62 protein-coding genes, 2 tRNA genes and 1 pseudogene (2 of these 65 cut by a window edge) are annotated in these 54,904 nt (G+C 55.8%); 26 read left to right on the plus strand and 39 right to left on the minus strand.

Annotated elements, in window-relative coordinates:
* The 5 genes in view from GC165_09060 to GC165_09080 are tightly spaced (at most 27 nt apart) and all read right to left on the minus strand, a layout consistent with a single transcriptional unit that may run on beyond the window.
* Positions 1 to 837: the 5' portion of a glycosyltransferase gene (locus GC165_09060; GenBank protein ID MBI1333016.1), read on the minus strand. The gene continues 351 nt to the left of window position 1, outside the view; only the first 837 of its 1,188 coding nucleotides appear in the window; its start codon is at positions 835 to 837; its stop codon lies off the left edge, out of view.
* Between the two features lie 27 nt (positions 838 to 864).
* Positions 865 to 1,392 carry a helix-turn-helix domain-containing protein gene (locus tag GC165_09065; GenBank protein MBI1333017.1) on the minus strand — a complete coding sequence of 176 codons (528 nt, stop codon included), beginning with the start codon at positions 1,390 to 1,392 and terminating at the stop codon, positions 865 to 867.
* Positions 1,393 to 1,407: 15 nt separating this feature from the next.
* Positions 1,408 to 2,439 (minus strand): tRNA preQ1(34) S-adenosylmethionine ribosyltransferase-isomerase QueA, encoded by a 1,032-nt coding sequence (gene queA, locus GC165_09070; protein ID MBI1333018.1) that lies wholly within the window; start codon positions 2,437 to 2,439, stop codon positions 1,408 to 1,410.
* On the minus strand, positions 2,427 to 3,194 hold the full coding sequence (locus tag GC165_09075) for an HAD-IA family hydrolase (GenBank protein ID MBI1333019.1): 768 nt from the start codon (positions 3,192 to 3,194) through the stop codon (positions 2,427 to 2,429). The genes queA and GC165_09075 overlap by 13 nt, the downstream gene beginning before the upstream one ends.
* On the minus strand, positions 3,128 to 3,352 hold the full coding sequence (locus GC165_09080) for a DUF2905 family protein (protein ID MBI1333020.1): 225 nt from the start codon (positions 3,350 to 3,352) through the stop codon (positions 3,128 to 3,130). Before GC165_09080 ends, GC165_09075 begins: the two co-directional genes overlap by 67 nt.
* Before the next feature lie 98 nt (positions 3,353 to 3,450).
* On the opposite strand from GC165_09080, the gene GC165_09085 reads away from it, so the two are divergent.
* From GC165_09085 to GC165_09095, 3 genes are all read left to right on the plus strand, one after another.
* Positions 3,451 to 4,152, plus strand: a complete 702-nt coding sequence (locus tag GC165_09085) for a hypothetical protein (GenBank protein ID MBI1333021.1) — start codon at positions 3,451 to 3,453, stop codon at positions 4,150 to 4,152.
* Between the two features lie 65 nt (positions 4,153 to 4,217).
* On the plus strand, positions 4,218 to 4,901 hold the full coding sequence (locus GC165_09090) for a hypothetical protein (GenBank protein ID MBI1333022.1): 684 nt from the start codon (positions 4,218 to 4,220) through the stop codon (positions 4,899 to 4,901).
* A 40-nt stretch (positions 4,902 to 4,941) separates the two neighbouring features.
* Entirely contained in the window at positions 4,942 to 5,634 is a 693-nt protein-coding gene (locus tag GC165_09095; protein ID MBI1333023.1) for a hypothetical protein, read from the plus strand.
* Between the two features lie 226 nt (positions 5,635 to 5,860).
* Here the strand turns inward: GC165_09095 and GC165_09100 are convergent, their stop codons facing one another.
* Positions 5,861 to 6,445 (minus strand): thymidine kinase, encoded by a 585-nt coding sequence (locus GC165_09100; GenBank protein MBI1333024.1) that lies wholly within the window; start codon positions 6,443 to 6,445, stop codon positions 5,861 to 5,863.
* Positions 6,438 to 6,806: a hypothetical protein gene (locus tag GC165_09105; protein ID MBI1333025.1), complete on the minus strand. Its 369-nt coding sequence runs from the start codon at positions 6,804 to 6,806 to the stop codon at positions 6,438 to 6,440. The genes GC165_09100 and GC165_09105 overlap by 8 nt, the downstream gene beginning before the upstream one ends.
* Positions 6,807 to 7,020: 214 nt before the next feature.
* Here GC165_09105 and GC165_09110 point away from each other — a divergent pair, with 214 nt between their 5' ends.
* Together GC165_09110 and GC165_09115 are read left to right on the plus strand one after the other, a co-directional pair.
* Entirely contained in the window at positions 7,021 to 7,605 is a 585-nt protein-coding gene (locus tag GC165_09110; protein ID MBI1333026.1) for a hypothetical protein, read from the plus strand.
* 80 nt (positions 7,606 to 7,685) lie between these two features.
* On the plus strand, positions 7,686 to 8,816 hold the full coding sequence (locus tag GC165_09115; GenBank protein ID MBI1333027.1) for a hypothetical protein: 1,131 nt from the start codon (positions 7,686 to 7,688) through the stop codon (positions 8,814 to 8,816).
* A gap of 1 nt (position 8,817) precedes the next feature.
* Here the strand turns inward: GC165_09115 and GC165_09120 are convergent, their stop codons facing one another.
* Positions 8,818 to 9,858: a hypothetical protein gene (locus GC165_09120; protein MBI1333028.1), complete on the minus strand. Its 1,041-nt coding sequence runs from the start codon at positions 9,856 to 9,858 to the stop codon at positions 8,818 to 8,820.
* Between the two features lie 20 nt (positions 9,859 to 9,878).
* Positions 9,879 to 11,048 (minus strand): hypothetical protein, encoded by a 1,170-nt coding sequence (locus GC165_09125; GenBank protein MBI1333029.1) that lies wholly within the window; start codon positions 11,046 to 11,048, stop codon positions 9,879 to 9,881.
* 122 nt (positions 11,049 to 11,170) lie between these two features.
* Here GC165_09125 and GC165_09130 point away from each other — a divergent pair, with 122 nt between their 5' ends.
* Positions 11,171 to 11,824, plus strand: a complete 654-nt coding sequence (locus tag GC165_09130) for a hypothetical protein (protein ID MBI1333030.1) — start codon at positions 11,171 to 11,173, stop codon at positions 11,822 to 11,824.
* A 279-nt stretch (positions 11,825 to 12,103) separates the two neighbouring features.
* Here the strand turns inward: GC165_09130 and GC165_09135 are convergent.
* Positions 12,104 to 12,190, minus strand: a pseudogene (locus GC165_09135) (ribosome silencing factor).
* A gap of 403 nt (positions 12,191 to 12,593) precedes the next feature.
* Between GC165_09135 and GC165_09140 the strand changes: the two are divergent.
* Both GC165_09140 and GC165_09145 read left to right on the plus strand, forming a co-directional pair.
* Entirely contained in the window at positions 12,594 to 13,307 is a 714-nt protein-coding gene (locus GC165_09140; protein ID MBI1333031.1) for a hypothetical protein, read from the plus strand.
* Entirely contained in the window at positions 13,304 to 14,029 is a 726-nt protein-coding gene (locus GC165_09145) for a DUF554 family protein (GenBank protein MBI1333032.1), read from the plus strand. The genes GC165_09140 and GC165_09145 overlap by 4 nt, the downstream gene beginning before the upstream one ends.
* Here the strand turns inward: GC165_09145 and lspA are convergent.
* The 3 genes from lspA to GC165_09160 are packed head-to-tail and all read right to left on the minus strand — an operon-like array spanning position 13,875 to position 17,583.
* Entirely contained in the window at positions 13,875 to 14,486 is a 612-nt protein-coding gene (gene lspA, locus GC165_09150) for a signal peptidase II (protein MBI1333033.1), read from the minus strand. The two genes, GC165_09145 and lspA, sit on opposite strands and share 155 nt — an antisense overlap.
* A complete protein-coding gene (gene ileS / locus GC165_09155) occupies positions 14,483 to 17,263 on the minus strand; it encodes an isoleucine--tRNA ligase (protein MBI1333034.1) in 2,781 nt (926 codons plus the stop codon). The genes lspA and ileS overlap by 4 nt, the downstream gene beginning before the upstream one ends.
* A 35-nt stretch (positions 17,264 to 17,298) precedes the next feature.
* Positions 17,299 to 17,583: a zinc ribbon domain-containing protein gene (locus tag GC165_09160; protein MBI1333035.1), complete on the minus strand. Its 285-nt coding sequence runs from the start codon at positions 17,581 to 17,583 to the stop codon at positions 17,299 to 17,301.
* Between the two features lie 41 nt (positions 17,584 to 17,624).
* On the opposite strand from GC165_09160, the gene GC165_09165 reads away from it, so the two are divergent.
* The 8 genes from GC165_09165 (at position 17,625) to GC165_09200 (ending at position 24,579) form a co-directional block, all read left to right on the plus strand.
* Complete coding sequence (locus GC165_09165; protein MBI1333036.1) at positions 17,625 to 18,404, plus strand: hypothetical protein; 780 nt, start codon at positions 17,625 to 17,627, stop codon at positions 18,402 to 18,404.
* A 194-nt stretch (positions 18,405 to 18,598) separates the two neighbouring features.
* On the plus strand, positions 18,599 to 19,675 hold the full coding sequence (locus GC165_09170) for a gfo/Idh/MocA family oxidoreductase (GenBank protein ID MBI1333037.1): 1,077 nt from the start codon (positions 18,599 to 18,601) through the stop codon (positions 19,673 to 19,675).
* A gap of 14 nt (positions 19,676 to 19,689) precedes the next feature.
* Positions 19,690 to 20,055, plus strand: a complete 366-nt coding sequence (locus GC165_09175; protein ID MBI1333038.1) for a hypothetical protein — start codon at positions 19,690 to 19,692, stop codon at positions 20,053 to 20,055.
* A 19-nt stretch (positions 20,056 to 20,074) separates the two neighbouring features.
* Positions 20,075 to 21,079 carry a hypothetical protein gene (locus tag GC165_09180; GenBank protein ID MBI1333039.1) on the plus strand — a complete coding sequence of 335 codons (1,005 nt, stop codon included), beginning with the start codon at positions 20,075 to 20,077 and terminating at the stop codon, positions 21,077 to 21,079.
* 268 nt (positions 21,080 to 21,347) lie between these two features.
* Positions 21,348 to 21,893 (plus strand): hypothetical protein, encoded by a 546-nt coding sequence (locus GC165_09185; GenBank protein MBI1333040.1) that lies wholly within the window; start codon positions 21,348 to 21,350, stop codon positions 21,891 to 21,893.
* Between the two features lie 26 nt (positions 21,894 to 21,919).
* Positions 21,920 to 22,765: a carboxylating nicotinate-nucleotide diphosphorylase gene (gene nadC / locus GC165_09190; protein ID MBI1333041.1), complete on the plus strand. Its 846-nt coding sequence runs from the start codon at positions 21,920 to 21,922 to the stop codon at positions 22,763 to 22,765.
* Entirely contained in the window at positions 22,762 to 23,442 is a 681-nt protein-coding gene (locus GC165_09195) for a biotin--[acetyl-CoA-carboxylase] ligase (protein ID MBI1333042.1), read from the plus strand. The genes nadC and GC165_09195 overlap by 4 nt, the downstream gene beginning before the upstream one ends.
* Positions 23,443 to 23,676: 234 nt before the next feature.
* Positions 23,677 to 24,579, plus strand: a complete 903-nt coding sequence (locus GC165_09200; GenBank protein ID MBI1333043.1) for a hypothetical protein — start codon at positions 23,677 to 23,679, stop codon at positions 24,577 to 24,579.
* An 83-nt stretch (positions 24,580 to 24,662) separates the two neighbouring features.
* Here GC165_09200 and GC165_09205 read toward each other — a convergent pair.
* Positions 24,663 to 24,737 (minus strand) — tRNA-Gly (locus GC165_09205).
* An 87-nt stretch (positions 24,738 to 24,824) separates the two neighbouring features.
* On the opposite strand from GC165_09205, the gene GC165_09210 reads away from it, so the two are divergent.
* The gene (locus GC165_09210; protein ID MBI1333044.1) at positions 24,825 to 25,571 is read left to right on the plus strand and encodes a hypothetical protein; all 747 of its coding nucleotides are present in this window, start codon (positions 24,825 to 24,827) and stop codon (positions 25,569 to 25,571) included.
* Here GC165_09210 and GC165_09215 read toward each other — a convergent pair.
* The 4 genes from GC165_09215 to GC165_09230 all read right to left on the minus strand — a co-directional run bounded on the left by GC165_09215 (position 25,557) and on the right by GC165_09230 (position 29,805).
* Positions 25,557 to 26,060: a redoxin domain-containing protein gene (locus GC165_09215; GenBank protein ID MBI1333045.1), complete on the minus strand. Its 504-nt coding sequence runs from the start codon at positions 26,058 to 26,060 to the stop codon at positions 25,557 to 25,559. The two genes, GC165_09210 and GC165_09215, sit on opposite strands and share 15 nt — an antisense overlap.
* Before the next feature lie 9 nt (positions 26,061 to 26,069).
* Positions 26,070 to 27,071 (minus strand): sigma-70 family RNA polymerase sigma factor, encoded by a 1,002-nt coding sequence (locus GC165_09220; protein MBI1333046.1) that lies wholly within the window; start codon positions 27,069 to 27,071, stop codon positions 26,070 to 26,072.
* A gap of 120 nt (positions 27,072 to 27,191) precedes the next feature.
* A complete protein-coding gene (locus GC165_09225) occupies positions 27,192 to 28,979 on the minus strand; it encodes a DNA primase (GenBank protein MBI1333047.1) in 1,788 nt (595 codons plus the stop codon).
* On the minus strand, positions 28,948 to 29,805 hold the full coding sequence (locus GC165_09230; GenBank protein ID MBI1333048.1) for a hypothetical protein: 858 nt from the start codon (positions 29,803 to 29,805) through the stop codon (positions 28,948 to 28,950). The genes GC165_09225 and GC165_09230 overlap by 32 nt, the downstream gene beginning before the upstream one ends.
* A 199-nt stretch (positions 29,806 to 30,004) precedes the next feature.
* Here GC165_09230 and trxA point away from each other — a divergent pair, with 199 nt between their 5' ends.
* From trxA to GC165_09245, 3 genes are all read left to right on the plus strand, one after another.
* A complete protein-coding gene (gene trxA, locus GC165_09235; protein MBI1333049.1) occupies positions 30,005 to 30,331 on the plus strand; it encodes a thioredoxin in 327 nt (108 codons plus the stop codon).
* 67 nt (positions 30,332 to 30,398) lie between these two features.
* The gene (gene murJ / locus GC165_09240) at positions 30,399 to 32,078 is read left to right on the plus strand and encodes a murein biosynthesis integral membrane protein MurJ (protein ID MBI1333050.1); all 1,680 of its coding nucleotides are present in this window, start codon (positions 30,399 to 30,401) and stop codon (positions 32,076 to 32,078) included.
* 10 nt (positions 32,079 to 32,088) lie between these two features.
* Positions 32,089 to 32,862: a methyltransferase domain-containing protein gene (locus GC165_09245; GenBank protein ID MBI1333051.1), complete on the plus strand. Its 774-nt coding sequence runs from the start codon at positions 32,089 to 32,091 to the stop codon at positions 32,860 to 32,862.
* Positions 32,863 to 32,892: 30 nt separating this feature from the next.
* Here GC165_09245 and GC165_09250 read toward each other — a convergent pair whose 3' ends face one another.
* Entirely contained in the window at positions 32,893 to 33,444 is a 552-nt protein-coding gene (locus GC165_09250; GenBank protein MBI1333052.1) for a sigma-70 family RNA polymerase sigma factor, read from the minus strand.
* Between the two features lie 167 nt (positions 33,445 to 33,611).
* Here GC165_09250 and GC165_09255 point away from each other — a divergent pair, with 167 nt between their 5' ends.
* The 3 genes from GC165_09255 (at position 33,612) to GC165_09265 (ending at position 36,914) form a co-directional block, all read left to right on the plus strand.
* Positions 33,612 to 33,803 carry a hypothetical protein gene (locus tag GC165_09255; protein MBI1333053.1) on the plus strand — a complete coding sequence of 64 codons (192 nt, stop codon included), beginning with the start codon at positions 33,612 to 33,614 and terminating at the stop codon, positions 33,801 to 33,803.
* A 311-nt stretch (positions 33,804 to 34,114) separates the two neighbouring features.
* Positions 34,115 to 34,810, plus strand: coding sequence for a response regulator (locus GC165_09260; GenBank protein MBI1333054.1), 696 nt, complete (start codon positions 34,115 to 34,117; stop codon positions 34,808 to 34,810).
* Between the two features lie 190 nt (positions 34,811 to 35,000).
* On the plus strand, positions 35,001 to 36,914 hold the full coding sequence (locus GC165_09265) for a response regulator (protein MBI1333055.1): 1,914 nt from the start codon (positions 35,001 to 35,003) through the stop codon (positions 36,912 to 36,914).
* Positions 36,915 to 37,224: 310 nt separating this feature from the next.
* Here the strand turns inward: GC165_09265 and GC165_09270 are convergent.
* The 7 genes from GC165_09270 to GC165_09300 form a co-directional block, all read right to left on the minus strand.
* Positions 37,225 to 37,299, minus strand: a tRNA-Thr gene (locus GC165_09270).
* A 23-nt stretch (positions 37,300 to 37,322) separates the two neighbouring features.
* Entirely contained in the window at positions 37,323 to 37,739 is a 417-nt protein-coding gene (locus GC165_09275; protein ID MBI1333056.1) for a hypothetical protein, read from the minus strand.
* A gap of 31 nt (positions 37,740 to 37,770) precedes the next feature.
* A complete protein-coding gene (locus tag GC165_09280; protein ID MBI1333057.1) occupies positions 37,771 to 38,589 on the minus strand; it encodes a pantoate--beta-alanine ligase in 819 nt (272 codons plus the stop codon).
* Positions 38,586 to 39,371: a 3-methyl-2-oxobutanoate hydroxymethyltransferase gene (gene panB / locus GC165_09285; GenBank protein MBI1333058.1), complete on the minus strand. Its 786-nt coding sequence runs from the start codon at positions 39,369 to 39,371 to the stop codon at positions 38,586 to 38,588. The genes GC165_09280 and panB overlap by 4 nt, the downstream gene beginning before the upstream one ends.
* A 23-nt stretch (positions 39,372 to 39,394) precedes the next feature.
* A complete protein-coding gene (rocD, locus tag GC165_09290; protein ID MBI1333059.1) occupies positions 39,395 to 40,669 on the minus strand; it encodes an ornithine--oxo-acid transaminase in 1,275 nt (424 codons plus the stop codon).
* A 19-nt stretch (positions 40,670 to 40,688) separates the two neighbouring features.
* Positions 40,689 to 41,147, minus strand: a complete 459-nt coding sequence (locus GC165_09295) for a redoxin domain-containing protein (GenBank protein MBI1333060.1) — start codon at positions 41,145 to 41,147, stop codon at positions 40,689 to 40,691.
* Between the two features lie 6 nt (positions 41,148 to 41,153).
* On the minus strand, positions 41,154 to 41,693 hold the full coding sequence (locus tag GC165_09300) for a CBS domain-containing protein (GenBank protein ID MBI1333061.1): 540 nt from the start codon (positions 41,691 to 41,693) through the stop codon (positions 41,154 to 41,156).
* Between GC165_09300 and GC165_09305 the strand changes: the two genes are divergently transcribed.
* Positions 41,467 to 42,327, plus strand: a complete 861-nt coding sequence (locus tag GC165_09305; protein ID MBI1333062.1) for an S-methyl-5'-thioadenosine phosphorylase — start codon at positions 41,467 to 41,469, stop codon at positions 42,325 to 42,327. The two genes, GC165_09300 and GC165_09305, sit on opposite strands and share 227 nt — an antisense overlap.
* The gene (locus GC165_09310) at positions 42,324 to 43,142 is read left to right on the plus strand and encodes a hypothetical protein (protein MBI1333063.1); all 819 of its coding nucleotides are present in this window, start codon (positions 42,324 to 42,326) and stop codon (positions 43,140 to 43,142) included. The genes GC165_09305 and GC165_09310 overlap by 4 nt, the downstream gene beginning before the upstream one ends.
* Here the strand turns inward: GC165_09310 and GC165_09315 are convergent.
* From GC165_09315 to GC165_09330, 4 genes are all read right to left on the minus strand, one after another.
* Positions 43,139 to 43,513 (minus strand): hypothetical protein, encoded by a 375-nt coding sequence (locus tag GC165_09315; GenBank protein ID MBI1333064.1) that lies wholly within the window; start codon positions 43,511 to 43,513, stop codon positions 43,139 to 43,141. The genes GC165_09310 and GC165_09315 overlap by 4 nt on opposite strands.
* Positions 43,514 to 43,558: 45 nt before the next feature.
* On the minus strand, positions 43,559 to 43,993 hold the full coding sequence (locus tag GC165_09320) for a MarR family transcriptional regulator (GenBank protein MBI1333065.1): 435 nt from the start codon (positions 43,991 to 43,993) through the stop codon (positions 43,559 to 43,561).
* A complete protein-coding gene (locus GC165_09325) occupies positions 43,993 to 44,616 on the minus strand; it encodes a redoxin family protein (protein ID MBI1333066.1) in 624 nt (207 codons plus the stop codon). The genes GC165_09320 and GC165_09325 overlap by 1 nt, the downstream gene beginning before the upstream one ends.
* 82 nt (positions 44,617 to 44,698) lie before the next feature.
* Positions 44,699 to 45,055: a four helix bundle protein gene (locus tag GC165_09330; GenBank protein ID MBI1333067.1), complete on the minus strand. Its 357-nt coding sequence runs from the start codon at positions 45,053 to 45,055 to the stop codon at positions 44,699 to 44,701.
* A 100-nt stretch (positions 45,056 to 45,155) separates the two neighbouring features.
* On the opposite strand from GC165_09330, the gene GC165_09335 reads away from it, so the two are divergent.
* The gene (locus GC165_09335; GenBank protein ID MBI1333068.1) at positions 45,156 to 46,943 is read left to right on the plus strand and encodes a threonine--tRNA ligase; all 1,788 of its coding nucleotides are present in this window, start codon (positions 45,156 to 45,158) and stop codon (positions 46,941 to 46,943) included.
* A gap of 72 nt (positions 46,944 to 47,015) precedes the next feature.
* Here GC165_09335 and GC165_09340 read toward each other — a convergent pair whose 3' ends face one another.
* From GC165_09340 to GC165_09380, 9 genes are all read right to left on the minus strand, one after another.
* Positions 47,016 to 47,216 carry a hypothetical protein gene (locus GC165_09340; GenBank protein ID MBI1333069.1) on the minus strand — a complete coding sequence of 67 codons (201 nt, stop codon included), beginning with the start codon at positions 47,214 to 47,216 and terminating at the stop codon, positions 47,016 to 47,018.
* A gap of 3 nt (positions 47,217 to 47,219) precedes the next feature.
* Positions 47,220 to 48,056, minus strand: coding sequence for a prepilin-type N-terminal cleavage/methylation domain-containing protein (locus GC165_09345; GenBank protein ID MBI1333070.1), 837 nt, complete (start codon positions 48,054 to 48,056; stop codon positions 47,220 to 47,222).
* Positions 48,057 to 48,340: 284 nt separating this feature from the next.
* A complete protein-coding gene (locus GC165_09350; GenBank protein MBI1333071.1) occupies positions 48,341 to 48,541 on the minus strand; it encodes a hypothetical protein in 201 nt (66 codons plus the stop codon).
* 4 nt (positions 48,542 to 48,545) lie between these two features.
* On the minus strand, positions 48,546 to 49,397 hold the full coding sequence (locus GC165_09355; GenBank protein MBI1333072.1) for a prepilin-type N-terminal cleavage/methylation domain-containing protein: 852 nt from the start codon (positions 49,395 to 49,397) through the stop codon (positions 48,546 to 48,548).
* Positions 49,398 to 49,655: 258 nt separating this feature from the next.
* Positions 49,656 to 49,853, minus strand: coding sequence for a hypothetical protein (locus tag GC165_09360; protein ID MBI1333073.1), 198 nt, complete (start codon positions 49,851 to 49,853; stop codon positions 49,656 to 49,658).
* Between the two features lie 4 nt (positions 49,854 to 49,857).
* Positions 49,858 to 50,712: a prepilin-type N-terminal cleavage/methylation domain-containing protein gene (locus GC165_09365; GenBank protein ID MBI1333074.1), complete on the minus strand. Its 855-nt coding sequence runs from the start codon at positions 50,710 to 50,712 to the stop codon at positions 49,858 to 49,860.
* A gap of 221 nt (positions 50,713 to 50,933) precedes the next feature.
* Complete coding sequence (locus GC165_09370) at positions 50,934 to 52,139, minus strand: serine hydrolase (GenBank protein ID MBI1333075.1); 1,206 nt, start codon at positions 52,137 to 52,139, stop codon at positions 50,934 to 50,936.
* Positions 52,058 to 53,401 (minus strand): DUF1552 domain-containing protein, encoded by a 1,344-nt coding sequence (locus GC165_09375; GenBank protein MBI1333076.1) that lies wholly within the window; start codon positions 53,399 to 53,401, stop codon positions 52,058 to 52,060. Before GC165_09375 ends, GC165_09370 begins: the two co-directional genes overlap by 82 nt.
* 2 nt (positions 53,402 to 53,403) lie before the next feature.
* Positions 53,404 to 54,904 carry the 3' portion of a DUF1592 domain-containing protein gene (locus tag GC165_09380; protein ID MBI1333077.1) on the minus strand. 797 nt of this gene lie beyond the right edge of the window, so only the last 1,501 of its 2,298 coding nucleotides appear in the window; the start codon falls outside the window, past its right edge; its stop codon occupies positions 53,404 to 53,406.

Here is a 54,904-nt window from a genome sequence, read left to right on the forward strand (position 1 = left end):
GGCGGCATAGTAGCGATCGACGTCATATCGAGGGACCGAGCCAACGAAGCGAACCTTGTCTCCAATGCCGTGTTTCGAGGCCAGGGCGAGGCATTCCTCGCGATAGGGCCCATCGCCGACGAGCCAAAGGCGGGTTCGGGGCTCATTATCGGTGACGATTTTGGCCATGCCCAAGAGGGTGCTGAGATTCTTTTCTTTGGCGAGGCGGCCGACGTAGAGCAGAATCCGCTGGTCGGGCGGGATTTCGAGTTGTTGTCGTGCTTCGGCGCGCGGGATTAATTGTGGCTTGGGAACGCCGGTGGGGATGACTGTGATCGGCCTCTCGACACCGTGCCGAAGGAGCCAGCGGCGGGAAACCTCGGTTGGCGTGATGACTTGGTCGACGCTGTTGTAATAGAAGTTAGTGTGCTTGGCAACGCGGAAGCGGATGTATCGGCGGGGAAAGGCCGACATGTAGTGTGCATATCGGTCGTAAAGCGTGTGATAGGTCGAAACGATGGGAATCTCGTGGGATTCGGCCCAGCGGAGCCCCACGAACCCGACGATGAAAGGCGTATGGGTATGGATGACATCGAATTCGTGCTTTCGAAACCGACGAAGTTTCCTCCAAAAGGGAGGGTAGGCGATGGGATGCCCCTTACTCCAAGGCGTATCCATCGCGCGAAAGCGGATGGTATTGGGGTCTGTTTCCTGATGTCCGGGAAAGCGAGGCGCGAAAATGTGGACGCTGTGGCCCTGGTTTCGCAACTCCTGAACGAGAGAATTGATGCTAATGCTGACGCCGTTTCGAACGGGCAGGGCGCTATCCGAGAAGATGGCGATGCGTAGCGGCTTCATTCTCCAGCTAGGAGTTTACTGCCTGCGTCACTCTTCAGGGAATCGACCGTGCTTTTCGACGAAGCGGACAACGTCGCTGAGCAAAAACCGTCGCTGACCGCCTTTGGTTCGGTGGTGATGGAGCCAACCTCGGTTGGTATACCGACGCACCGTGGTCGGACAGACGCCGAGCAGGCGGCTCACCTCTTCCAAACTTAACTGCGGATCGAGCAGGCGCTTGATCAGTTCTTGGCGGGTTTCTTTGAATTCGCCTCGGTAGTAGTGAGAGGTCACACCGTCATCGTAAAGAGAAGCCAAAAAAGTGACGCTGTTGGGTAGATTGGCCCATACTTTCTGCAGTTCTGGGTCGATGGCGTTGGCCACGACGTGGTTGGACTTGCGGCGAGGACGGGGGGCACTCATCTCGGTCTTTCGGAACTTGCCGCGGGGTAGTTTGACTTGGCCAGAGACGTACTTTTTGATGCTGGGAAGGTCTTTTTCGGCGGCTTCGCTTGGCCGGTCTAAAAAGGCGCTTTCTATGTACTGCAAGGGGTCAAAATTTTTCTTCGTAGGCATATGCTATTGATTTTATCAAAAACCAGAACTTTTGAGTAGGAGCATCGAATCGCCAAAGCTTAAAAATCGATATTTGAGTTCAATTGCCTGCCGATAGGCCTCAAAAATCGAATTTTTCGACGCGAGGGCCGAAATCATGAGAAGCATGGTCGTTTTGGGGAGATGGAAGTTGGTAAACATTCCGTCGACGATTTTGAACTCGTAGCCGGGAGTGATGAATATGCGCGATTCTTGCCGCCCAGGTTGCACTTTTCGGCACGAAATGGCACGAGTTTCGAGGGTGCGGACGGCGGTTGTTCCGACGGCGATGACGCGTCCTTGGGCTTGATTGATCGTTTTAGCAGCCTCGGGCGTGATTTCGCACACTTCTCCGTGCATTTTGTGCTGCGAAATGTCCTCGACTTGGACGGGTCGAAAAGTGTCGATTCCGACGTGCAGCGTGACGGTTGCGATAGCAATTCCTTTGGCTTTGAGTTGGTCCAAAATTTCGTCGGTAAAGTGGAGGCCGGCGGTGGGTGCGGCGGCACTGCCGGGCGACTGACCGAATACGGTTTGATAGCGTTCGGAATCGTCGAGGCGCTCGGTGATGTAGGGCGGGAGAGGCATCTCGCCGATTTTTGAGAGTGTTTTGTATAAGTCTGAGCCTTGAGATTCTAACTTAACGATGCGAGTTGGATCGTCGCCTTCAGCAAGAACTCGGCCGGTGACGCCTTCGCCGAGGGTGAACTTGGCACCGGGCTTGAGGCGACGAGCCGGTTTGACGAGAGCTTCGAAGACGCCAGGTTCGAGTTCTTTGAGGGCGAGGATTTCCACTTCACCGCCGGTTTCCTTGCGGCCGTGGAAGCGCCAGGCATTGACCCGAGTGTCGTTGAGGACGAGAACGTCGCCGGGTTGAAGGATATCGACGACGTCGCGAAACATGCGGTGGTGGACCTCACCGGACTCGGGATCGAGGTGGAGCAAGCGGGATGCGGCGCGATCGGCGAGTGGGGTTTGAGCAATCAACTCCTCGGGTAGATCGTAGTCAGAATCGCTTAGACGTACCAGGAGAATGCCTCCTCCATCTGATCAAGCGAACTGATCTTTGGACGGGAGATCGTTTTGATCGAGCGGTCCAGCAGGGCTGCCGAAATGCCGAGATCCTGGGCACCTTGGAGATCGTCGGTCGGATCGTCGCCGACGTGGAAGACATCGGTGGGAGCGACACCGAAATGCCGCAGAGCGACGTTAAAGAAGTCCGCATCGGGTTTCTCGACGCCTTCTTCGAGCGAGGCGAAGACGGCGTCAAAGAATTCGGTAAGGCCGTGGGCGTCGATACACCGGTGGAGCGAATGATCCCAGTTGGAAAGGATCGCCAATTTGTATCCATGCGACTTCAGTCGTTCGAGACATGGCTTTGCATCGTCGAAGAGTTTGAACGTATTGGACGGTGTTTCGAATATTTCTTGTTCGCCGACGAGATGGAGTTCGAGGGCGTTGTCCGCGGGCATGTTCATAGCGGCGAGCCAATCGGCGACCTGCCGAACCCAAAACGACCGCCAATTTTCAAACGAGCGGGTCTGATTGACTCGCCAGAATTCGGGAAGCTTGGGGACAAAGAGTTTCATGTAAATATCGGCAGCGCCGTCTGGGAGTTCGAGACCCGCCATGTGGGCGCACCGGACGGCGAACGTGTGGGGTTGCCAGTCGGTCCAGATGAGGGTGTTGGCGCAGTCGAACGTGACCAGCTTGGGCTTCAACGATTGAACCTCGAGACGATCCAGAAAATGACGGAGAGGACGATCGAAAGGAGAATCATGGATGTGAAGGGGATGAAGATTCCGACGCCATTCTTTTCATAAGCGATGTCGCCGGGGAGTCGACCGAAGCGGAACGGGAGCCGCTGGGAAAAGGTTAAGAGAAATCCAACGGCCAAGAGAATGCCGCCAAAAATCATCATAATTTTGCCCATTGATTCCATAATCAAGAAGACCTAATTTTCAGTATGGGCGCAACCGAACCCGGTTTTGGCCGTACATGATGACGAAATAGTACGTCTGAACGGCGTAAGTGATAAACATGAAGAAAGCTCTTAAAGTTGGGGGAATCGCGATCCTGCTTGCGGCGGCAGCCGCGTACGCCGCAGACGGCGTGGTTCTCAAATACGTTTACAAGAAGGACGCAGTCTCCAAGGTGCGAATCAAGGGAACCCTTGAGATGCAGGGCACCCAGGTTACCGTCGAATTGGTGAACCAGACGAAGGTGAAAGAGGTCGGCGACGACGGCACCGCAACTCTGGAAGACGGCCTTTTGGAAGGCAAGGCGACCTTCAACGGCCAGGATATCGACATTCCCAGCCAGCCGGCCAATATCATTGTGATGAAGGCGAACGGCGAGGTGAAGGAGATCCGAGGCGAATCGATGACGGACGACACGTACCGTCTTCAGAACCTGATGGGATTTGTGACTCCAACCGATGCGGTCCAAGTTGGTTCCAAGTGGAACCGAGACGTTCCGGCGGACAAGGAGAAGAAGACTCCGGCCTATAAAGCCGAATACACGATCACGGGCGAAGAGACCGTTCAGGATACACCTACGTTCAAGGTGGAATACAAAGTTTACGAAACCGAAGGCACCGACCCGGCAAAGGTCGAGGGCACGGTTTGGGTCGCTAAAGATGACTGCAGCGTCGTAAAGGGTTCGGCTAAGTGGGAAAACGTTCCTCAGCCTGGCGCTCCAGTGCCGATCTCGGGCAACTTTACGATGGAGCGAATCAAGTAGGTTCGATCCTCAAAAAATGTAAGAGGACGGCGAACGCCGCCCTCTTTTTTTGTGTTTAATCCGTTATGATTTCTTCATCGATGGTCAGTTTCGGCCTTTTAGTTCTTGCGGCTTTCACTCCTTACCAGGAGTATTCGATGGGGCGTCCCTTAAAGGAAGACGACTCGTTTGTGATGCAGACTCTCACGAGCATCCAGGCGGGCGATTCTAAAGTCGTGACGGATGGCAAGTTTGAACATCAGTGCACCGATGTGGACGAGAACGGCATCCAGCACATCCAGGCAACCTGCATCGAAGGGACGGTTCGGCGAGGCAGCGGCGACCCGGAGTCGATGAAGGGTGAGTACTACAACTATTACTTAAACACGCATGGGGTTCAATTCGACTACGAAGACATCCGCCCGAGCTGGAAAGAAAATCCGATTGCCGTCATCGAAAGCGAGCTTCATTGGACACTGAAGGTGCATACGGTGGTGGCAGAGGAAACGTGGACAGACAAAAGCGCCTATACGCAGTACAAGATCACGGTTGGCAAGCCCAAGCAGTTTATGAAATGCGAGTGCATCGAGGTGGTTCGAAAAGGCGATTTTACCAACGGGATTACGGGCACGTTTAAGGAAGATAGCTGGTATCGGACCTCGGATGGCCAACTGATGTACCGAGAGACGACCGCGGACGATGTTTCTTCGGCGGACATCGGGACGATTCAGTACCTTGAACGGACCGAATTTGTGTCCTCAAAGTATTGAATTTTGTCAATTTTTCCTGGCATCAACGCATCATAGTAATGTGAAACTTGTTCACCCACTTTTTCTTGCGGTCTTTGCGACAGCCCTCGTCGGATTTCAGGCCGAAGATACCTACACGCTTCGCCAAAAGCCGGTGAAGGATACGGTCGAAATCTACCAGACCACGATTCATGCTTCGACCGAAGAAGGCGACTTCATTTACGACGTGAAGGATAAGACGAAGGTCACGAAGGTAGAGGATGACGGAGCGTATGAGGCGGAAACGACCGTGCTGGGGGGCAAGATTACGATCGGCGGCGAGGAGCACGTCATTGACCCCGACGATGCGCCCAAGACCGAGAAATACGACAAAGATGGCAATAAGATCAAGGACGCGGGCGACGACGATGAGGACGAAGATGATCCGGTCAGTCAGGTTTTCCAGCAGTACTTCGACTTTCGCCCCGACAAAGCGGTGAAGGTCGGCGATACGTGGACGCATGAGTCCGATTTTGGGACCCTTAAGCTGAAGCTGGAAGGAAAGGAGAAGGTCGGTGACGTGGAGTGCCTGAAAGTAACGGCGACGGGGACGCTGAGCAAGAAGGATGCGACGGGCGATGCCACCGGAACTTTCTATCTGCGGGTGGCCGATTTTTCGCCGGAAAAGGTTGAGGCGACGATCGACAATCCAAGTTTCGGCGAAGGGCAGTCGATGAAGAAGATTGAGATTAAGCTGGTCCGCGTGGCTGAGTAAGGGTTTTCCAAGCACTTTCTTGCAGCGGAATTTGTCTGCGGATTTTCCCCTCTCGTCGTTCTGCGCGAAACCTAGCGGAACGCCACTCTCTCCAAATTTCCTTCGGAGAATTTGGAGAAAGACACTTGAGACTTGTGGCGCGGGCGAGGGGGAACCGGTACCAATGCCACCCGGGTTTGTACTTCGCCAGGGCGGGATGCGCTTTGCAAAGACCTACTGGCGAAGCCTAAGCCTTCTTCTTGCCCTTGCGGATTTCGAAGCAGTTGCGGCAACGGGCTTCGTAACTCTCAGTTGCGCCGATGAGGACGATGGGGTCGTCCCAGTGAGCCGGCTTGCCGTCGACCATTCGATAGGTGTGTGATGCGGTTGCACCGCACTTCATGCAGATAGCGCGGAGCTTGATGACCTCGTCGGCCACGGCGAGGAGAAAGGGCATGGGGCCGAAGGGTTGGCGTCGGAAATCTTGGTCGAGGCCGGCGCAGATGACGTCCATGCCTTTGTCTGCCATCTCGACGCACAGGTCGACAATCGAATTGTCAAAGAATTGGACTTCTTCGATGAGCAGCACTTGGGTTTCTTTTTTGACCTTGGCTCGGAGCTCGGCGACGTTTTTGGCGGTGTCAGCCTCGTGTTGAATGCCCATATGGGAGACGACCATGGTTTGGTGGTAACGGTCATCGACGCTGGGCTTGAATACTTGGACCCGCTTCTTGGCATAAAGGCTTCGGCGAGCAAGGCGGATGAGCTCCTCGCTCTTACCGGCGTACATGCTTCCGCATACTATGGTGAGTTTGCCCAGGGGTTTACTCATCGTCTCCTTTGCCCTCCATATCGGCTTCGAACATCGCTTCCATCTCGTCGCTTACGTCGTCATCGGTAGCCTTGCCCATTTCGCGCATGAGGCTGCGCATCTCGGCTCCCGAATCGGGCTCGTCCATGAATTCTAACTGATCGGCGATGGCGTCGATGCGGTCATCTTCGCTTCGATAGCGAGCAAATTTGCTAACGAGCTTGGCGACCTTGGCGCTTTTGCAGTTCGGGCAGATCACTTCTTCGGTTCCGGCGACGACTCCGACCAGGGTTGAGAATTTGTTTTGGCAATCCTGGCACCGGTACTCATAGATGGGCACGGGGAGAGGATACCTTTGGAGGGCACAGAGCACAGAGCACAGAGCACAGAGTGCGGAGTGCTAGCCTCCTTTCAGTTGGGAGTTGGGAGTTGGGAGTTGGGAGTTGGGAGTTGGGAGTTGGGAGTTGGGAGTTGGCCCCGATGAATCGGGGTCTTCGCTTCGCTACGAGAGTTGGGAGTTTTGACGTATCTTTTATTTGCAAACGTGATATAGTCTTGAAACCAGACGATAAGGGTCAAAGTCGGGCAATTGGGTTATGGGCAGTTCAACGATCAGTATTTCGACTTCTTCGCAGGTGATCAACTATGCGACGCCGCTTCCTCCCGCTACGCTGCCCACGATTACAATCGACGGGACTCCTCTGGCGGCACCCAATAATCCATACTCTCCGACCGGATATCAGGTTGTGGTTTTCAACTCGACCAAGCCGGTCACCGATCCGACTGCGCTCCTTGCAAACGTGGCTTTTGGGGTCGGGAACGATCCGGGCACGAACAGTTGGTGGAATACGTACCAGTACGTGTATTCGAACATGCTCTCGCTCATCCTCAACACGGGGAATATCGACGAGCAGTTTCTGCTGATCGTGAGTTTTGGGCTGGACAACAATATGCCGCCCACCAACGACATGCTTTCGACGATGCTGAACTTAGGCGCGAACGGGCAATTGCAGAAGTGGGAGACGACCTGTGACCCAGGTAGTCAAGTCGGGAATGCCAATAGCTGGGTTTCGTATCCAGCGAGCTACATCCTCGTCGGGTCGTCGGGATGGGGGTATGGCGAAGGCGAAGAGGCCTATCAGAATACAGCGGGCCCGTTGTCGCTGAATTACAGTTTTTAAGGAGGAAACAAATGCTACACGAGTCACCAAGTCCACTCTTACTCCCGCAGGAGGCCCCCCAGAAAGGGAGGCTGCTAGCGGTGGGACCCGGAGGGTTTGCGACGGGATTCGGTCGGGTATTCCGACGGGTTTTGGGGCATTTGTGCGACACGTTTGAAGTTGTGCATTTCTCGCCTAACTTGATTGAGGAGCCGTTGCCAGGCCCCTATCCGGTCCTGCCTCGCCAAGTTCGGGGCGATGTGTTTGGCCGCGAGGCACTGCCGGAAATTTTGGATGAATTTGATCCTGACTTGGTTCTGCTGTTCCATGATCCGCCGTTTTGGAGCGTGCATCGGGAGACGATTGCGGCGCATCAGTCAAAATCGGGCGGGCGGCCATTCTGCGCTTTCTACTGTCCGATCGAGTGGCCAGACATCAATCCCGAGATTTTGCGCGGCATGAAGGGTGTCGACCTTCTGGTCCTGTACACGCGATTTGGCCTTGAGGTGACGATGTCGGCGTTTCGGGAAAGTCCCTCGGAGATGCCACCGGCGGCGATTATTCCGCATGGGGTGGATACCGAGATTTTTCGACCTTTGTTCGGCGGTTCTCGGCGGCAAGCTAAACGGCATCTCTTTCCTTCTCAGCCCGAACTTTGGGACTCCTTCATGGTCTTGAATGCCAATCGGAACTGTCCTCGTAAACGACTGGACCTGACGATGGAGGCGTTCGCCCTGCTGACGCTACGGCACAGTGACCTTTATCTGTATCTGCATACCGGCATGGAGGATTGCGGAATCGACGTTCTGGATTATGCGGAGCAGTTGGGAATCCGGGACCGACTGGTGGTGACGCATATGGATCCGAAACAGCCGCAACTCTGCGACGAGGAACTGAATCTGATCTATAACGCCTGCGACATTGGGCTGAACACGTCGTCCGGGGAGGGGTGGGGCTTGGTGTCGTTCGAACATGCGGCGACGGGTGCGCCGCAGATCGTGCCCGGGCACACGGCCTGCCGCGAGAATTGGCTTGGTCGTGCCGAGGTTTTGCCGGTCGAAGACGGCTTGGTGTCGGTCGAGGATATTGCCGAGGCGATCGAACGGCTGTACCTGGATCGCGGCTTGCGCCGGACGCTATCGGATATTGGGCTGGAGTACGTCCACGAGCCACGGTTCGAGTGGTGCCGAATCGGGGAAGAGTGGCGACGACTGTTGCTTTCGGCGCTTTAGGCTAGTTTTTTGCTAGGTGAAGTATGTACGTCGAAATAACGCTTCGCGTGGACACAAACCGTGACTCGTCGCGGTCAGTTATTTCTTCGTCTCCACCCATTTCGAAGGCCAAATCGCCACGATCATTTGCATCGACGGCTCCTTCGTACATCGTCTTTAATGTTGTAACTTTATTGGCTAGACTTGGACATATTTTAATGAGTGGCACCGGGTTGCCAAGATCATTCCACAGGCAGGGATAGTTGAAGATTTTGTCGTCGGACTTCTTTTCGCGTTGAAATCCGAAGAACCAGGCTTTTCCGTCTAGATGAAATCTCACTAGATCGAACGATGCATGATCAAAGCGTAGCGGCTTTCCGGTTGGGTCAAGGTAGACGAACGCATTGCCTTCGGAGACGATCATAGAACCGTCCTCATACACGTGTTTGGGGTCTGCTACCGGCGCATGGTAGACGATCTCGGGATTGCCTGAACCATGAATCCTTACGACTTCCGACTCATGCATCTCATCTTGATGAGAGTAAGCCAGGTATCCCTCGCAACCGGTCACACTGTCCGCTGGAACAATCTTCGAGAGGAGGTGGATTTCAGGCTTGTCGCTTTTGTTGGTATAGATTCCGTATTGGCTAACGTAGTAGCGGTTCATCGTATCGCAGATTCGCAGCGGGCGCAAGACCACGTTTCTTCCATCAATTGGAGCCTGAATGACCTGCTTGTCGAGAAACTTGGCGGGTTGGTTATCCTTGGTTAGGAAGCCATTGACCGGAAAGTCCTTCAATTGGCCATTGGACAGTATCTTGAGTTTTGGAATTTCAACTTGATAGCCCTGTAGGTCTCCCCATGACGGGTACTTTGCCTCTCTGGCGTCCATTTCGTTACCGCGGTATCCAGCGAAATCGGCTGATTGAATCAGCACATCTCCATTGGGAGCCACTTGAAAGAGACGGCCCTTTACGCTTGTCTCGAAAGTGAAATGCGGACAGTCGGTGGGGATCGGCCCTGCAGAGGGTTTCGAACATCCGACCCCAAGGATGATGGCCATGATGGCTGCGTACCGGATCTTCATTCGCCCTTCCTCAAAATGACGACGTGCCAAAATCCATTTCTTCTTTGAGTCCCGTACATATTGCCTCTATCGTCGAGGTACCTAATATTTAGGTCGATATACGGTCCGAGTAGCGGCTGAAAATCGAACCACTTGCCATTTTGGACCAGCGCTAAGCAAAAGTCATACGGAATTGTAAAGTGACCAAGCTTTGAGGGGTGAAGGCGACTGTATTCCATCACATAGTCTCCGTGCGAGTTCGGAGACAGGTCGTTTATCGAAATCACATTTGGAGGAACGCCGACTTGTTCAAAATGGCCAGTCTGGGTGTATCGGTAGACGGGAGGCTGGGGCAGTGTTCGGGAAGCAAAGTACGCAGCATTTGGGGAAAGGGCCATAAATGATCCATCTACACCAGCAGGTAACTCGATTGGATTGATGCTTCCGTTTACCAAGGTGGCAAAAGTGTGGCTCTCGGTTTTCCAGATCGAGTCTGAGTAACTGTTTTCTCGAAGGACCGTTCCCATTCCCGTGGAGCCGCCAGAGACGCTATAGTTCTTGGTTGCAACCTGTTCAGTGGGCTTGTCCAGTCTCCACACTCGTGGTCCACGGTCAAAGTAGGACAGGACTTCATTAGTTACACGAATTTCCGGCACGGTTCCTTGGGAGTTTTCGAAGACACCTCTTCGGACTTCATCGTTCTTGAACTGTCTTTCTCCAATCGTGATATTGGGATTATCCTTGGAGTTTGTCAGGACGACTAGTTGACCATTTGGAGTGAGCTTAACGACATCTGTGGTTAGGAAGTCCTTGATTGAGCCATCCCGTCTACGTAGACGGTAAACGGGGGCGGCCAGATCAGCGGTAGTCCGGTCAAAGCCGTCGATATCCTTGTATGGCTTCCCAACGGGCTCGTTCCCAAACCATTTCATGAGGATATCGCCAGCCTCGGAAACACTCAATATCTCGCCGATTCCCAAGTCAATGGGTTTGTAGTGAAGTTGGCGTGGATCTCCTTCTTCTAGCTTTGGTCCAGGAATTGGGCCAAGGGTTCCCTTTTGGAATTGCTTGTAGTACTCAGCTTCTTTCGCACTATAGGAGTTTTTGGTGCGATAGACATACCAGGCAAATGCGCCCACAAGACATGCCGTAATGGCTCCAATTCTGGCTAGCGACTGTCTCTTCATGGATAAAACCTGAGATGAAATTATACAGACTATTTGGATTAGGCATGCTTTGCGAATTTTTGCCTGCGGAGTGGAATTCTAGCATTAGGTTTAGCTGATCCACTGTAAACTGTACGGAGATCATGACTGCCGCTCTTGCTTTTTTCATCGTTGTCGGTCAGGCGAAAGGAAAGCCAAAGACTCCGCCCGCAAAACCCAAGACGTCGGTGACGCAGAAGAAGAAGGCTACCGCCCCGAAGACTTCCTCGACGAAGGTTTCGACGACCAAGAAGACCACTGCGGCTCCGGCCAAGGTGGCCGCGCCATCGAACAAGATCGTTTTGGGGTCGGATGTGGATACGATTGCGCGGGTACGGCCTGGGCACTATGTCGCGGATCGCGATGTGCGGACGCTGCCGAAGTTGCATGATGTCTCGAACGATCAGTTGAACGTGTTTTCGGGCAAGGTTTACGTGATTCCGGCAGACGAAAAAGCGTCGCCGCAAATCTTCAACTTTGTCGGTGGTCGGCAGCGACTGTTCAATTCGGAGAAGGGGACGGTCGAGGTTGGGCAGTCGCTTTACGACTTCGTGCATTCGCAGGATGCGAAGTCGGATATCCGGGTGGCCGATCCAACGGCGGCAAATTTTGAGGTTTTGTTGCCGAAGGAAGCGAAGAAGCTGGACGGATTCTCAGGCACGATTACCTACTTCGTGCAGGACATGAAGCCGGAGCAGTCTTTGACGCTGACCTTGAAGTCTGGGAAGGTCGTCGGGTCTTCGCGTCCGCTGTCTTAGATGGCGCGGTGCGGCTAAGATACAATCGCCCCTTCAGGGCTCAAAATTGGTTTCAAGGAAACCGGTAGCCCGCGGCTCATTGGATGCGAGCAAATCTGAAAAGTGTCTCACCTGTGCTTTTTGGGCATGGGCTTTCTGCTGAGCACGAATCTCACTATGGATAGGAAGGGACAAAACGGCCAGGCAAAAAAAGACCCCGGCTGCGGCAAGCCGGGGCGAAGGAATGGTTAAGATAGGAGGTTAGTGCGACTTCTTGGGAGCGCTCGGAGCGGTCGTCGCCTTCTTGGCAGCCGGCTTAGTGGCAGTCTTTGCCATCGGCTTGGTTGAAGATTTCTTGGAAGTTGTCTTAGTGGTCGCCTTGTGAGCAGTCGCCTTGTGAGCGGTGGCCTTGGTGGACTTCGTCGACTTGGTCGTCTTCGTGGTCTTGCTGGACTTGGTCGTCGACTTGGTGGTCTTCGTCGTCTTGGTGGTTGCCTTCACGGCCGGCTTCTTGGCCGGAGTTTTCGTCGTGGAGGTCTTGGTGGAGCCCTGCGCGAAACTCATTGCCATGGCGGCGGCAAGGATCAAAGATGAGATTATTTTGGTACTCATGTTCGAATGGATATTACATTACCTTCGAGGCTTTAGTTCCAACAAATTTCGAAATTTTCAAAAAACTTTTGTCCTGGCAATGTGATCAGGTTCAAGAGCGGTTGGGACTGCCTTGAAAATGGCCTGGAAACGGGTACAACGATCTGTTGATTTTTGATTTCTCGACAGGTGGCGATCGATGAATGTTCGGGCTCTGGCGGCACCGGGCATTGGCGCAGTGAAAGATAACTGGCGGCCGATCGTACTGATTCAGATTTGCTTTGTCGTGTTCGTTGCCCTGTTCTACTCCTTACCCTCGCTCCAGTCCTTGCCGGATCGGATTTCTGATTTTCGAGCCGCTGTGACGAGACCGGTTTTTGTGATCGGATCGATTTGGCTCGTCAGCATTCTGGTTCCTGAGATCGCCAAGCGGCTGACCGGTCAAAAGCCGATTCCGCTAACCTGGAAAGACGTCGTTCTACGAATGGTGTACTTTGCGGTGGTGGGCATGGCGGTCGACTCGCTTTATAACTGGATGGATGTAGCCTACGGAGCGTCGAATGCGGCGCATGGGCTCAATTATTCGGCGGTGGTGAAGAAGATCTTGACGGACCAGTTCGTGTTCTCTCCGCTGGTTTCGATGCCGCTGGCGGCGCTGACGTTTTTATATCAGGACAGCGGATTTTCGGCTTCCTCTTCGATGGACCGCTTGCGGCGCGGTGAGTTCTGGAAACGATTTTTCCCGCTGCTGATGACTTGTTGGATGTACTTTGGGCCGGTGACGATCGCGATGTATTGCCTTCCGGTCGGACTAATTTTTCCCGTGGCAATGACTGCCAACGCGGCGTGGGGCATTATTGTGGTGGCAGTGGGAACACATGGGGGCGATGTGCCGGAGGGAGGAGTGACATGAGGGGAACGCTACTGAATACGGCGACGGTGACAGTGGGCTCGCTGATCGGGCTTGCGATTGGGAAGTTTATTCCGGCCGATGCGCAGGGAATTGCGCTGAACGGGTTGGGGCTTGTGGTGGTGGGCATCGGCGTCAAGATGTTTTTGGGTTCGAAGAACACGCTGATCGTGGCGGGCTCCATCGCGCTAGGCGGCATTTTGGGTTACTTGCTCCACATTCAGACCGGGTTGGACCAATTGGCAATTTGGGTAAAGACCTCGGTTGGTGGCGGCGGTCGGTTTAGCGAGGGTCTGGTGGCGGCGGTGGTGCTATTCTGCGTGGGACCGATGACCATCTTGGGATGCTTGCAGGATGGGCTGGAAGGGAAGAGCGAACTGCTTGCGCTGAAGTCGACGATGGACGGGGTGGCGGCGCTGTTCTTTACGGTCGCCTACGGCGTTGGCGTGCTGTTTTCGGCGGCGTTCGTGCTGATCATCCAAGGCGCTTTGACGCTGGCGGCCAAGCCGCTGTCGTTTTTGCGCGAGGATTCGGAGCTCTTGGCCGAGTTTGAGGGGACAGGCGGGCCGATTATGATTGCGATTGCTCTGTCGCTATTGGATGTGAAACGGCTTCCGACGGCAAACTATCTTCCGGCGCTGTTGCTTGCGCCTCTGACGGTGCTGGCTGTCCGCCGTCTTTCTTCTCGTCGTGCGGGTGCCGAGTCCATGAAATCAGAAGCATAACCATCGCGACGGTGATGCAGGAGTCGGCGACATTGAAGACGGGGAAGTCGTTCATCCGTCCGTGCGTGATGTTGGCCAGGCGAACCAGAAACATATCGGTGACGCCCATGTCGCTGTGGAAGAGCCGGTCGTAAAGGTTGCCGATCGCGCCGCTGGCGAGGAGCCCGAGCGCGACGCTTCCCCAACGAGATTCGTTGGGGTTTTTGTAGATCGAACGGATGGCCACGATGGCGATGGCAATCGCGATGGGGGTCATCAGAAGTGCAGTGCCCTGGAGCAGACCAAACGCGATACCCTTGTTGTAGGTCAGCGTGATCTCGAAGACGCCGGGCCAAGGTCCACCAGGCCAGGATTCGCCGGGGCGGAGCGCGCCACGAACCCAGGCCTTAACGGCCTGGTCGAGGATAACCGTCAGGATGAAGACGGACCAGAAGATAACGAGGCGACTTTTGTTCAAGCGCCAACCGCCTCGCGATCCCGCCGGCTGAGGTAGACCTTTTCGCCATCGACTTCGACCTCTTCGACATCTGGGCGTCGGACGCGGCTACGGACGCACTCGTGGTAAGGCGTTCGTTCGAATCGCACCTCGGAGTCGCCACTGTAGAGTTCGACCCAACTTGTTTTGAAGTAGTTCGCGAGGTCGGCGCGCGGGAACTGGTCGAGCGTCTCCTTGGTTTCGTCGTCAGTGGTGATGTAGACGACAACCTCCTGGGCGTTCTTGATACCATCGGTGCCCTTGAAGGTTTCGAACGCACCGTTGACGGATTGCCGCACGGCCTGGAGGACCGAGAAGCGAACCTGGATGGCGGAAGCTTCGATGTCTTGGAGCCGGGACGAATCAGGTCGGGCGAAGGTCGATTCGTGGACCGAGTTGCAGGGCAGGCCCATCGTGTCGTGCATCTTCTTCCAGGATTCCTCGGCAGTGTGGACGAGGACAGGGGCGACGAGTTGGATGATCGCCTTGGCGACACGGAAGCAGGCTTCCTGGGTGCTTCGTCGGCGGGGGCTGTCCTCCTTATCGCAGTACATATGATCCTTGATTGCGTCGGAATAGAAGGACGAGAGCTGTTGGCGGCAGAAGTTGTGGACGGCCGACATGACGGCGCCGAAATCGAACTCTTCGTAGGAGGCGACGCAGTCGTCGATGAGCAGATCGGTCTGCTCGACGATCCATTCGTCGAGTTCGAAGAGCTGGGCCGAAGCCGAGCTTGGGCGGTAGCCCTTGAGGTTGCCGATGAGGAAGCGAAGGGCGTTGCGGACGTTGCGGTAGCTTTCGCCGAACTGCTTGAGGAGGTCGTCGGAGCAGGGGACGTCGTTGACGTAGTCCGTACCCGCGACCCAGTACCGCACGATATCCGCACCGTATTGGTCGGACGCGGCGACAGGATCGACCACGTTACCCAGTCGCTTCGACATCTTGAGACCTTTGGCGTCGGTGACGAAGCCGTGAGTGAGGACGGCCTTATAGGGCGCGTGGTCACGGGTGGCCTGACCGATGATCAGCGACGAGTTGAACCAACCGCGATGCTGGTCAGAGCCCTCCAGGTAGAGGTCGGCGGGCCACTGCTCCTGCCATTCCTTGTAGACGTTGCCTTCCAGGACGCAAAGCGAGGTTGAACCAGAGTCGAACCAGACGTCGAGGACGTCGGTCTCCTTGGTGAACTCGGTTTCGCCGGTCTCAGGGTGGGTGTACTCGGACGGGAGGATTTCAGAGGCTTCTTTGGTGAACCAGGCATCGGAGCCCTCGCGCTCGACTAACTCGGCGACGAGTTCGATAGCGACGGGGTCCATGACGGGGATGCGAGACTTGGCTCCGTAGAAGATCGGGATTCCAACGCCCCACGGCCGCTGGCGCGAGATGCACCAGTCGGGGCGATGCTTGATCATGGACTCGATGCGGGTTTGACCTTGCGGTGGATACCAGCGCACGGCGTCGATGCTCGTGAGCATTCGATGGCGGAGGTTGTCGTGTTCGAGGTTGACAAACCACTGTTCGGTGGCGCGGAAGATGATCGGCTGGCCGTCGCGCTCGGCGTATGGGTAGCTGTGCGAGTAGTCGTAGGCTTTGAGCAGGGCTCCGACCTGGGCGAGGCGATCGACCACGACGGTATCGCAGTTCTTATAGTAAACGCCTTCGAACTCACCGGCTTCGTGAGTCAGGACGCCTTTCTCGTCGACGGTGTTGGGCACGGGCAGACCGTAGGCTTGGCCCGTAAAGAAGTCGTCGCGACCGTGGCTGGGTGCCGTATGGACAACACCCGTACCGTCTTCGGTGGTGACGTAGTCGGCCATGACGGCGATGCTCGGTTGGTCGAAAATCGGGTGCTTGAACTTCATGTTCTCGAAGTTGATGCCTTCGAGGACTTTGACGACCTTGGGCTCCTCCCATCCGAGCTCGGCTTCGAGCTTGGGGGCGAGGTCTTCCAGCACCAAGTAGTGGTCAAGGCCGACCTTGATAAGGGCGTACTTGAGTTCGGGATGGAAGGCGCAGGCGAGGTTAGCGGGAATGGTCCACGGGGTCGTGGTCCAGATGATGGTGTAAACGTTGTCGATGCCTTCGAAGAGCTTGTTTGGGTCCTCCAGCAAGGGGAAGCGAACATAGATCGCCTTGCTAACGTGGTCGTTGTAGACGATCTCGGTGTCGGCGAGGGCAGTTCGGCTGGTGGGGCTCCAGAGGGTGGGGCGCAGACCTTTGTAGACGTAGCCGCCAAGAACCAGGCGCTTGAAGGTGCGGACGATTTCGGCTTCGAACCGAAAGTCCATGGTGGTGTACGGCTTCTCCCAGAGGCCAAAGACGCCGAGGCGGCGGAACTGGTCCGACTGCACCTTCAGGTATTCGGCGGCGTGGTCGCGGCAAGCCTGACGAAGTTCGGGGATGGTCGGCGTAACCTTTTTGTCGGCGAACTTCTTCATGACGGCCTGCTCGATGGGGAGACCGTGGTTGTCGAAGCCGGGGACGTATGGCGTTCGATATCCCATCATGCACCGGCTTTTCACGACAAAATCCTTGAGGATTTTGTTCATGGCGGTGCCAATGTGGATGGGCGAGTTGGTGTAGGGCGGACCGTCGTGCAGGACGTAGACCGGCGCGGTCTTTCGCGCCTCTTGAAGCCGATGGTAAATCTTCTCGCTATCCCAAATAATTTGAATCTGCGGTTCCAGAGAAGGCAGATTTGCCTTCATCGGTATCGTCGCGTCAGCGTCCGGCAGATGGAGGGTAGCTTTGAAGTCCATTTGAACGCAAAAGTTTACCTTTGCGTGGTTCTTTGTTATTCTTTCGTCTCGACGTTGGCCGGGTTACAGGCACAGGTGGACTGGTCGCCCGTGCATTCCGTCGCGGTGGATTCCTCGGTTTTTGCGGGAGAAGGGGAATGCTTGGCGGAGTCGTTGACGTAGAAACCAGAACCTTTGAACATGATCGCGGTGGGTTGGATCAGGCGTTTTACGGTACCTTGAGAACCACACTTGCAATCTTTTAACGGGTCTTCGGTGATCCTCTGCTCGACTTCATAGACTTCGTTGCAGGCGGAACATTCGTAAACGTAGGTTGGCATAGGACGAAATACATTTTGAACGATTCACGGCGGGGAAGGAAATGGTAGGACCGTGGGGCCAAGTGATCGAGGTCCGGGACCTCGCCAGCATTGCCGCTCTCGCCGTCCTCGAGGGTCTGCTGTCCGCCGACAACGCTTTGGTGCTGGCGATCATGGTCAAGCATCTACCGCACGATCGCCAGAAGAAGGCGCTTCTTTATGGCCTGGGCGGGGCGTTTGTGTTCCGTTTTTTGGCGATTCTGTTCGCCACGATTGTGCTGAAGCAGTGGTGGCTTCAGGCGCTAGGTGCGCTGTATCTGATGTTTGTGACCGGAAAGCACTTCTTTGGGGCGGCGGCGTGTCGAGACGTAAAGCCGGTCGAACGGGGCTTTTGGGCCACGGTGGTCGTGGTCGAGATTACCGACATCGCATTTGCGGTGGACTCGGTTTTGGCAGGCATTACATTCGTTGGCAACGACCAAACGAAGATCTGGGTCGTGTTTTTCGGGGCGATCGTGGGCATTGTGCTGTTGCGGTTCGCGGCGAGCGTGTTCATTCGGTTGCTGGAGAAGTATCCGTCGCTGGACCATGTGGCGTACCTGCTGGTGGGCTGGGTCGGCGTGAAACTGGCGCTGATCTCGGGGAATTCGTGGTCGGAGGCGGACCCGACAAGGTTTCATATTCCCGAGCTTTCGCCGATGCTGTTTTGGACGGTGCTGTTGATCATCGCGATTGTGGGCGGGGTGTGGGCGATCCGACACGAGGATCGGCTTCCTCCGGTCGAGGAGGAGGGTTCTATTGAGGAAGAGCCGGAGCGCGAGGTTTTGGAGCAGGGTCGGTGATGGGCCTTCAGCGGTAAACGGCTTTTGGGACTCACCCGGTTCGCTCACGAGTTCGCTTACCGGCCTCTCTAGCCAGAGAGGCATCTTTTGCTGGCCGAAATTTGATAGATGAGACGATCTCGATCCTAAAGGATCGGAAATCCTTGCGGCGGACTCCAATTTGTTTGGGATAGGGGTATCGTTTGCTTTGGCTTATGTCGAAAAAGTTACGAATTGGAATTATCGGCTCGGGTGGGATCGCCCAGGGCTGTCATATGAGAGGGTATGCCACGATGCCTGATCTTTGTGAGATGGTGGCGGTTTGCGACGTTAACGAAAAGATTGCGAAGGAAGCGGCAGAAAAGTACGGAGTCGGCAAGGTTTACACCGACTACAAAGAGATGCTGGCAGCGGGAGAGGTCGATGCCGTCTCGGTCGCTACTCCTAACAAGTTTCACAAAGATCCGACTATCGACGCTTTGAATGCAGGCGTCCACGTTTTGTGCGAAAAGCCGCTGGCGATGAATGCGGCAGAAGCGAAGGAAATGTGCGCGGCGGCGCGCGAGAGCGGCAAGATTCTGCAGGTCGCGCTCCAGAGCCGATTCAGCGGTCCGGGCCGATTCATGAAGTCCTACATCGATGAGGGCAACATGGGTGACATTTATTTTGCGCGCGCCCAAGCTCTGCGCCGACGTGGCGTGCCCCACTGGGGAGTCTTCATCGACAAAGAAAAGCAGGGCGGCGGTCCCCTGATCGACATCGGCGTCCACATCCTCGACTTCACGCTGTTCCTGATGGGCTACCCGAAGCCGGTGAGCGCGAGCGGTAAGACTTGGGACATGCTGGGCAAGAACCCCGAACTGACCAACAACTTTGGCGAGTACGACCGATCGAAGTTCACGGTTGAAGACTTCGCAGTGGGCCTGATCAAGTTTGACAACGGCGCGGTGGTCTCGCTGGAGAGCTCGTTCATGGCGAACATCGGCGACGGTGACTCGATGCGGACACAACTGTTCGGAACCAAGGCGGGCGCAAACGTGAAGATTTGGGGCGACGACCCGATCGAAATCTACACCGAGAGCAACAAGCAACTCTTCGATATGAAGCCGCGCAACGTGCCGCACGTCGAGTCGGCGCACACGGCCGAAGTGGTCGCGTTTGTGAACGCGATTTTGGAAGGGAAGGAGTCGCCGGTGCCCGGTCTGAACGGACTGATCCTCAACGCGATCTTCGACGCGCTCTACAAGAGTAGCGAGACGGGCCGCGAAGAGTTGGTCGACGTCTCGTATTGAGGTAACTTATTAACGTGAAGGCATGGACCGCTGTTCCCATCGTTCTCTTTGTTCTGATCGCATCGTCGGGATGTCGATTTAAGAGCCCAGAGAGCTTCCAGAGTGCAACGACGAAGATCGAATACCCCGCGACGATTAAGGGTGATAAGTATTCGAACGGAGGCGAAGCTAGCGCTACCGGAGGAACCAAGGTTACGACCCAATACGGCGCAGGCGCCAAGACGGGGCCGGGCACGACGATGGACACCCAGCGCGACCAACCGGCTATGGGAACCGGCACTCGACCGGGTGAAAACCCTGGCGTGGGAACGCCGAACGGACCGGCCTATCAGGGCAATCCGAGCGACTTCCAGGCCTCGACCGGCGGCAACCGAGGTTAATTTCTAGGACATCTGAACCATGGCTCGATTGGGACTCATGGGCTGTGGTTCGGTGGCCGATTTTGGGCATTTGCCCGCTATTCAACGCATCCCCGAATTGGAGATTGCGGCTTTGTTCGACCCGGTCCCTGGGCGGGCAAAAATGTACGCAGAGAAGTTTGGCGGGGTCCCTTTCACTAGCGAAGAAGAGTTCTTTGCCAGCGGCCTCGATGCGGTTGTGGTCGCATCCCCGCTTTTCACCCACCACGATAACGTGATGCAGTGCGCCGAGCACGGCGTTCATGTGCTGTGCGAAAAGCCGATCGCCACCAACGAGGACGAGGCGGCGGACATGATCGCGGTGATGGAGGACAGCGGGAAGGGGTTCTTTGTCGGGTTTGTTTACCGATTCAGCCATTCGGCGCTTCAGCTCAAGCATTGGATTCAGGAGGGCGTGATCGGGAAGGTGAAGCACCTCCGAATGGTTTATATGTGGAACCTGCACGGCCAATGGATGCAGGACGGAAAAGGGAAGTGGATCGTCAGCCCGATGTGGGAGGGGCGAATGATCGAGGGCGGTCCGTTGATCGACTGCGGCGTGCATCAAATCGACCTTTGCCGATGGATGACGGGCTTGGAGATCAAGTCATGGGATGGGTTTGGGACGTGGGTTTCCAACTATGAGGCGCCGGACCATGTGGTGGCGCACCTTCAGCTTGAGAATGGTGTGACGGCTTCGATCGAAGTGAGCTTTACGTATGGGCACACCGTTCGTGATCCGCGGTCGGTGTTTACGTACGAAGTGATCGGTACGGGCGGGTTGGCGCGGTTTGACCGCGATGGGTATCTACTGGAGGTTCGAGACGGTCAGGGTGTGCATACGGTTCCAGGGTCGGGCGAGAAGAACTTTGACGGGATGTACCTTCAGTTCGCCGAGTTTTTGCGCACCGGGCATACAGGAGATTTGGCGACGCCGCAGGATGCGATGATCGCGACGGAAATCGCGGTGGATTGTACGGATAAGGCAATTCAGAAGCGGGGCTAAGAGTTTGTTTGGCGGTCGTAACGACCGGGTCGCCCCGATTCCGTTTCACTCCATTTCCCTCGCTTTGCTCGGCGGGGTCTTCGACTTCGCTCCTCGGACTTTTCAGCTATGACGGCTGTCCAGGGGTCTACGTTTCGCTTCGACGCCCTGGCTACCAGCTATGACCCGCTGGGTCACGGGAGTCAAGCGAGATTGGGTGGAACGGGGATGAAGCTGGAGAAGCTGGGACTATCTGGCTAGTCCGGTGGCTTAATGATACAATGCGATTATGAAAGCGTGGTTTTTGATGCCCGTTGCTCTTCTCGTCATTGGCTGTTCGAGTTCTTCTGGTACATCATCCGACACGCATACGATTGGCGATGCGATGTCTTCGTCCAGTGATTCGAGCGGAACCAAGGATGCGGCCAATATGGAGGCGGATAAGACGCGTGAAAAATCGATGACGGGCCCAGACGCGGCGTCTACTTCGGGCGAGAAGAAGTTTGAGGACGACGTTTTCAAGGTGCCGATCTATGCGGGCGCAAAGGAAATGCCCTACACTCGCCTCATGATGGATACGGACGCATCGAAGAGCTATAACTGCACTTTTCAATCCAGTGACGATCCCGACAAGATCGCCGACTTTTATAAGACGGAAGCGGCCAAGGTCGGTAAGGTGGTCGATTTGTCGGTTGGATCGAAGCCTGGCACTGGTTTTCGGGTGGTTGCGGCCGATGTAACTGACAACGAAAAGCTTCAGATTCAGATCATGAAGAATCCGAAGGATGGCATCAGCGCTATTTCCATGCACTACATTATCACGAAGAAGAAGTAGCCGGGCCGCGCAAGTAAACTAAGGGCATGAGCGTTTGGCTACCTCCGGTGCCGTATGGTTGGGAGGACCTGGTTAGCAATGCCCTTTGCGAAGACATTGGGACGGGCGATGTCTCGGCGGCGAATCTGCCGCATGGCCGCATGGCGGAATGGTATATCGAGGCTCAAGGCTCGGGCGTGGTTTGCGGACTTGGCATCGTTGAAAGTCTGATGCAACCGACGGAGGACAACGAATCCATCTCCTTTTTTGCTCGCGACGGCGATGAAGTTGTGCCAAGCAAGATCGTGGCCAAGGGCGTTTTGGCAGCCTCGGATGCTCTGCAGTACGAGCGAACGGCTCTCAACTTTTTGATGCATATGAGTGGGGTGGCGACGGCGACTCACCAGTTTGTGGAGAAGGTGGAGGGCACCAAGGCGCGGATCGTCGATACTCGGAAAACCCTGCCTGGTCTGCGGCTCCTGCAGAAGTATGCAGTGCGATGCGGTGGCGGGGCCAACCACCGAATGGGGTTATACGACGCGGTGATGATCAAGGACAACCACATTCAGGCGCATGGCTCGATCACGAATGCGGTGACGGCGGTGAGAAGCGGGCTTGGCCATATGATTAAGATTGAGATCGAGTGTGAGACCGAGGATCAGGTTCGTGAAGCGCTGCAGTCTCGGTGCGAAGTGGTGATGCTGGACAATATGGTTCCGGCGGAGATGGCGCAGATCGTGCACCGATATGCAGGACAGGCGGTTTTTGAGGCAAGCGGAGGGGTGAACCTGGAGACGGTTCGGGAGATCGCGGAGACCGGTGTCGATGTGATTTCGGTGGGTTCGATCACGCACTCGGTGCCGTCGCTGTCGTTCCATATGGAGCTTTCGTGACCCTTTCCGGTCCGGTCGTCTACCTGCCTTCGGTTCACTCCACCCAGGATGAGATCAAGAAGACGTTGACCGGGCTGGTATGGACAACGGACCAAACGGCAGGACGTGGCCGATTCGACCGGAAGTGGCATTCAGAGGCGGGGAAGGGGTTGGCGGTGTCGATCGCGTTTCCCGAATATCGGGGTTTTGCGCGGCCTTATCTGATCAGTATGTGGATCTGCCTGGGGCTGGCTGAGGAATTCGGGCTTCGGATTCAGTGGCCCAACGACTTGGTTTTGAACCGAAAAAAGGTGTCGGGGGTGCTGACGGAGGTGGTGGACGAGGTTCCGGTTGTCGGGATTGGGATCAACGTTGGGCCGATGACTTTTCCTGAGGAACTGTCATTGCGGGCGACGAGCTTTGCCAATGAAGGGCACCTGCTGGCGTCGGTCGAGGATGTGTTTTCGCGGTTTTTGTCGGTCCTGGAGCGGTTACCTGCGGTGCCTTCGACGTGGGCCGGAGTGGAGCCGACCTGGCAGCGGTTCGACGACACGGAGGGGAAGGTTTTTCGTTTGCACGACGGGCGCGTCGGGATCGCGCGCGGGATTTCGTCGGAAGGCGAGTTGATTTGGAGCGGGGATGGCGGGGAGCAGAGGGTGCCCTTTGCCGAGGCGCTGTGGGGCGTGAGCGCGAGTTAGGGTTTTAACTATCTGCATAGTCTTCGTCTACGGTCTACCCGAAGTTAGCGGAATTTAGGTTTTGGTTCCTTAGCCTCAGAAACTCAGCTTTGGCCATAGTAGTCCTGGACTCCTTCCTCGGCACTGAGTCAGAGACAGCGCGACCCCTAAGCTGTCAGGTCCATTCTCATCTGCAATTGCAATCAATATTGAATGCCCGGGCTCGTAGAGGGCCATTCGGATAGAATGACTATATTGATTGAGGGTCCGTCTTTCGAAATTATTGGTAAGACTGCGGATGTCGCGCACGAGGCATTTTGGTGGCATCGCGGGTACAGAGAGTTCTTTGAGGACCTTGGAACTCCAGACGGCATCGTTGATAGGGCTTATGCAGAGGCTGGCTCTCATAAGAGTTCGATTTGCCGTTCCATCCTTAAGCAGTTGTGCCGTTCTGGCCCACCTGGAATTCCCGTGGCATGGAAGATTGTCTTTGCAATCCGCGATATGTCAGGGCCAGTTCATACAGATAATTGCAATGAAGAAGCATTTAGAAGGAAACACGCACGCCTACTCGAATCTCTTGCTGGAAAGACCGATGAAATTGACTTCGCGGCAAAGGCAGCGAAAGAAGAGGCGGACATCCAAAGAGCCTTTCAAACTCGGTCAACGGAACTTGGTCGAATTAGAGATCGCTTTTGGGAGCTAATGACTGATCCTGATGTCGATAAGCAAGGCCGAGGTTATGAGCTAGAACGAATCGTGGGGCGTCTGTGTGCCGCTCATGAAATCCCCTATGAAAAACCCAAGAGCTTGCCGGGACAGCAATCGGACGGATCAATAAAGTTTGGTGGGAAGCACTTTGTTCTGGAGACAAGGTGGCGCAAAGAAAAGGCGGAATTTGAGGACATCAGCAAATTGAGTGCCAAGGCCCGTGCGAGAACTGTTGGAACGCTTGGGCTGTTTATCTCAATGGAAGGCTTTACCAAGAATGGGGTCAATTTGTGGCTTCAATCGGGCAATCAACGAGACTGCATATTAGTACATGGCGGAGAATTCGTGAAAGTAATTGACCAATTCATTGCCTGGCCAGATGCGCTCAACCAAATGATTGACCAGGCGGCTTCTCATGGAAAGGTCCTTATTGAACTTACAATCTGAATTCAATAAGATGGACCTGTTGAATAATGGTGGCTTGACGGTTCAGCGAGAACTTGCGCTAACCCAATCCTGAAAAACAAAAATGGAGCGGGCAACGAGATTCGAACCCGCGACCTACTCCTTGGCAAGGAGTCGCTCTACCACTGAGCTATGCCCGCTCGCGGAAGTTAAATTATACCCATCAAATCTTTGACGAAGGGAAGATTGGCGGCTCATTTTGTGATGAAATCTCGTCTATTACTAGGATGACCCCTGAGCTAACCCACCTGATTTCCATCGTCGACGAAGCGGGCCGAAACGCGCTGGAGATGAAATCGGGGAGGGTGGTCGAGTTCAAGGGCGACGGCTCGCATGTGACGAACGTCGATCGAGAGACGGAGCTTTGGTTGAAGGCGCGACTGCTTCCAGATTGGAAGGGGACGACGATGTGGGGCGAGGAGTTCGGCTTTGAGCCGATGGGCGAGAAAGGGCTTTGGCTGATCGACCCGATCGATGGAACCTCGAACTTTGCGCATGGATTGCCGCTTTGGGGAATTTCGGTGGCGCTGATGGACCACACGGGGCTTCAGTTGGGCGTTATTGTTCTGCCCGAGCTTGGCGTGACCTTGTCGGCAGAGCGCGGCGGCGGAGCGTTTTGGAACGGTGAGCCGATGCCGAAGATTGCGGCGGGCGAGATCGCGGTTTCCGACCTGGTGAGCGTCAACGAGACGTTGGCGAAACAGAAGGAATACGCGCTTTTGGGCAAGTACCGGCTCAGTGGGGCATTTGTCATCGACGGAGCCTTTACGGTGAAGCAGTACTACCGGGCGCTATACGGCGTCAATGAGAAGCTTTACGACATTGCGGCGTCGGTGCTGGCGGCGCGCGAGCTTGGCGCGGAGATCAAGTTTCTAGACGGGAGCGACTTCAACGAGCTCGACTGGGCACAGGACGTCAACATCCGCAAGCCGTGGGGCATGTTTCCGGCGGGAAGCAAGCTACTTCGTTCGTAGCAGGCGGGCGATCTCTTCGCCCGGAAGGTTATCGGCGATGTCCGAAGCATAGTGGGCGAAGCTGACCTCGCCATCGGGATCGACACGGAAGACACCAGCCATCATCCACGGATCGTTTTTGAGCATTCCGGCGCGGTGTCCAGCTTTGAATGCGGCGATGGAACGTCGGGCCACCGTGGGACTGACGATTTGGCTGACGCTACCTCGACGGAGTCCGAACGCTTCGTAAAGCTGCTTGTTGGGGTCGGAGATGATGGTTTGAGGGATTTCCATCTTCGACTTGAATTCGGCGGCCTCGCTGACCTTGCCCATCGAGACAAGGACGATGTTTTCCTGCTTATACGGGCGTAGACCCGCGATTTGCTCGCGGCAGAACATGCACCCGAAGTGGCGCAGGAATACCAGCACCAAGGGGCGATCCTTGTAGAACTCACTAAGATCGCGAGTTTTGCCACTATCGAGCGTCACTACGATTAACGGCGCGTGCATCCTTTGTTTCTACGCGCAGTTTGCCGAATCGTCAAGCAGTTCTTTTAACGGTTTGATTCTCGATGGGTGTTTGAGCTTCTTGAGGCTCTTTTGCTCGATCTGTCGAATTCGCTCGCGGGTCACACAGAAGTGCCGGGCAACCTCTTCGAGAGTGCGAGGCAGACCATCGGTGAGACCGAACCGGAGCATGACGACTTCTTTTTCGCGCTCGGTGAGGGTGTCGAGGATCGACTCGATCTGGCCCCTGAGCACGGTTCGGAAGGCGGCGTCCATCGGCGTCTCCTGGTTGTTCTGGATGAATTCGCCCAGGGCCATGTCTTCGGCGTCGCCGACAGGCGAGTCGAGAGAGATGGTGCCTTGGGTGGCGCGATTGAAGTCTTGAAGACGGTCGACGCTGATGTTCAGCTTATTGGACAGTTCGCCGAGGGTGGCCTCGCGTCCGAGTTGCTGCTGCATCTGACCGGCGACCTTCATCATTCGGTTGACGGCTTCGAGTGTGTGGACGGGAACGCGGATGGTTCGGCCGTGGTCACAGATCGCTCGCGAGATGCCTTGGCGAATCCACCAAGTGGCGTAGGTGCTGAACCGGAAGCCGCGGCTGGGGTCGTATTTTTCGACCGCGCGGATGAGGCCCATATTTCCTTCCTGGATGAGATCCTGGATGGACAAGCCGCGTCCAACGTAGCGTTTGGCGATGCTCACGACCAGTCGCAAATTCGACTCGATCAGAAGCTTTTTGCAATCCTCACAACCCTGAGCGGCGTGGTTCGAAAGTTCGAACTCCTGCTCCGGTCTGAGCAATGCGATTCTTCCGATCTTGCGGAACCACATGTGAACAGAGTCTTCATAACCCTCTTCGAGTTCGTCTAAGAACTCCTGCGGCTCGCCTTCTTCATCGAAGATGACCGGCTTCTGCCTTTCCAGATTCTCAAGCGCAATCCGTCTGGCAGGGCATCGAATGAAGTTCAGTCCGATGACTGCTGGTTCCCTTGGCCCTTCTTGTTCCGACATAACGTCAATAAATCCGTAACTTCTGCTATCGGCGGAAACCGTTAGAAAAGTGTAAATTCATCTTACGAGATGTTGCACGGATTTCAGCGTCAAATTGGAACTTTTTTCGATAAATCTGTGTTATTCGTCGATTCCCTTGCGGTTCTTCAGTTTGTGGAAGTAGTCCCGTAGCGCGTCGTCGTCGGTCGCATCGATCTTCTCCTTTTCGAGGTCCAACTCGCGGTTTTTGGACTGCTGTTGGAGGGAATCCACGGACTCTTGGACATAGGTGTCGTTGAGTTTTTCGACGCGGATGTCGAACTCTAGATCGGAGAACACTTGGCGCTTCGTCTCGTCCTCAATCTGCCCCAGCCATTGCACGGCGGGACCGGCGGGAGCGACTTCGCCGAAGGTTTCGAAGAGAACGCGCGCGATCTCGGAGCAGGTGCGGGTGACGAAGAGGGATGCCTGCTGGATGAGAGGCCAATATTTGGCACGGTAGGTCTCTTCGAGCAGGGCTTTGAGGAAGACGGCTTCGGCGGGTTGGACTTCGCGGACGATCGGCTTGGCGCTGGTACCGGTCTCCTGCGCGCGAGATTGGCCCCTGGGGCCCTTCTTGCGCAGACCATTGACTTCGCGTCGTAATGCGCCTACGGCGGCGGAAGGGCTCTTCAGAGTCGGGTGCTGGCCACCAAGGCGGAGGAGATGACGTTCGAGATCAAGCTCGGATGGGGCAGCGGCGAGGAGCTTGGGAACTTCGCGCCAGAATTCGTCGGATTCGATTCCAAGGTCGGTTTCAAGGCGTCGGACGCGGAAGTCGAACGGCGATTCGGCTTTGGCGATAACCTCACGGATGGCATCGGGGCCGCGGGACTTGAGAAGAGTGTCTGGGTCGTCGCCTTTAGGCAGGAGGGCGATCTTGCAGGGGAGTTCGGCTTCTTCGAAGAGCTCGATCGCACGGGCGGCGGCCTTTTGACCGGCAGAATCACCATCGTAGAGGATCGTCACGCGGTCGGCAAAGCGCTTCATCAGCTTGACCTGGCCCTCGGCAAGGGCGGTGCCGCAACTAGCGACGGCCTCGGTCACACCGGCGCGGTGGCAGGCGATGACGTCGAGATAGCCTTCGACGAGAACGGCGTGCCCGTCCTTCATCATCTTATCCTTGGCGCGGTGGATGCCGTAGAGGACCCGGCTCTTGTTGTAAAGCGGGGTTTCGGAGCTGTTGATGTATTTGGGGTGGCCGTCGCCGAGGATGCGCCCACCAAAGCCGACAAGGTCGCCGCGCTCGTCGCGAATAGGGAACATGACGCGACCACGGAACTTGTCGCCGTAGCCCGAGTTGGGGTCGCCTTGAGTGAGGAACAATTCGGCGGCCGTGGCGAGGGATTTGCCTTCTTTAGAGAGATAGATGGCGAGAGCTTCGCCGACATCGGGTGCGTAGCCGAGCTCCCAGGTGTCTCGGATGGCGGCATCGAGTCCGCGGCCATCGAGGTAGGAACTGGCTTGGGTGTTCCGCTTTAGCTCGTTGCGGAAAAAGATGAGGCCGGACTGCATGACGGCGAGCTGTTGCTCGCGCAAGGTTTTGTCGACCTTGGGGCCATCAAAAGATTTGGAGAGGACAACGCCGGCTTGATCGGCAAGCTGTTTGAGGGCTTCGCGGAAATCGAGCCCTTGGGTCTTCATGACCCAGGTGAAGATGTCTCCGGCTTCGCCACAGGCGAAGCACTTGTAGCGCCCAGTGGTTGGGCTGACGTTAAAACTCGGGGATTTGTCGTCGTGAAACGGACAAAGCCCCGAGTAATTTTTGCCAGATCGTTTGAGACGAACGCGCTGAGAGACTAGCTCGACAATGTCGATTCTTCGTCGTATCTCGTCGCGATCATCATTCAATTCGTCCTTACTGCTTACCGGCTGCGACCACGATGCCAGTTACGACATGGGCCTTCTTACTGCTGAGCTGCGTCAGTCGGAACGCAACGCGCTGTCGGGTCAGGAATCGGACGGTGAAGTTGTTTCCGCTGATGTCATAGCCATCTGGCTCCATCGACGGCGCATATGCCTTCATGACTTGCGAGAAGGTCGAGCCGAAGCCGACGCCTCGTCGGGTCTTGATGCGCTGATTTTGGAGACCGATCGCCTCGATCTGGATGACTCGATCAAACTTGTCGATGACGAAAGCGAGCTTACAACCGTTTCGAGTGTAAGACCAGCGGGTGAAGACAGCCGCTTCGGTCGCGCCGGTTCCCGTGCCGCCAGGGCCAGAACCGCCCGCACCAGGAGCGCCCGTGGGGCCACCTGTCGGTGCGCCGGTCGGACCTCGTCCGCCTTGTCCAGGAGCCGCGGTCGGACCCGACATACCGGGACCGCCCTGAGGACCCTTCTGCATATCCGGCAAGGTGTCGCCGAATGTGCCCGGGATCAAACCTCCGGGAATAAAGGAGTCGGCCGATCGCGATGTACCGCCGCTGCCACCCGAGTTACCGGCTGCGCTGGGGCCGCCTCGACTTCCGCCAGGGGCACCGCCAGGGCCACCGAATCCTCCTGGAGGACCACCGGCACCGGGGTTCGACGTGCTCGTCGAAACGCTGACTGTCGTGATGCTGTCGGGGTTACCGTACAGCGAGATAACTCGAAGTCCGCTGTCGTAGAGCTTCACACCGAGAAGTCCGGTCTCAGGACCGCTGTACGATCCACTCGACTTCTTCTTCTGAGACATGCCGGCATCGGCGTACGATGCGACAAGGACGGAGCTCACGGCGATTGCGGTGAAAATCTTTAATCCTTTATTCAAACCTATCTGGCCTCCAAAGTGACATTTAACCATGTCTACGGTTCGAAAGTATAGACGCAAGCATGCCTGAAGGGGTTACCGGGGCGAGAATTTTTCCTAAAGAAAGTGCGCACGCGACGGGTACCCTAAGCGTATCAACAAATTGGAGTAACCACATTAACCTATGGCAGCAGAATTAGCAATCAACAGCAGCGCAGAGTTCCAGGAGAAGGTCCTGGGATCGGACGTCCCCGTCCTCGTCGACTTTTGGGCTACGTGGTGCGGCCCCTGCCGAGCCATCGCTCCGGCCGTCGAAGAACTGGCGAGCGAGTACTCGGGCAAGGCGAAGGTCTTTAAGATCGACGTCGACCAGGTTGGCGAAATCGCCCAAAACTACGGCATTATGAGCATCCCGGCGCTGTTGGTGTTCAAAGGCGGCAAAGTGGTCGACAAGCAGGTCGGCGCTGGCCCGAAGGCTCAAATCGCGGCGCTCATCGACCGAGCGCTCTAAATATTTGGCGTTTTAAGCATAATTAGTACGTCCGTAACACCCCTTACGGACGTATTTTTGTTGATCCATGCCCGACGAACCATTCGCCAACGAACCAGAGTTGACTGAACCCCAACCTGAAGAGTCCCATTCACAAGTCAACGCCGGTGTCGCAAAAGCGGGCGGCATCATGGTCTTCTCCCTGTTGATGAGCCGCGTGCTCGGCATCTTCCGCGACATCATCATCACCTATATCTTTGGCATCAACGCCCACATGGACGCATACCGACTGGCGTTCATGCTCCCCGACGTGCTGTTCTATTTGATTTCGGGTGGCGCGCTGAGCTCCGCGTTCATTCCGGTCTTCACCGAGTATTGGCATACGGGGCGGCAGAAGGAGGCGTGGAAGGTCTTCAGCGGAGTGATGTGCACCATCTCGCTGATCTTGCTTCTGTTCATTCTTGCTTGCGGTGTGTTTGCCGATCCGTTGTATCGATACTTCCTCGCGCGGGGCTTGCAAGACAAGAGTCTGATTCCCGAGATCGTCAGCATGAGCCGGATTCTGTTGCCGGCGCAGTTCGCATTTTTCATCGGCGGTTTGATGATGGGGACGCTGTACGTGCGAAGGGTTTTCGCGATTCCCGGGCTTGCACCAAACATCTACAACATCGGCATTATCTTTGGCGCGGTCGTTCTTTCGCGATTCGTCTCTCAGCCGCTTCAGGGCATGTGCTGGGGCGCGGCAGGTGGCGCCATCCTTGGCAACCTCTTGATTCCGTTCCTCCAGATCCGAAAGCTGGGAATGGAACTCCACTTCAAGTTCTTCCTTGAGCACGAAGGCGTCCGGAAGGTCTTCAAGCTGATGCTCCCGGTCATCCTTGGGCTTTCCTTGCCTGCAGTTTTCGGCATGATCATGCAGGGCTTTGCGACGTATTTTCCGCGTGGCACGAACTCGATTTTGGACTTGAGTACGAAGCTGATGCAGGCTCCGCTGGGCATCTTCGGCCAGTCGTTGGCGATTGCCGTATTCCCCGTCCTGACGCAGTTCTACGCCCAGGGCAAGATGGACATGTTCAAGTCCCAGCTTGACCGAACGATGCGAACGGTCATCTACATTACGGTTCCGGTCTCGGTTCTCATGGCGGTTTTGGCCCCTCAACTTTCGGTTGGCTTGTACCTGAGCCGGAAGGTGCCGATCGAGCAGACGGAGCAGATTGCGGTCTGCCTTCAGATCTTCTGCATCGGAATTTGGGCCTGGTGTCTGCACCCAGTGCTGATGCGAGCCTTTTATTCGATTCATGATACGAAGACCCCGGTGATCATCGGTACGTTGACGACGGCGGTGTTTGTGGGCCTGCTGATGGTCCTGATGAAGACGCCTTTGTCTTACAAGGCATTGCCACTAGCCGGGTCCATCGCTCCGATGCTGATGGTGATGGCCATGTGCGCGGTCGTATCGAAGAAGCTGGGCGGATTCGACTACGTGGGCGTATTCCGCACGCTTGGAAAGGCTTTGGTGGGTTCGATCAGCGTCGCCCTGGTCTGCGCGTTGCTCGCGTGGACGCCGTTGCTGGACTACCTGATGAACCACGGGCCGTTTGCCCATCAAGTTTGGTGGCACAAGGTCGCTACTCTGCTCATGGTGCTGATCGGATTCTGCATCGCGATGTGGGTGTACTACTTCGTGACGAAGGCGATGAAGATGCCGGAAAGCGAGTACTTTGATCGCATGATGAAACGACTAGAGAGAAAGCGAGCCGCCGGGTAGCCTTCTGGTCATGCTTCCGCCGACCCAACGGTTCAGCGACCGAGTGGCAGACTATGTTCGCTACCGACCTTCGTATCCTGCCGATCTGGTACGCCGCATTATGGAGATTGGCGGACTGAACGAGGGCTCGGTTGTAGCAGACGTTGGGTGCGGGACGGGCATTTTTGCTCAGCTTCTGCTGGATACGGGCGTAAAGGTTTTTGGCGTCGAGCCAAATGCCCCAATGATGGAAGCGGCGGTCAATCAGTTGGGCGGCTACCCGAAGTTTGCCATGCTGAACGGCACGGCAGAGGGCACAGGCTTAACGGCCGACTCGGTCGATGCGATCACGGCGGCGCAGGCGTTCCATTGGTTCGACCAAGAACCGACGCGGGCCGAGTTTCGGCGCATTTTGAAGCCTCGCGGTTGGGTATTCCTGCTTTGGAACGAACGGGACGACAAAGGAAGTGAGTTCTCGCGGCTTTACGAGCAGGCTCTGCTCGACTGTGCGCCGGAGTATGCGAAGGTCGGGCACCGAAACACGCCCGACGATGATGTCTTGGCCTGGTTTCAGAATCCCGCGGCGACATTAGAGCGGTTCGATAACTCTCAATTTTTGGATTTGGATAGCTTCTTGGGTCGGGCGTACTCGTCGAGCTATGTGCCAGCGGCGGGAACGGCGGAGAGGGAAGCGATCACGGCGAGGTTGACCGAGGTGTTTGAGCGTTGTCAGAGTGACGGGCTAATCGAACTGAAGTACGAAACGAAGCTGTACTACGGGCAATTGGATTCTTTGTCCGCGTAGCTCCCTCGAACGGGAGCTACGCTGAACGACCTAAGCAGGGACGCCGCCAGAAAAGTTGCTGACGGACATCAAGCGTTTCAGATGAACGCATAGCCGATGAACTCTGGAACGAGCCGCACCGGTTCGGACGCCGAGTCGCTTGCCGATTTCTGCATGGGGCAGTCTTTCGACATAGGCGAGGCGTAACAGTTCTTGAGCCTGAGGCTCGAGGGTGGACAGGGCGGCTTCCAGCGCAGGATTGTTAGTCCCTTGGGTCAGCAGCTCTTCGACGAGTTTGTTGGGGTCGGCAAATTGCTCGAGCCCGCCCTCCTCGGCAAAAAACGACTCGCTGAGCGCCTGGATCCGGCGTCGCTCCTTCCGTTTCGTATCCACGAAAACGTTGTGAACGATGCGCATGAGCCAGTTGTCGAGTTTTGCTTCCGAGTGACAAGTGTCAAACGCGATGTACGCGCGCAGGAATGCTTCCTGGGTGACGTCTTCGGCTTGATCACTGTTGTTGCAGAGCCGTTTCGCAAAATTGAACATCTTGGGATAGGACTCTTTGTAGACTTGTTCGAAGTATCGATCCTTCGTCTCACTCATGATTAGCTCCTTAAGCAAACTCACTAGGGGATGATTCCCCTACTTGAGTTGACATCTATTAAAGCGATGGCGTTCGGAGTCCGTGCATAGAATAGGAAATTTGCCTGTTAGAATTTTGTTAGAATCGTCAGATTTGGAGGTGAGCCGACGTGGTCAGCAATATGGAGATGACGAAGTCCCTCAAACAACGCCTCTTGTGGTCGATGGTGACAGCGGCAGCCGGTGTTCTCGTATCTTACGGCGTGTCTCGGCTTAGGTCAAAGATGCTCGGCGAGAGTCGTCATGACCGCGACGAGCGAATCCTTGGCCGAGCGCTGATCGACTCGATGGATTGCAGCGACCCAGTGGCTAAGTACTAATTTTTCTTTATCAGGTTGCTCTGACAATCGACAGGAGGATGAGTGCAACTTTGACGCTCGAATGTTGATAACGATTTCGCGGGATTCCTTTTATGGGCCGCAATATGAGCGGCAGGCAGCTTCATAAGATTTCTATATGAGAGGTCGGCGGGCATCATATTGTCGTCGATGACCGACCAAAATAGAGAGGGACGCTGGTCGTTTAAGGCTCTATATTTCAAGATTGCGAGCCTAATCTCGTTCGGTTTTCAAATGAAAATTGTCGAACCAGCGTAGTTAGAAACACTATGGACGATTCAGCCGCGAACAAGATGAAGGGCTCGATCTTGGTGATCGAGGACGACCCAGCTATTCGCCGGATGCTTAATATTGCGTTCCAGGACACGGGTCTCAAAGCCATTGAAGCAGAGACCGGTCAGGACGGGATTAAGGCGGTCGTCCACCATCAGCCCGATTTGATTCTGCTCGACATTGGCCTACCGGACATTTCCGGTTTGGAAGTGGTGCAGAACGTTCGGACCTGGTCTAAAGTGCCGATCATCGTGTTGAGCGCGAACGGCCAGGAAAACCTGAAGGTTGAGTGTCTTGAGTCTGGTGCCGACGACTATGTGACGAAGCCGTTCGGAGTTGCCGAACTGCTGGCACGCATTCGAGTCGTGCTCCGGCGTGAAATCGCGGCCAAGAGCCCGACCGACAGTCCGGTCTTTGTGTCCGGCAGTCTGAAAGTCGATCTGGCGGCCCGCGAAGTGTTTTTGGCCGGTGAACGAATTCGCTTGACTCCGTTGGAGTACAAGCTCCTGACGACGCTGATCAAGCATGCAGGGAAGATCGTCACCCATCGGCAGCTTCTTTCTGAAGTATGGGGTCCAGACTACACCGAGGAGTCGCAGTACCTGCGGCTTTACATCGGGTACCTACGTAAAAAGCTCGACGATGGCGCTTCGTTCATCGTCAACGAGCCGGGTGTGGGCTATCGACTTTTGCTTACGGATTCCACAGCAAACTAGTTTATTAATCGATTTGTTGGCCGGATGTCTCCTTCTCGGAGGTATCCGGCCTTCTCTTTTTCGGTACGAGTACCAGAGATTCGGTTTGGATATGCAAATTAGGTTGTATTCATAGGAAAATGATAAGGAACGAAAGCGAGTCCGCACCACGATCAACTTTGTTCGTAATACGTGTGTAGACTTTTTGGCGATGAGGAAACTGCTCGAACTGAGTTTGTGGCAAATTCCACGCTGGGTGCCTTATACCAGCGGGGTTGTCCTCGTCGCGGCGATTACGATTTTCCGTTATCAGTCTTCGCCGTTCTTTGGCGATAAGGGATCGCTCCTCTTCTTTACGCTTCCGATTGTCATTTCGGCGTTCATCGGCGGCTTTGGACCGGGCATCTTTACGGCGATTTTGAGCCTGCTGACGGCAAAGTTCCTCTTTATTCCCGACCTCTATTCGTTCAACATCGCCGACCCAGTCGCGAAGGTGGGCATGATGAGTTCGGCGATCAACTGGCTTGTTATCTGCATCATCTGCGAGCTGTTGCGTGAGGCGGCGCGGTCGTACCGCGGTGCGGCGTCGGAACGCGACTACCAAAGAGACCACCTGTCGGTGGTTTTGGACAGCATCAGCGACGGCTTTTTTGCGGTCGACAACGACTGGCGGATCACCCATGCGAATCGGGCCATGCGCGAAATGGTCGGTCAGTACGCAACGGTGGACAGCCAGGTGCTTTGGGATTTTCTTCCGCCCGAGCAGGAGCACATTAAGCAACAACTGATCGAGGCGAAGAATTCGAAACAGTTTGTGATTTTGGACGTTCCAGAGCGGGACGATGGGCCGCGATGGTTCCAGTTCCGCGCCTTTCCTGAGGAGCAGGGTGTTTTCGTTTATATGCAGGACATCACCGACCGAAAGGAAGCACAGATGCGGAACGAGCGGATTCTGGCCGACGAGCGGCGGGCGCGTAGCGAGGCCGAGAAGGCCAGCCGACTTCGCGACGAGTTTGTGGCGACGGTTTCGCATGAATTGCGGACACCGCTGGTTTCGATTCTCGGATGGGCGGAGCTTCTGCAGAGACGCTCGCACGAGGACTCCTATATCAAGGAGGGCCTGTCGGCGATCGAGAGCAGTTCGAAGCAACAGGCGAAGCTGATTGAGGAACTTCTGGATATCAGCCGCATGAGCGCAGGCAAAGTGCCGATGAACATGGAGGTCGTTATGCTTCCGGTGGTTATCGAGGAGGCGGCGCTGGGATGCAGCCTGGCGGCCAACAACAAAGCGATCGAGCTACGAATCGATTTGCCCTCGCAGGACGTGCTGATTAATGGCGACGCGGGGCGCTTGCACCAGATCGTGACGAACCTGATTTCGAACGCGGTCAAGTTTACGCCTCGCGGCGGACATGTGACGGTAAAGCTGATTCGAGAAGGCAATTCGGCAATCTTGACCGTTCAGGACGATGGGGAAGGTATTCCGGCGTCGTTCCTGCCATTCGTGTTCGATCGGTTCCGACAAGCGAATGCGACGTTGACGCGCTCGCAGGGCGGCTTGGGCCTCGGACTCTCGATTGTGAAGCAGTTAGTGGAGTTGCACGGCGGAAACATCGAAGCGGCGAGCGAGGGGCCCGGAAAGGGAAGCTTATTTACGATCACGTTTCCCATCGACCCGATCTTGACGCAGGGACCTCGGGATGAGATTTTCGACATCAAGGCCAAGCCGCTTTCGAACGTGAAGGTAATGGTCCTGGACGACGACGAGGGGACGCGCGATTTGCTGGCGCTGATCCTGGCCGAGAGCGGAGCAGATGTGAATTTGGCGGGGGACGCCGAGTCGGCGTTTCCGCTGATGGAATCATTCCAGCCGGACGTGCTGGTGAGCGACATCGGCATGCCGGGCGTGGACGGGTATCAGTTTATTGAACGTGTGCGCACGCTTTCCGAGGAGAAGGGCGGGAAGGTGCCGGCGGTGGCCCTAACCGCGTTTGCGCGCGAAGAGGACCGCGAGAGAGCCTTGAGCGCGGGGTTCCAGGAGCATTTGGCGAAGCCGATCGAGTCGTCGGTGCTGGTGCAGACGTTGAGCCGTCTGATTCGGTCGGAGCGACCGCATCTGATCTAACTTGTCCTCCGGGCTGTTCAGCCCTTGAATTGAGGCGGTAATATGCGCCATCCTTCAATCGAGCCTTCGGCTGGGCTTCGCCCGGGTCGTCCCGGTATCCGGGACTCCTTGGAATACAGCTGTTTAGTTCTTTACCCAGTCCTGCGGGCTGGGCTAGCTTGAAGCGGGCTTACAGCCCTTCATTGGTAGCTTTGTCTTCAGCTGCCAACTGCGAGAATTTCTATAAGTGGGAAGGCATCAAAAAAGGCATCAAAGTTTCAGAACTGCTAGGAGACCGAACCAAAATATGACCTATTTGAACCTGGCGAAGTGGAGCCCCAGACAGGAATCGAACCCGCAACCTACTGATTACAAATCAGCCGCTCTACCGTTGAGCTACTAGGGCGTCACTTCTATTATTGTGGCACGTTAGGCGCTTTTCTTTTTGCGCGTTCGTGTTTTCACAAGCTTAGCTTGACCGTCGGTACCGTAGGTCAGCTTGTAGCCCGCAGGAATGCTCTTGAGCGCGGCTTCAAGTTCCGGTGTGAGGGAAGCAGCGGATCGCGGCTTTCGGCCTCGCTTGCCCTTTCGGCCGGGGTTAAGGGCATTGAATGCGTCGGTGGCGTCGGTGGTCTTGTCCATTGCCTTCAGATCCTTACCCTCAACTTTGTAAAGCTCGGAGGAGGCGGTGAAGGAAAGGAACATGTAGTTGCCATCGCTCAGCATCCTAACCTTATGTGGCACTACGAATTTTTTGACTCCATATCGGATAGTCAACAGACCTTCCTTCTCGTCAGCTTTGAATTTCAAGCTGTTTTTGACCTTTTGCACGTTTTTACTCATCATGAACGTCCTGCGCCTTCGCGCTGCGACTAGTCTACCCAATAACTCTGACGTTATCGATTAGTCTAGTTGTTCCAAGCTTTGCCGCAACTATCAACGAAGCATTGTCATTAAGTTCCCGAATAGGGTGCATGGTAGAACGATCTACTAGGTCAAAGTAGTCTACGTTAAATGAATTTGACTTGAGGAATTCGATCTGCTCTTTTAGCGTCAAACTCGACTTCTTCCCGTTGAGAAGATCGTCCTTTGCCTGTATTAATGCTTGGTGAAGGCATGGGGCTAATAGCCTATCATGCTCGTTCAGATATGCGTTTCGACTCGATTTGGCCAAGCCGTCATTTTCTCGAATTGTATCGCAAAAGATAATCTTTATCCTAAAGTTCAAATCTTCTACAAGTTTTGTAACTACCGCGCACTGTTGGAGGTCTTTTTCACCGAAGTAAGCGGTGTTCGGCGTCACTATATTGAATAATTTAGCGACAATAGTCGCGACACCATCAAAGTGCCCCGGCCGGTGTGCTCCCTCATATAATTCCGTGACATGAGGGACCTGAATTTTCGACGAGTTTTCTTTGTAAACATCCTCGACGGACGGGGCAAATACGATGTCGGCTCCGGCTTCTGATGCCATTTCGCAATCGCGTTCGAAAGGGCGAGGATATTTAGAAAGGTCTTCGTTTGGTCCGAACTGAGTCGGATTGACAAAGATACTGACGACGGTGCGGTCGTTTTCGCTTCGGCTTCGTTTGATAAGAGATATGTGGCCCTCATGCAAGGCACCCATCGTTGGCACAAAACCGGTTCTAATCGTGCTGTTCGCGGGGAAGTCTGCGACTGGCTTGATGATTCTCAAAAGGAGTTCTCCGAAGTCGGAAACTCGCCCTTTCGAACCAATTCGGTATAGGTTTTTGCGGCCTTGCCCATCTCGTCTCGCCCGTTGAAAAATACTTTTGTATGCTTGAACTGCTTTTCGGAAATGCCCATGATGTCGTGCCAAACTTGAATCTCTCCACTGCAGTTTGGTCCGGCCCCGATTCCGATAGTCGGAATCGTGAGTTCTTGGGTTATCTGGCCGGCAAGATCGGCAGGAATAAGTTCTAAAACAATCGAAAAGGCTCCCGAAGCTTCGATGGACTTCGCTTTAGCGATCACGTCTTGCGACGCATCGCCCCGTCCTTGGACCTTGGCACCGCCAAAATTGTTGATGGACTGGGGAGTAAAGCCGATGTGACCCATAACCGGAATACCGGCCTTGACCATTGCTTCGATTTCTTGATGGTAATCGCCCTCTAGCTTTACCGCAGAAGCACCGGCTTTCATCAATTTGATGGCTGACTCAATGGCTTGCTCTTTGGAAATATTGTAGGAGCCGAAGGGAAGGTCGGCAACCAAGAGGGCGCGAGTCAGACCGCGGCGAACGATCCGGACGTGATAGCAGACGTCTTCGAGATCGACGGGTAACGTCGTATCGTGACCTTGAATGACATTTCCGAGCGTGTCGCCAACGAGGACGACATCGACGCCAGCTTGGTCGGCAATTTGGGCCGAAGGGAAGTCGTAGGCGGTAAGACAGACGATTTTTTCGCCCGCCGCACGCATGCGCCCAAGACTCGGAGCGGTTATTTTTTCAGACATCGATTGTAATGAATGTACCTTCCCTAACTCGATAGGGTCGCTTCGAAGGCTTTTCGGATTCGGACAACGGCGTCGGAAACGATTTCTTCGGTAATGGTTAGTGGCGGCGTCAATCGGAAGGTCCGGTGGCGCGTTTCTTTGGTGAGAATTCCGTTCTTAGTGAGATTGACGCTGAGCTTGGAGGTGTCGACGGTGTCGTCGATTTCGAAGCCGATAAGCAGACCGCGTCCGCGAACTTCGATGATTTGATCGAACGGGAGGTCGCGAAGCTGGCTCATCATCAGATCGCCCATTTTGGTGCTGTTGCCGGCAAAATCATCCTGCTCCATGACGGCCAAGGCGGTGACGGCGACGGCGGCGGCCAACGGATTTCCGCCGAAGGTGCTCCCGTGGTCGCCAGGCTGAAAGACTTCCATGACTTCGCGTCGGCCGACGGCGGCGGAGACGGGAAGGAGGCCCCCTCCGAGGGGTTTGCCAACGGCGAGAAGGTCGGGTTTGGCATCTTCGTACTGCCAGGCGAACCGTTTGCCCGTGCGGCAAAAGCCGGTTTGAACTTCATCCCAAATTAGCAGGACGTTGTTCTCGGTGCAGACTTTGCGGAGGTCGGCCATGAAGCCATCGGGCGGGATGATGATGCCACCTTCGGCCTGGATCGGCTCGCCGAGGATGGCTGCCGTGTTCGGCGTGATTGCCCGTCGGACGGCGTCGATATCGCCGTAGGGGACGACCTTGAATCCGGGCGTGAAGGGCCCGAAGTGCGCCTTGTAGGCTTCCTCGGTTGAGAAGCCGACGATGGTGGTGGTTCGACCGTGGAAGTTGTCTTGGAAGACGATGATCTCGGCTTGATTATCCGGGACGCCTTTGACCGTATAAGCCCACTTGCGGGCCAATTTGATGCAGGTTTCGTTGGCCTCAGCGCCGCTGTTCATGGGGCAGACCATATCGAGGCTGCTGTAGTCGGCGAGCGCCTTGCAGAAAAGACCGACTTCGGCATTATAGAACGCCCGGGAGACGACGGCGACTTCGTCGAGCTGATCCTTTAGCGCTTTGACGACGGTGGGATTAAGGTGTCCGTGAGCCGTGGCCGAGTAGGTGCCGATGAAGTCTAGGTATTCGTTGCCTTTTTCGTCCCACACACGGATACCGTCGCCTTTGACCAGATTGACGGGCAACGGCTTGTAGTTGTGGGTTGAGTAATTCTGGAAGAGCTCCTTGACCTGATCCAGCGAGAGGTCTTCGGCTAGGTGCCGAAAGCCCTGTTGGAGGACGTCTTGCCAAAAATTCTTCGTTGAACTCATGTCCTGAGTATATCTGGTGCTACTTGGCCGCCAAAAAGGCTCCAACTTCGGCGGCATGGCCGAGTGGGTTGACCTTTTCGTAAATCTTGACGATGATTCCGTTCTCGTCGAGGACGTAGGTCGTGCGTTCGACGCCCATGTATTTGCGACCCATGAAGGTCTTTTGAACCCAGAGCCCGCAAGCGTCGATGAGGCTTCGCTCGGTGTCGGCCAGCAGAGGGAAATTCAAGTTGAACTTCTTGGCAAAGTTCTGATGCTTCTTGGCCGAGTCTGGCGAAACACCGAACACGTGGGTGCCTGGGATCGCTTCGAGGCGGTCTCGGAATTCGCAGGCTTCGGCAGTACAGCCAGGCGTATTGTCCTTCGGATAGAAGTAGATGACAGCCTTCGACCCTTTGAGGTCATCGTTCGTCCATGTTTTCCCGTTTTGGTCGGAGAGGGAAAAAGAAGGAAATGGGGCGCCTTCGCTCAGCATGATTAGGTTCTACGCTTTCCTCGACGCATCCATCATCAGGGCTTGAAGCAAATCGACGCGAAGCACAACGCCGGCCAGGCGTCCGCTGTCGGTGACAGGGAGGATCGAGATTCCGCTGGCAAGCATGCGGTGGAGTGCATCGGAGATTTCCTGGTTCACATCGGCGACGGTCGGATCCTTGGTGGCGATCATGATCGCGGGTTCGGCGCTGAGCGTAAGGACGCTATCGCGGCGAGAGGCTTCGCGGCAGATATCGCCCTCGGTGATGACGGCGATGGGTTTGAGGTCTTGGTTGGTGACGACCAGGGCGGGGAACTGGTAGATGTCCATTTTGTCCACCGCCTCGCGAACCGTGCTGGACTCCGTGAGGGTGGGGATGTGGGCGTGCAGCACTTCGCGAAGGATCACAGTGATAGTTTGGCCGATTTCGGGCCATAATCGCCTTATCATGGAGTTCGACGTCGCAATCATCGGAGGGACAGGCATTGGGTCGCGACTGGTGGCGCGGGGAGGAACTCCGGTCCATATTCCGACGCCGCGAGGCACCATTCGGGGACGGCACCTTCAGCACGGCGACACGAACCTTTTGCTCCTGAGCCGCCACTCGGCGGGGCACAAGGTGCCGCCGCACAAAGTGAACTATGTAGGCATGGCGACGGCCCTTCAGCAGGTGGGCGTGAAGTACTGCCTATCTTCGGCAGCGGTCGGGAGCCTGCGGCCCGAATGGGGGCCGGGCACGATGGTGGTCTGCTCGGACTTCTTCGATTTCACGTTTCGCAACACGACGATGTTCGACGAAACAGTCGTACACACGGACTTCACCTATCCTTTTGCGAGGAGCGTGCGAGCGGCCATGCAGTCGGCAGCTTCGGCCGAGAATGAGAGCGTTGAGGACCACGGTATTTATGTCTGCGGGAACGGACCACGGTATGAAACGCCGGAAGAGATCAAGCTTTATGCCCGCGTGAAGGGCGACGTGGTGGGCATGACGGCAGCTTCGGAAGCGATCGTGATGCGGGAGGCGGGGGTCGATTACGGCTGCCTGGCGGTCGTGACGAACCTAGCGGCGGGCATCGCCTACCAAGAGCTGAGCCACCAAGAGGTCGAAGACGAAATGAAGCGCTCGGGAGAGAAGGCGGTGCGAGTTCTGCTTCGCGCCGCGAGTTTGGTTCGATCCTCATGAGCCTTTCCCGTCGGACCTTCACCCTGACCTTGGCGATGACGCCGGGGATCGGCGGTCGGTCGGTGGTGAAGGTGTTGGCGAGGAACGACCTGTTGGGCCGGTCGGCAGAAGAATTCTTTGCCCTGAGCTTTGAGACTTATGTCGAGGAGTACGGCCTCCTGCGCAAAGCGGCTGAATACCTGTCGCAACATCGCGAAACACTGGTGCAGGAAGTTGAACCGCTGGAGAAGCGTCTTGAAACGCTCGGGGTTCGGTGGTTTGTTATCACCGATGCGGGCTATCCGGAGCAGTTGGAACAGTTCGACCCTGACCCACCAGCGATGGTTTTCCTGTATGGAAATACCAAACTCCTTTCAGCTAAGACGTTTGCGGTGCTGTCTTCGCGTCAGGCATCGGAGCAAGAATTGTACGAAATCGAACGGCTGACCGAGGAGGGAGTTTTGAATGGCGAGATCCTGGTGTCGGGTCATGACCGACCGGAGTACCAGCGGTCAGCGGTGGTGCCACTTCGGTGGGGAGCGCCGAGAATTTTGTGCTTGGACCGAGGCTTGTTTCAGGTTTTGGGCGAGGACCTGAAGAACGAGGCTTTTCGGATGGCGCGGCTATGGCGGTATGAATTTGACCCGTCGACGGATCTGGTGGTCTCGCCCTTTCGCCCGGAAGCAAAGTTTGTGGGCGTCAACAACCAGGTTCGCGACCGCCTGGTGGCGGGTTTGGCTAACCGCATCGACTTCGTGAAGGTGTCGCCGGGCGGCAACATGGAAAAGCTTGCGAAGCTAGCAGAAAAGGCGGCGCGACCGGTTCGCTTGTTTTAGCGGACCAACTCTTCGATGGGTGAAAGCCGCTCCTCGTACGTGTGTTGCGTGTTAAGGATGTGCATGGGACCCGGAGCTTGATTCCAAATCGGTTCGCGATGGCCGACATAGCAGATGTAGACCAGTCCACCCTCGCGGGTTTTTGCCCATCGATTGATACCGGAGCCGGTGTAGACCAAGACGAACGCGCCCGGATGGATCAGTTCCTCGTCGGTGAAGGCGTAGAGAGCGTCCAGCGAGTAGTGAGACAGGTAGGACTCGGACATCAATACGTGCCCACGAAGCTTCAGTCTCAGCGATGAGTGGTTTTGAAGCAGTACAAATTCGTTCGCGACGTTATCCGATCTCTGAATGCCCACTATCCGTAGCATGGCAGTCTCCTTATTGGAGGGGACGCACGATCTGTGGATATCGCTTCAAAAAACTTCTACTTTAAGAGAATTAAGTACTTTGCGAAGCGTTTTCGAGGCCGCTTCCGCTTCTTTGGCGCTGATTTTCCCTTCGATCTCGGTCTGAATGCGGCGCATTTCGGTGAGGACAGCCTTCACTTTTTTGTGGCCCTCGGGGGTCAATTCGAGGTTGACGGCGCGGGAATCGAGTTCAGAAGGTCGGCGGACGACGTAGCCTGAATTAGCGAGGCTGGTCACGGCTTCGCTGATGGTGGCGCGGGAGAGCCCGAGGCGCTTCCCGATCTCGGCTTGGGTCTCGCGACCATCGGCGGCCCATATAGCGGAGAGGAGGTCAAACGACGCCGAGGTCAGGCCCTGTGAGGCAATCGCCGGTCGAGTCGCTTGCGCAACAAGGTCGTTCACCTGGCAGGCCAGGCCAATGAGATTCTCGATGGAGGACATTATTTCTCCGCTAAAAGCCCCTCGATTTGCTTGCGGAACTCATCGAAGTGTTGGGGATCGTAGCCGATCTTGATGTTGCGAATATTGCCTTGTTTGTCAATGACGACCACGAAGGGAATAGCGTCGCAACCGTAGGCTTCGAAGTTATCCGCCCCACCGTACATCACCGGCCACGGAATCTTGTGTTCCTTGATGAAGTCGCCCATGCGGTCAAATTCCGTGTCCTGGGGCATGTCTCGCTTCTCGCGGTTTTCCTTGCCATAGTAGCCGTAATATTTGGTGATGCCCACGACTCGGAGTCCCTTCGGCTGGAGGTCGGCGTACATCTTCTCCATCTCAGGGAACGAGGCGATGCAGGGACCGCACCAGTGGGCGAAGAAGTCGAACAAGACTACTTTTCCGACATAGCTGTCTTCGTCGAAGGTACCGTGACCCTTGGTGAATTTGAGGGCGGGGTAGGGTTGGCCCATAATGGCCTTTCGCTTCTTTTCGAATGCGAGTTTTCGCGCCTCTTTGGGATCCTGTTGCGGGGTTTGAGTGAGGAGTTCCGGGGCGATCGTCGCGATGATGTTTGGTTTGCAGGCACACAAAAACAGAAGCGGTGCAAGGGGCATGATGTTCATTATAGCTTCGGCCTCCGAACGATGCAAGGGAGCGAAGCATAAGAAGCGTAGGAAGCGGTGGAAGGGGAAGAAGCGCGAGCAATTAGCCTTCAAGCTTATGGATGAGGCTTGAAATCATCTTCGCGTCCTGGTCTAGCTCGTTCAACATGGTTGGGGCGCCAATTTGATACCCAATCTCGTCCGATATCTCGACAAGTGTCTCTAGTTCGCGAATAGATCCGAGGGCAATGTATAGAAATCGAGCGAAATCAGCATTGGAGTTTCGGCCGTGACCTTCGGCAATGTTAGAAGGAACAGATATGGCCGCGCGCTGAACTTGAGCGACGACCCCGTACTTTTCTGTCTCGGGAAGGTTGTCAGTTGCGTTGTAAAGCGCTACGTAGATGGCTTTACCTTTCTGCCAAACGAGCAAGTCCCGGAAGCTCGATCTCCTCAACATGATCGGCCCAAGTTACTTCTTTCGCTTCCCGCGCTCGTTTCGCTTGCTACGCTATAATTTCTATTGACAGCATCAATCCCTTGGTAAGGGAGGCACAACCATGAACGAAAAATACGAAGATTCCTATCTTTACCGTTTGCGGCATTCCGCCGCCCACTTGATGGCTCAAGCCGTCACCGAACTCTATCCCGGCGCGAAGCTGAGCATTGGACCTCCAATCGAGAACGGCTTCTACTACGACATTGACTTTCCGACTCCGCTGAAGGAAGAAGACCTCGAGACGATCGAGAAGCGGATGAAGGACTTGGCGAAGCTGGATCAGCGAATCGAGCGCACCGAAGTCAGCCGTGAGCAGGCGAAGGCACTGATCCTCGACGACACCATCCCTGGTATGGGTGAGGCCGTTGCGGACTACAAGCTACAGCTCCTCGACGCGATCCCGGCGGGCGAAACGATCTCGTTCTACAATCAGCAACGGACTGACCGCGAGGGAACACAACACCGGTTTCTCGACCTCTGCCGGGGTCCGCATGTGGAATCGACCAAGGAGATCAAGGCGTTTAAGCTGATGAGCTTGGCAGGTGCATACTGGCGCGGCGATGTAAAGAACAAGCAGTTGACCCGCATTTACGGAACCGCTTTCGAGACGAAGGAAGAGCTGGAAACCTACCTGGCCCACATCGAAGAGGCGAAGAAGCGCGACCACCGAATCTTGGGTCGCGAGCTTGGGCTCTTCATGTTTAGTGCGAGGGTCGGTACCGGCCTGCCCCTTTGGTTGCCAAAAGGTGCCCAACTTCGGATGACCTTGTCCGACTTTATGAACCACGAGCAAATGCGTCGCGGCTATCAGCCGGTCGTCACGCCGCACCTCGGCAATGCGAAGCTGTGGGAAACGTCAGGACACATCTACAACTATAAAGAGAAGATGTTCCCGTTCATGGAGGATGAGGAAAAGGAAACGTACATCCTCAAGCCGATGAACTGTCCGTTCCACATCGAGATCTATCGATCTCAGATGCGGTCCTACCGTGACTTGCCGGTCCGACTCTGCGAGATGGGGACGGTCTATCGCTATGAGCAGAGCGGCGAAGTTACCGGCATCTTGCGGGCAAGAGGATTTACGCAGGACGACGCTCACTTGTTTGTTCGTCCCGACCAACTACTCGAAGAGTTCACCAACGTGGTCGACCTCATGCAGGCGGTCCTGTCAAAGCTGGGCCTGTCGAACTATCGAGCCCGCGTAGGAACCAAGGATCCGGCCTCGGACAAGTACATCGGCGACGACGAAAACTGGAAACTAGCGACGGACGCAATTTTCCAAGCGTGCGATGCAAAGGGATTGGAGTACGAAGTGTCGCCCGGCGACGCGGCGTTCTATGGCCCCAAGCTGGACATGATCATCAAGGATGCCCTTGGCCGAGATTGGCAGATGGGAACGGTTCAGGTGGACTACAACCTGCCCGAACGGTTCGAACTGGAATACATCGCCGAGGACAGCAAGCCACACCGGCCGGTGATGATCCACCGCGCGCCGTTTGGCTCTTTGGAGCGAATGATTGGGCTGTTGACCGAGCAGTATGCAGGCGCTTTCCCGTTCTGGTTGGCCCCGGTTCAGGTCGCGATTCTTCCGATTGCGGACCGACACAACGAAGCAGCGACAGAGATTGCCTTGAAGTTGCGCGACGAAGAAGGGTTCCGTATAGAGGTCGACGACCGGCGAGAGACGCTGGGCAAGAAGATTCGCGAGAGTCAACTCCAGAAGATTCCGTTCATGCTTATTCTTGGCGACAAGGATATCGAGAACGGAACGGTTGGCGTGCGGAGCCGAGAGGACGGTGATCTCGGCGCGATGACGGTTGCCGAGTTCGTAGCGAAGGCCAACGGCTAAGTCCTTCGCATAAAAAAGAGAAGGGTTGCGAGTGATCGCAACCCTTCTTCATTTACGAGGAGCCTCTCGTCGTTAGTTACCGGGCGTGCCGGTCTTGACTCCGGGAGGAGCCGCCATCGGCGACATTCGTGCTGCACCGGCCTGCTTGTTTTGCGGCAATCCGGCACCCTGATTGGTGTCACGCTGTGCGCCAACCGTGACGCCAGGATCGGAGCCACAGCCAACCGCAAGGATCGAACCGACGAGAATCAAAAGAGCGAGAGTCTTCTTCATATATTAGAGGCTGAGGTCGTTGAGCGTACCGTCGAGGTCCCAAAGGTACTTCGTGATGTCCGTCACAACCGCGTTGTCGCCGGTGGCGGTGCCGAAGTCGGTACCAGCAGCCAGAGCGCCGTCCTTCATGAACTTAGCGTGGCCATCGACGAAACCAACGATCGCGCCGTCGTAGATAGCGGTTCGCGTGCTAGCCGTGACGTGAGGGGTCACGTCGGCGTGCCAGTTGCTCTGACCGGAAGCGCCAACCCAGATACAAGCATTCGGAGCCGGGAGGATGACCGGATAGGCACCCGGAGCGTTAGCGCCTTCGTAACCGAGGTTCGAAGAGGACGAGAACGCCTGCGAAGAGGTGAACATGACGGTTTCGGCCGGAGCGACAGCAGCGGTGCCCGATCGAGCAACCGACGTGTCACAGGCATACCACGGCGACAGGAACATATAGTTGTAACCGTACTGCGGGAAGATATCTTGGTTTGCCCACCAAGCATAAGGACCGTTGCCGAAGATGTTGTCGCTGTCGCCCTTGCCCGGATCGACGAGGATGGTCAGGTTCTTTTGGTACGGCTGGATGAGGTGAACCCAGGTGTAGGCCGGGGTCGTTCCATCGGACATGTACGGCCAGCTGGCGTAGGTCTGAATGTTCAGCGGGAGCATGTCGTCGACGTCGCCTTCGTACATGATGCCAGCGAGAGCGATTTGCTTCTGGTTGCTGATGGACGAAGCCTTCTTGGCAGCCTTCTTGGCTTGGGCGAAGACAGGGAAGAGGATTGCAGCGAGGATCGCAATGATAGCGATGACCACGAGCAACTCGATAAGAGTAAATGCACGATTTCGCATGAATGATCTCCGTATCGAGCAGACGGAATCTGCACGAACGATGGGGAGATTATAACGAGGCTTTGTTTTCAGGCGACCGTAAGTGTTTGGAGCGAAGTCGTTAGATTTCGATATGGGCTTTTGCTCGAAATACCCGGTGAGAATACATGCAGCGGCAGGCTGAGCAGGTTCGGATAAGGTGGTTCTGAACCCGATCTAAGGGACCAAAAATCTCAATAGAACTTCGTTAGAAAAGCGAGACCCGATGCGGATATGGTGGTCCGCACCGGGTCTCGTTCGGACGGCTAGCCGCCCGGAGTGCCGGTTTTCACCCCGGCAGGTGCAGGCGTCGCCGTGTCATCGGCGATGCCCTTCTTGGCTTTATCGGACATTTGACTAGTATCTTGTCTCTTCTGTCCCACGGTAACACCGGGGTCAGAACCACATCCAATCAACGAAATAGAAATCGCCGCGAGGATGGTGAAGATCAGAGTCTTTTTCATCATGTCTTTAGAGCGAGAGGTCGTTGAGCGTGCCGTCGAGGTCCCAAATGTACTTGGTGATATCCGTGACCTGAGCGCCTTCGTTGCCATTGCTGGAAAGGGCGGTGCCGAAGTCGGTACCGGCTGCCATTGCGCCGTCCTTCATGAACTTGGTGTGACCATCGACGAATCCGACGACTGCGCCATCGTAAGTCTTCACGCGAACGCTGGACGTGATGTGCGGAGTCTGACCGCCGGACCAGTTACCCGATCCTTGGTTGCCGTCCCACCAAATACAAGCGTGCGGTGCAGGAAGGATGATCGGCCAAGCGCCAGGAGCGTTGGCATCGAACCAACCGACTCGGTCGTTAACCGTGAACACCTGCGAGGTGGTGAACATGACGGTTTCGGCCGGAGCAACTGCAGCCGTGCCCGATCGAGCAACCGACGTGTCGCAATCGTAGAACGGCGAGAGGAACATGTAGTTGTAGCCGTACTGCGGGTGTCGGTTCTGGTTGTAGGACCAGGCGTTGGGACCGCTGCTGAACTCAGAGTTGGTGTCGCCGACGCCCGGGTCAACCATGATCTGAAGGTTCTTCTGGTAAGGCTGCATAATCCAGACCCAGCTATTGGTGCGGAGTGCAGGATCGGCGTTTCCGAGCTGGCCGTAGCTGCCGCTCAGCGACAATGGGAGCATATCGTCCACGTCTGCCTGGTACATGATGGCAGCGAGGGTGATTTGCTTATCGTTGCTGATCGAAGAAGCCTTCTTAGCGGCTTTCTTAGCTTGGGCGAAGACAGGGAAGAGAATAGCGGCCAGAATCGCAATGATAGCGATGACCACGAGCAACTCGATAAGAGTAAATGCACGATTTCGCATGAATGATCTCCCGTTCATACGTTATTCATATGAACGATGGGGACATTATAACGAGCTTTGCAAAATCGGCCTAACAGAATCCTGTAAGAAAACGGGAAACGAGGAACAATACCAGCACGGTGGTTTAGCTTCGAACGATTCGATATGGGCCTTTCGGCTCACATGTCATCTGTGTTCGCACATATGCACTTTCTAATTTATCAAGCTCAATTTCATACGGAGCCCTTCACAGAACTCCGTATGAAATGTCCGGTTGGACTAGCCGCCCGGAGTGCCGGTTTTCACCCCGGCCGGTGCGGGCATCGCCGTGTCGTCGGCGATACCCTTCTTGGCTTTGTCAGACATTTGACTAGTATCTTGTCTCTTCTCTCCAACGGTCACTCCAGGGTCGGATCCACATCCGACCAACGACACGGAGATTGCCGTAAGAATGGTGAAGAACAGAAACTTTCTCATGTTATTAGATGCCAAGGTCAGTCGTGGTTCCGTCGAGGTCCCACAGATACTTGGTGATGTCCGTGATCTGTGCGCCATCGCTGCTGTTGCTCTTGATCGCGGTGCCGAAGTCGGTACCAGCGGCGAGAGCGGCGTCCTTCATGAACTTGGTGTGGCCATCGACGAAGCCGGTGACAGCGCCATCGTAAGTCTTCACACGAGTGCTCGATGTGATGTGCGGAAGCTGACCGCCGGACCAGTTACCCGATCCTTGCGTACCGTCCCACCAGATACAAGCGTGAGGAGCCGGAGCCGTGATCGGCCAAGCGCCAGGAGCGTTTGCAGCGTACCAACCGACTCGGTCGTTAACAGTGAACACAGCCGAAGTCGTGAACATGACGGTTTCTGCCGGAGCGATCGCCGCCGTAGCCGAGCGAGCAAGGCCGTAGTCGCAGTCGTACCAAGGACCAAGGAACAGGTAGTTGTAGCCATACTGAGCGTGTCGGTTCTGGTTGTAGGACCATGCGTTGGGGCCGCCACCGCTGAACTCAGAGTTGGTGTCGCCGACGCCCGGGTCGACCATGATCTGAAGGTTCTTCTGATAAGGCTGAAGAATCCAAACCCAGGTGTTGGATCGGAGGCTAGCGTTGGCATTGCTCAGATTGCTATAGCTACCGCTCATTGAAACGGGAAGCATGTCGTCCACGTCTGCCTCGTACATGATGGCAGCGAGGGTGATCTGCTTGTCGTTGCTGATAGACGAAGCCTTCTTAGCGGCTTTCTTAGCTTGAGCAAAGACAGGGAAGAGGATTGCGGCCAGAATCGCGATGATAGCGATGACCACGAGCAACTCGATAAGAGTAAATGCACGATTTCGCATGAATGATCTCCCGTTCATATGAGATTCATATAAACGTTGGGGTCATTATAACGACCTTTTGGCTTTCTTCCTATAGGTTTCAAACAAAAAAGTGACATTCTCATACAAATACGGGACCATGGGGTCCTGTCGGCGGGGCACCGAGTCGATTCTGATGGGAGACCTTAGGTTCAAATGACCTAAATCTTTTCAAATTCTAACGGGAGCATCTGCACCAAATCTCAGGCCAGAGCGGTCTTCCAGGCGAGGTCGTGGAACTTCGGACGGAATTGGATGATTTTGGTGTTCTCGCTCGTCGGGTGGACCCTGTTCGTGAGGAGAATAGCAAAGGCTCTGGCCTCGGGGTCGCACCAGACTGAGGTTCCGGTGTATCCGGTGTGCCCGAAGGACTTCGGGCCAAAGTATTGGCCAGCAGATGAGCCTTTGGGCGATTTGGTGTCCCAGCCCAGGGCCCGGGTGCTGATGTCGCCTTGCTTTTGGATGAATTGGTTGCGGACCTCGGGGTCGATGACCTTGGGTTGGTCGAGGAGAAAGTTCTCCATGAACCGACTGAGGTCGCCGACGGTCGAGAAAAGCCCTGCATGTCCGGCGACGCCATCGAGAACGGTGGCGGTGGGGTCGTGGACCTCGCCTTGAATGAATTCGGGGTTCCTGCCAAAGAGTTTTTCGGAGCCGAGCGCGCCATAGCGCTTGAGGCGCAGGGCTCTTCGCCAGTCTTCGGTTTTTTCGGTTGGCACGCAATCGTCTCGTTTGACCTCTGTGCCGAAGGCGGCGTGGTCCAGACGGAAATAGCCCGTGTGGTCCATGCCGAGCGGCGCGAAGACGCGCTTGCGAAGGTAGTCCTCGAGGGGAAGCCCGGTGAGCCGGTGGATCGCTTCGGCCATCAGGATCATGCTGAGGTCGCTGTAGACGGACTTGGTTCCGGTTTCGTAGACAAGCTTTTCGTTGTAGATTGCCTTCATCACGTCGGCAGCCTCGGTGTACGTCTTGTGATACGGGCGAAAGGCGATCAGGCCGGAGTCGTGGACCAGGAGGTTTTGGAAAGTGATCTTGTCCTTGTCGTTGACGCCGAACTCGGGGATGACGCTTGCGACGGGGCTCTCAATGTCGAGCTTGCCCTCATGCACCAGGATCATAGTGGCGGTGGTGGTTCCGATGACCTTGCTGACGCTGGCCATATCCCAGATGCAGTCGGTTGTGGTCTTGGGGGAATCGGGATCGTAGGTTTGGTGTCCGACCGCGCCCTGAATCATGCGACCTTCCCGCCAAACGGCATAGGCCGCACCTGGGAAAACTCCCTCGTGGATAGCCGTCCGAAGGAGATCGTCGAGTGGTTCCACTGGCTCTAGAAGAGCCCCTGCAGACGGCCGGTCGAGTCGCCGAGCGATTCGAGCTTGACGCCCACGCGGTCGAGCATCGTTACGAATAGGTTGTTGAGCGGTGTATGGTCGTTGTAAACCACGTGCTGGCCCGACTTGTAGCCTCCACCATGACCAGCGACGAGGATCGGTAGATTATTGTGGTTGTGGGCGTTGCCGTCACTAATGCCGGCTCCGTAGACCAGCAAGGTGTTGTCCAGCAGCGTCGAGCCGTTCTCCTTGATCGATTTCATCCGCTTGAGGACATAGGCTAGTTGCTCGATATGGTACGTGTCGATTTTTTGCTTTTTGGCAAGCTTTTCGGGTTGGCCGCCGTGGTGGCTGACGTCGTGGTGACCGTCGCTGACGCCGATCTGAGCGTAGGAGCGGTTTGAGCCATCGTTGGCAAACATAAACGTGCAGACACGAGTGAGGTCGGCTTGGAAGGCCAGCACCATCATGTCGCCCATGAGGCGAAGGTGCTCACCGTAGTCGCCGGGGATGCCTTTGGGCTTGCCGACTCCGGCGGCGGCTTCCAGTTTGGCCTGACTTTCGAAAGCGAGTAGTCGGTGCTCGATTTCTCGCACCGCGGTGAAGTACTCGTCCATCTTCATTTGGTCGCGTTTGCCCAGCCGAGATTTGAGGTTGGCGGCGTCTTCCATCACAAAGTCGAGGATCGACTTGTTGAAGAGATCGCGGCGAGCCATGCTTTCGTCCTGTTCGCTTTTGGAGCCGTTGCCGAACAGGCGCTCGAAGACGAGGCGAGGGTTGACTTCTTTGGGGACCGGCGTCGTGTCGCTCCGCCACGCAATGTTGCTGGAGTAGGCGCAGGAGTAGCCGCTGTCGCAGTCGCCCGCAAGACCGCTACGCTCGCATCCGATTTCGAGCGATGGGAAGCGAGTTTGCTTGCCGATCGACTGAGCCGCGACTTGGTCGACCGAGATGCCGTTTTTAATGTCGGCGCCCGACGTCTTGCGCGGATGCACGCCGGTGAGCCAAGCGGCGGTCGAACGGGCATGGTCGCCGGGCCCATCGCCAAGGGCGAAAGCATTCTGCTGAGACAAGCCGGTGAGGATCGAGATATCGTTTTTGAGCTCAGCCAATGGCTGAATGATCGGAGTGACCTCAAGTGCGCCTGCAGCTTGCGGCGTCCAGTGGGCCATGTCGATGCCGTTTGGCACAAAAAGGAACGCCATTCTCGTTGGATTGGCGGCAATCGCGCCCGAGCCGCTGGCGTAAGCGAGCGGAGCCATAGCGTCCAAGACGGGGAGCGCCATCAGGGTTCCCACCCCTTTGAGGAACGTACGACGATTGAGAGGTGTTTGGCTCATGGTTATCCCTTTCTCTTGGTAAACGGGTCGCTTTCGGCGATGCCTTCGACGATGCTAGAAAACTTGTAGTTGTTGGCGGCCGCGCGCTTGACGACGTCATCGACGAAACACTTGTCGTTGTCGTCAACGCCACGTCCGAGGGCGAACGTCATCATTTTCTCGACGAAACTGCGGCAGAAGTCCTGTTTATTGCCCATCAGAACAGCCTTGAGTTGAGTTGGTCCAGTGAACTTGCGGCCATCGGGAAGAGTGGCGGAGCTATCGATGGCGAGATTGCCGTCTTTGGTTCGCCATCGACCGACAGCGTCGTAATTTTCGAATCCGAACCCGAGGGCGTCCATTTTGGTGTGGCAGGCGGCGCACATTGGGTTCTTGCGGTGGACTTCCATCTTTTGGCGGAGACTGAGGCTAGCGTCGACCTTACTGCCTTCGGCCAAATCTCCGACGCCGGGTGGTGGCGGTGGCGGAGGGGTACCAAGAATCTGTTCGAGAATCCACTTGCCACGCTTGGTGGGGCTGGTGCGGGTTGGGTTTGAGGTGATGGCGAGGACGGACGCCTGGGTGAGGACGCCGCCACGGCCGGTGCCTTCGGTGCTGACTCGGCGGAAGTTATCGCCGGTAACGCCGGTCATGCCGTAGTGTTTGGCGAGGGCGGCGTTGACGAACGTGTACTTGCTGTCGATGAAGTCGAGGATCGGACGATCTTCGGACATCACGTTCTGGAAGAACATCTTCGATTCCTGAAGCATGGCGTTCATCAGGTCATCGCTGTATTCCGGGAAGAGCTTTTTGTCCGGCTGGAAGTTGTAGAGCTTGCGAAGTTGGAGCCACTGCATGGCGAAGTCATCGACCAGCGAATCCGCTTTCGGGTCTTTCAGCATTCGCGCGACTTGTTCCTTTAGCACGGCAGGTTTCCGCAGTTCGCCACTCTTGGCTACGTTGTAAAGGGTCTTGTCGGGCAGCGAAGACCATAGGAAGTAGCTGAGCCGGGACGCAAGTTCGAAATCGTTAAGGTCGCGCGCCCTGTTTGACGCGTCGAGTTCGACCCGAAACAGGAAGTTGGGGTTGCAGAGGACGGCTTGGCAAGCGATCTGCATGGCTCGCTCATAGCCTTCGTCGGCCTTTGCGCCCATCTGGAAGACGACCATCAGTCGGTCGAGCTCTTCGGTTGTGATTGGACGTCGGTAGGCTCGGCTGGCGAACCACTCCAGCGACTTGCGGGCCTCGGTTTCCCATTGGTCTTTGGGAGGAACCGTGGGAATTAGTTCGCGCTGAAAAGCGGTGCGGATCGGGTTGTCCTCGACCGGGCCAACCAACTGCAATTCATACACACCAACGTTACGGTCTTGGGCGGGTTGGTTGCCCTGAGGAGCGACGTAATAGTCGTTGGTGAAGGTGACGCCGACGGTCCAGTCGCCGGGTGTCAACTTGGTGGGGAAGACATAGCTTCCGGGCTTGGCGTAAGGGTCGGTGATCTGGAAAGTAGTGAGGACGTCTCGGTTG

This window comes from Armatimonadota bacterium, assembly GCA_016125185.1.
Lineage (GTDB): Bacteria > Armatimonadota > Fimbriimonadia > Fimbriimonadales > Fimbriimonadaceae > Fimbriimonas.

Excerpts from the sequence above, each read along its gene's own strand:
- GC165_09145 (MBI1333032.1), top strand. The coding sequence starts at position 13,304 with ATGAGGGGAACGCTACTGAATACGGCGACGGTGACAGTGGGCTCGCTG.
- GC165_09090 (MBI1333022.1), top strand. The coding sequence starts at position 4,218 with ATGATTTCTTCATCGATGGTCAGTTTCGGCCTTTTAGTTCTTGCGGCT.
- nadC (MBI1333041.1), top strand. The coding sequence starts at position 21,920 with ATGAGCGTTTGGCTACCTCCGGTGCCGTATGGTTGGGAGGACCTGGTT.
- rocD (MBI1333059.1), bottom strand. The coding sequence starts at position 40,669 with ATGAGTTCAACGAAGAATTTTTGGCAAGACGTCCTCCAACAGGGCTTT.
- GC165_09335 (MBI1333068.1), top strand. The coding sequence starts at position 45,156 with ATGAACGAAAAATACGAAGATTCCTATCTTTACCGTTTGCGGCATTCC.
- GC165_09340 (MBI1333069.1), bottom strand. The coding sequence starts at position 47,216 with ATGAAGAAGACTCTCGCTCTTTTGATTCTCGTCGGTTCGATCCTTGCG.
- GC165_09085 (MBI1333021.1), top strand. The coding sequence starts at position 3,451 with ATGAAGAAAGCTCTTAAAGTTGGGGGAATCGCGATCCTGCTTGCGGCG.
- panB (MBI1333058.1), bottom strand. The coding sequence starts at position 39,371 with ATGTCTGAAAAAATAACCGCTCCGAGTCTTGGGCGCATGCGTGCGGCG.
- GC165_09130 (MBI1333030.1), top strand. The coding sequence starts at position 11,171 with ATGACTGCCGCTCTTGCTTTTTTCATCGTTGTCGGTCAGGCGAAAGGA.
- GC165_09215 (MBI1333045.1), bottom strand. The coding sequence starts at position 26,060 with ATGCACGCGCCGTTAATCGTAGTGACGCTCGATAGTGGCAAAACTCGC.
- GC165_09315 (MBI1333064.1), bottom strand. The coding sequence starts at position 43,513 with ATGCTACGGATAGTGGGCATTCAGAGATCGGATAACGTCGCGAACGAA.
- GC165_09210 (MBI1333044.1), top strand. The coding sequence starts at position 24,825 with ATGACCCCTGAGCTAACCCACCTGATTTCCATCGTCGACGAAGCGGGC.
- GC165_09180 (MBI1333039.1), top strand. The coding sequence starts at position 20,075 with ATGGCTCGATTGGGACTCATGGGCTGTGGTTCGGTGGCCGATTTTGGG.
- GC165_09305 (MBI1333062.1), top strand. The coding sequence starts at position 41,467 with ATGTCCATTTTGTCCACCGCCTCGCGAACCGTGCTGGACTCCGTGAGG.
- GC165_09170 (MBI1333037.1), top strand. The coding sequence starts at position 18,599 with ATGTCGAAAAAGTTACGAATTGGAATTATCGGCTCGGGTGGGATCGCC.
- ileS (MBI1333034.1), bottom strand. The coding sequence starts at position 17,263 with ATGGACTTCAAAGCTACCCTCCATCTGCCGGACGCTGACGCGACGATA.
- GC165_09350 (MBI1333071.1), bottom strand. The coding sequence starts at position 48,541 with ATGATGAAAAAGACTCTGATCTTCACCATCCTCGCGGCGATTTCTATT.
- GC165_09185 (MBI1333040.1), top strand. The coding sequence starts at position 21,348 with ATGAAAGCGTGGTTTTTGATGCCCGTTGCTCTTCTCGTCATTGGCTGT.
- GC165_09320 (MBI1333065.1), bottom strand. The coding sequence starts at position 43,993 with ATGTCCTCCATCGAGAATCTCATTGGCCTGGCCTGCCAGGTGAACGAC.
- GC165_09375 (MBI1333076.1), bottom strand. The coding sequence starts at position 53,401 with ATGAGCCAAACACCTCTCAATCGTCGTACGTTCCTCAAAGGGGTGGGA.
- GC165_09260 (MBI1333054.1), top strand. The coding sequence starts at position 34,115 with ATGAAGGGCTCGATCTTGGTGATCGAGGACGACCCAGCTATTCGCCGG.
- murJ (MBI1333050.1), top strand. The coding sequence starts at position 30,399 with ATGCCCGACGAACCATTCGCCAACGAACCAGAGTTGACTGAACCCCAA.
- trxA (MBI1333049.1), top strand. The coding sequence starts at position 30,005 with ATGGCAGCAGAATTAGCAATCAACAGCAGCGCAGAGTTCCAGGAGAAG.
- GC165_09160 (MBI1333035.1), bottom strand. The coding sequence starts at position 17,583 with ATGCCAACCTACGTTTACGAATGTTCCGCCTGCAACGAAGTCTATGAA.
- GC165_09345 (MBI1333070.1), bottom strand. The coding sequence starts at position 48,056 with ATGCGAAATCGTGCATTTACTCTTATCGAGTTGCTCGTGGTCATCGCT.
- GC165_09125 (MBI1333029.1), bottom strand. The coding sequence starts at position 11,048 with ATGAAGAGACAGTCGCTAGCCAGAATTGGAGCCATTACGGCATGTCTT.
- GC165_09360 (MBI1333073.1), bottom strand. The coding sequence starts at position 49,853 with ATGAGAAAGTTTCTGTTCTTCACCATTCTTACGGCAATCTCCGTGTCG.
- GC165_09250 (MBI1333052.1), bottom strand. The coding sequence starts at position 33,444 with ATGAGTGAGACGAAGGATCGATACTTCGAACAAGTCTACAAAGAGTCC.
- GC165_09265 (MBI1333055.1), top strand. The coding sequence starts at position 35,001 with ATGAGGAAACTGCTCGAACTGAGTTTGTGGCAAATTCCACGCTGGGTG.
- GC165_09140 (MBI1333031.1), top strand. The coding sequence starts at position 12,594 with ATGAATGTTCGGGCTCTGGCGGCACCGGGCATTGGCGCAGTGAAAGAT.
- GC165_09330 (MBI1333067.1), bottom strand. The coding sequence starts at position 45,055 with ATGTTGAGGAGATCGAGCTTCCGGGACTTGCTCGTTTGGCAGAAAGGT.
- GC165_09120 (MBI1333028.1), bottom strand. The coding sequence starts at position 9,858 with ATGGCCATCATCCTTGGGGTCGGATGTTCGAAACCCTCTGCAGGGCCG.
- GC165_09355 (MBI1333072.1), bottom strand. The coding sequence starts at position 49,397 with ATGCGAAATCGTGCATTTACTCTTATCGAGTTGCTCGTGGTCATCGCT.
- GC165_09365 (MBI1333074.1), bottom strand. The coding sequence starts at position 50,712 with ATGCGAAATCGTGCATTTACTCTTATCGAGTTGCTCGTGGTCATCGCT.
- GC165_09255 (MBI1333053.1), top strand. The coding sequence starts at position 33,612 with ATGACGAAGTCCCTCAAACAACGCCTCTTGTGGTCGATGGTGACAGCG.
- GC165_09220 (MBI1333046.1), bottom strand. The coding sequence starts at position 27,071 with ATGTCGGAACAAGAAGGGCCAAGGGAACCAGCAGTCATCGGACTGAAC.
- GC165_09165 (MBI1333036.1), top strand. The coding sequence starts at position 17,625 with ATGGTAGGACCGTGGGGCCAAGTGATCGAGGTCCGGGACCTCGCCAGC.
- GC165_09110 (MBI1333026.1), top strand. The coding sequence starts at position 7,021 with ATGGGCAGTTCAACGATCAGTATTTCGACTTCTTCGCAGGTGATCAAC.
- GC165_09245 (MBI1333051.1), top strand. The coding sequence starts at position 32,089 with ATGCTTCCGCCGACCCAACGGTTCAGCGACCGAGTGGCAGACTATGTT.
- GC165_09325 (MBI1333066.1), bottom strand. The coding sequence starts at position 44,616 with ATGAACATCATGCCCCTTGCACCGCTTCTGTTTTTGTGTGCCTGCAAA.
- GC165_09100 (MBI1333024.1), bottom strand. The coding sequence starts at position 6,445 with ATGAGTAAACCCCTGGGCAAACTCACCATAGTATGCGGAAGCATGTAC.
- GC165_09300 (MBI1333061.1), bottom strand. The coding sequence starts at position 41,693 with ATGGTGCCTCGCGGCGTCGGAATATGGACCGGAGTTCCTCCCCGCGCC.
- GC165_09080 (MBI1333020.1), bottom strand. The coding sequence starts at position 3,352 with ATGGAATCAATGGGCAAAATTATGATGATTTTTGGCGGCATTCTCTTG.
- GC165_09275 (MBI1333056.1), bottom strand. The coding sequence starts at position 37,739 with ATGATGAGTAAAAACGTGCAAAAGGTCAAAAACAGCTTGAAATTCAAA.
- GC165_09310 (MBI1333063.1), top strand. The coding sequence starts at position 42,324 with ATGAGCCTTTCCCGTCGGACCTTCACCCTGACCTTGGCGATGACGCCG.
- GC165_09065 (MBI1333017.1), bottom strand. The coding sequence starts at position 1,392 with ATGCCTACGAAGAAAAATTTTGACCCCTTGCAGTACATAGAAAGCGCC.